This window comes from Cyanobium sp. BA5m-10 (assembly GCF_024346255.1).
GTDB lineage: Bacteria > Cyanobacteriota > Cyanobacteriia > PCC-6307 > Cyanobiaceae > Cyanobium_A > Cyanobium_A usitatum.
Genome location: NZ_JAGQCP010000019.1, coordinates 1 through 46,666, shown reverse-complemented (window position 1 = coordinate 46,666; position 46,666 = coordinate 1). Strand labels below are relative to the sequence as shown.

Below are 46,666 nucleotides of genomic sequence, written 5' to 3'. Positions count from 1 at the left end.
AGCCCAGGCAGCAGCTGTCCTTTCAACTCGACCGCCGCCAGAGCCAGACCATCGGCCAGCAGGGTGTGGGTGGTGATGCCCCCCTTGCTGATCAGGTAACCCAACTGGGGGGCCAGGGCAGCAGCCAACCGGGCCATTAGCGCCGCCAGAGCGTCGCCTAAGCGGCGGCGCTGCGCCACTGATGCGCACTGGAGCTCACCCCGGCTGGTGTAGAGCACGGGCGTTTGCCCCTGGGCCAGCACCCTCCGCAACTGAACCAGCCAGTCGGCCTCCAGGGAAGCCAGCACGGGCTCCGGCAGGGGGCCTTCCAGCAGCCGCGCCAGCTTGGCGACGGGCAGCTCCAGTCCCACGCAGCGGGGCTCCGTCAGCAGCTGGGTGAGCTGGGCATCAGCCAAGGGCACATGAGAGCCCACCAGCACCAGCCCTGGCTTGGGGCGCCGCAACCGGACCAGGGCCGCTCCAGCCAGGGGCTGGGGCGGCAAAGCCGCTAAGGCCTGGATCCAACTGGCCGCCGACTGGGACAGCACCGGCAGAGGCCAAGCCTGGCGCACCACCTGGGCCAGGGCGGTCAGTTGCTCAGGTCGCTCCCCGTCAACGGCTACCACGGGCCTGCCATCTAGGGCCGCCAGTCGCTCCGCCAGGGCCTGGCCGCCATCGCCAGCGGCGTAATCCAACTCGGCGCCCGACAGACGCTGGACCTGGTGAGCGGCGATACGGCCCCCACTTTTTTCCTCCACCCAAACCGGTAGATCGCTGCTGGCGTAGCCAAACAGGCGGTCGCGGGCGAAGGCGGTTTCGTGCACGGGCTGGCCGTGCAGGCGATGCACCCCGTCCACGGTGGTGCGGCCCCCCTCAAAAAAGGCCGGGATCAACAAGGTGGCCGCAAAGGGGCCGAGCTCGGCCGCTATCACCTCCACCTCCAACGGGAAGTGACCCCGCAGGGTGGAGTCGCCGCGACTCACCAGCCACCAACGCTCAATGCCTGCCAGGGGCAGGGCCGCGGCTAGGGCCCGGCAGATCTGGCGCACCCGCTCCGCGGCTGCTTCCGGCGCCAGGGCCCGGGTGTTAGCCAGCAGAAACAGCAGCGGCGAAGGGTGCCGCAGCCCCGCCGCCAGGGTGGCGGCATCCCAGCGCAGCAGCAGCGGGCAGCTGTGCACCGTCTGGGAGCCGGTGGGGTCATCGTCGATGACGATGATTTTGGAGGAGGCGGCCATGGCACCATCGTGCCGTGATGACTCCGGAGCCCAGGGAGCTGCAGGAGCTGGTGCGCGAGCTGCACCAGCAGGCTGCGCCCTGGCAACCCGCCGGCCTGGGCAGCCGACTCAACTGGGGGCCGCCAGTTATGGGCGGCAGCGCCACCGTGAGCTGTAGGCGGCTGAGCGGCATCGTGGAGCACAGCCCTGGCGATTTCACTGTGACGGCCCTGGCCGGCACGCCCCTGGTCGAATTGCAAGCCGAGCTCGCCCGCCACAGGCAATGGCTAGCCGTTGACTGGCCCTGGGGCAGTGGCCTGGGCGGCCAAGCCAGCGGCAGCCTGGGCGGCCTTGTGGCAAGAGGCCTGGCCGGCGGTCTGCGCCAGCGCTATCTGGGCGTGCGCGACCAGATAATTGGCCTGGAATTAATCCGCAGCGACGGCACCCGCGCCCGGGCCGGGGGCAAGGTGGTGAAAAACGTGGCCGGCTACGACCTGATGCGCTTGATGGCGGGCAGCTGGGGGTCCTTAGGACTGATCAGCAGCCTCACCCTGCGCACCATGCCGGAGCCACCCCAGCGGCGCGGACTGAAGCTGGAAGGGCCGCTAGAAGCCCTCGGCCAACTGGCCGCCTGGCTGCTGGGCTCAAGCCTCAGCCCGGAGCGGATCGACTGGTGGCGCCCCTCTGCCGCCCAAGAAGACGGCACCGGACTGCTGATCAGCCTGGCCAGCATCAACGCCCTCACTCTCAATGAGCAGATCAGCTGCATCGCCGCCAAGGCTGCTGCCTTGGCAATTACGGCCCAAACTCTTGAACCCGCCGAACTCGCAAGCCTGGTAGGCCAAAGCCAAGGGTCTGAAACTGGGTCCAGCGACTGGTTGCTGCGGCTGGCGGTGCGCCCCAACCAGACGACTGCCCTGCTCAACGATCCAGCCCTGGCCGGCTTGCCGGTGGTCCTGGGGGCTGGCAGTGGCTTAGGTCTCGCCTGGGCAACTGCCTCAGCCCTACCGACCTACAAGGTGGAGGCGCTCAGGCGCCATTGCCAGCAGGTTGGTGGCTACCTGACGGTGCTACGCCAGCCAGCCAGCAGCAAACTGCCGGCCTGGCTGGATGCCCCATCGCGGCCCATGACCGAAGCGATCAAGCGGCAGTTTGACCCGAAGCAGCAACTGTCGCGCGGTCGTCTGCCGGGAGTGGAGCCGCCCCCGAGCTAAGGCCCGCGATCCAGTCGAGCAGGGCAGCATTCACCTGATCTGGCACCTCGTCGTGAGGACAGTGACCCGCCTCGAGCACCACTTCGCTGGTGCCTGCCGGAGCATGGCGCTGGAAAGCAGCCCGCCGGCCCACGGCATTGATCCAGGGGTCCCGGATGCCCCAGAGCAACAGCAACGGACATGTCAGCTGGGCAAACAACTCATCGAGGGGCTGGCCGCGGGGGATATCAAACACGGTGCGGAAAACACCGAAGGCCCCCGGATCCAGCGACGGCCGCCGGATCGCCTCCACCAAGGCTTCATCGACGTTGGTCTTGTCGACGTACACCTGGTTGAGGGTGCGGCGAATCGTGGCCGGCCGGCGCAAATTTTCAAACAACAACCGCTGCAGCACCGGGCTTTTGAGCAGGGCTCCCGCAATGGTCTGGCGGGTGATCGCTCCCCAGCCCTTAGGCGGCGCCTGCTCATCGCTGAACGGCCCTGCCGCATTTAGAAGCACCACCCCGGCCGCCTGGTCCCCCAGGGCAGCGCCAGCAGCCAGGGCTGAAAAACCGCCCAGGGAATTACCCACCAGCACCGTTGGCCGGCCGATGCGCTCGCTCACGTATACGGCCAGCTGGTCGCGCCAGAGGGGGCCGCCATAGGCAAGCTCGGCCGGCTTGGCGCTGCGACCGAAGCCCAGCAGGTCGATGGCGTGCACCTCATGGCGCTGGGCCAGCACGGGAATGTTGTGGCGCCAGTGGTCGGTGGAAGCACCAAAGCCATGCACCAGCAGGATCGCGGGGCCATCGGGATCAGCTGGCGCCGCTGCGATGGCGTGCACTGGATGGCCGGCGTAGCTCCAGGGCTGGGGTACAGACAAGGAAGCCACCTTGATGTGTCCAGGGTGGTCGATGCTAGGGAGATCTGCGGCGCGCCATTGCCCCTCACCAGCCCTGACTGGAGCCCCTTCCTGCCGGGGATCGCCCTGTGGGCCCTGGCCCTTTACCTCCCCTTGAGCGGCCCCCTGGGGCGCATGGAGGAAGCCCTGGCCGCGGGCTCCCTGCCGAGCCCTGTCCAGCAGGTGATGCTGGTGATTAGCAGCTTGCTGCTGGCCCTGACCATCGGGGTGCTGGCCGACCTGAGCCTGAGCTGGGCCCTAGGCCCCGACTGGGCCAGCAGCCTCGGCCTGATCGCCGCAGGCTGGGGGCTGTTCACAGCGCTCGCCAGTCGAGCCAGGGAAGACGGGGAATGATTGCTGGTGTGCGGGCCCGGTAGATGGCGTAATCGGGATAGGCAAGCTCAAGGGCCCGCTCCTCGCGGCGCGCCTTACCGCCCAGCACGGCCACCAGGGCGAGCAGCAAGGCCAGATGCAGCAGGCTGCCCAGGGCCAAACTCACCCCCAGGGAACAAAGCAGCACCGCTTGATAGAGGGGGTGACGGCAACGGCCGTAGGCCCCGCTTGTCACCAACGGGGCGCCAGGAATCGGATCAGGCAGGGGCGTAAGGCTGGAACCCAGCCCCCAGAACGCCTGGACTGCCAACACCAGACCCAGCAGCAGCAAAATGGCACCGGCTAAGGCCAGCGGCAGGGGCCAGGCATAACCCCAGGCACCGGGGGCAGGCCAGGGCGGCAGCAGGTGGGCGGCAATCAGAGCCAGCTGGGCGAGCAGCCACCACTCACCGTGGCGATTGTCTAGCCAGCCCCCCCAACTCAGGCCCCAGCGCTCAAGTTGGAATTTCGGCAAGTGGATCAAGATCCGGACCTCCAGCGCTGCCACCCAGCACCAGTCTGAGCAGGATCGGCGCCAGGAAGGTGGTGCCGATCACCATCAGCAAGATTGCGGCCTCCAACGGCTTTGTCAGCAACCCAGCCTGGGTACCCAGGCCAAGAAAAATCAAGCCCACCTCGCCGCGGGGCATCATCCCTAAACCAACCACCAACCGGTTGGTTTTCTCCTTGCTGATGTAGCTCCAGCCGGTTGCCACCTTGCCGGCAATCGCCACGGTGAGCAGGAAGGCCGCCACGATCAATCCCTCCCGGTTTTCAGGGTTCAGGGGATTGAGCACCGACAGATCCATGCCGGTGCCAATAAGCACAAAGAAGATCGTGGCAAACAGGGCAACTAGGGGCTTAACGGTTTCCTGGATCGCATGAGTGTGCTTAGAAGAGCTGAGAATCAAGCCTGCAGCGAAAGCCCCAAGAGCCGCTTCCAGGCCGATCGCCTGGGCCACAAAACAGCAGAGCGACAACACCACGAAAGCCGCCACCACCACTTCGCCAGGGGCCTTGAGCTGATCGAGCAGCCAGTCGAACCCAGGAGCAGCAGTGCGGCTCAGGAACAGGGCTGCCGCGACAAACGCCGCTGCCGCCGCAACCAACTTCAGGATCGGGCCAAGGCTGAAGCCCTCGCCGCCAGCCAGGCTCACCACCACAGCCAAAATGACGATGCCAAGAATGTCATCGAGTACGGCCGCGCCGATCACCGTCTGACCCTCGCGCGTGCGCAGAAACTTCAACTCACCAAACACACTGGCGGTGATGCCGATGCTGGTGGCCGTCATCGCCGCACCGGCGAAGATCGCAGGAATCAGGGGCACATGGAAGATGTAATACAGGCCCGCAGTACCTAGGGCAAAGGGAAGCACCACCCCGGTTACGGCAACGGTGGTGGCCTGGGCACCCACCGCTACCAGCTCATCAAGCTCGCTTTCCAGTCCGGTGAGAAACAACAGAGCAAACAGGCCGATCTGGGAGACCGCCTGCAGATTCGGGAAGGTCTCGGCGTAGATCTCCTGAACCATTTCCGGTGAGAGGTCGGCCAGAGAGCTGAGCAAGCCCAAGCCCCAACTGCTGAGTTGGACCTGGGTTTCGGGCGGCACGATCAGATGCAGGCCGGAAACGCCAATCAGAACGCCAGCTACCAGCTCCCCCAGGATCGTGGGCAACTGCACTCGCACCATCAGCTCCGCCAGCAGCCTGGCCGCCACGAAGATCACTAGAAACTCCCCCACCGAAATCAGGGTTTCAGCAACTTCGGCTTGGTGACTGCCGATTTCAAGCAAAAGCGCTGGCAGAACCATGGATAGGTGAGTTCGCGGTAGTGGGAGGCGCGACCATAAAGCCGCCCGCGCCACGGTGTTTGGACCCTGATCACTATCAGGCCGTGGGGTTGGGGTTTGGCAACCGTGGCTACGGTCTGAATATCGAGTAGATGACGCGGGTAATGGCAGAGCAACTGCAGCGTCTTGATGCCTGGTGGCGGGCCGCCAACTAATTAGCGGTGGGGATGATCTACCTGCAGGACAACCCCCTGCTGCGCGAACCGCTGCAACCTGCCCATATCAAGAGTCGGCTGCTGGGGCATTGGGGCTCGAGCCCGGGTCAATCTTTTATCTGGGCCCATGCCAACCGGGCGAACACCCCCACGGCCTCAGCGATCGGGACTTCAACAGCCTATTCACCACGAATCGACCGGTGATCTTCAATTTTCACGGCTACCCGTGGCTAAGCCACCGACTCACCTACCACCGCACCAACCACGTCAACTTCCACGTGCGCGGATACAAGGAGAAAGGCAACATCAACACCCCTCTGGAGCTGGCGATGAACAATCAGATCGACCGCTTCAACTTGGTTATTGATGTGATCGACCGGGTTGCGGGCCTGGGCTCCCGCGCTGCCCACGTCAAAGAGCGCATGAAGGAGGCGATCTTGGCCAACCGGGCCCACGCCCATGAGCACGGCATGGATGCGGAGGATGTCACCAACTGGCGATGGAACCCACTGCCTGCAGCGGCCCATGCGGGAGAATCACTCATATGAGCGACTTCCAACCCAGCAACCTGCGTCTGCCCACCCCGGGCTGCTACGCCGACCCAGATCGCAGTGGCCTGACCGCGGAAAACGTGTTCGACGGCATGACCGAACACCTTTTTTACACGCTCGGCAAGCTCGCCCCCACAGCCAGCCGACACGACCTCTACATGGCCCTCAGCTACGCGGTGCGCGACCGGCTGATGACCCGATACCTGGCTGGCATTGAGGCGCTCAGTGCCACCCCGACTCGAGTGGTGGCCTACCTCTCCGCTGAATTTCTGATCGGGCCCCAATTGGGCAACAACCTGTTGATGCTGGGCATCCAGCAAGAAGCGGCAGAAGCCTTGCGCCGTTTCGGCATCAACGACATCAACGAGATCCTTGATGTCGAAGAGGAGCCTGGCCTGGGCAACGGAGGCCTGGGACGACTGGCGGCCTGCTTCCTGGAGTCGCTGGCCTCACTGGAAATCCCAGCCACCGGCTACGGCATCCGCTACGAATTCGGCATTTTTGACCAGCTGATTCGCGATGGCTGGCAGGTGGAAATCACAGATAAGTGGCTCAAGAGCGGCTGGCCCTGGGAGCTGCCCCACCCCGATCAATCCTGCTTCGTGGGCTTCGGTGGCCACACCGAGAGCTACCGCGATGAGCACGGCACCTACCGGGTGCGCTGGATTCCAGCAGAGCACGCCATCGGCATTCCCCACGACGTGCCGGTGCTGGGCTACCGGGTTAACACCTGCGACCGGCTGAGGTTGTGGCGAGCCGATGCCGCCGAATCGTTTGACTTCTATGCCTTCAACAGCGGAGACTATTACGGCGCCGTAGAGGAAAAGGTGGGCTCCGAGACCCTCTCCAAGGTGCTCTATCCCAACGACGGCACGGATGAGGGTCGGCGCCTGCGCCTGAAGCAGCAGCACTTCTTCGTGAGCTGCTCCCTGCAGGACATGATCCGCAACCTCGATGCCCGCGGCATCCCGATCACGGATTTCCCCGATCACTGGGCGGTGCAGCTAAACGACACCCACCCGGCCATCGCCGTAGCGGAGCTGATGCGCCTGCTACTCGATGACAAGCACCTGGACTGGGAGGTTGCCTGGAACATCACCAGTCGCGCGCTCTCCTACACCAATCACACCCTGCTGCCGGAAGCCCTCGAGAAGTGGGGCTTGGGGCTATTTGGCTCCCTGCTACCCCGCCACCTGGAGCTGATCTACGAAATCAACCGCCGCTTCTTGCAACAGGTGCGTTTGAAATATCCGGGCAACGAGCAGATCCTGCGCAAGGTCTCGATCATCGATGAGGAGGGCGACAAAGCCGTCCGTATGGCCAATCTGGCCACCGTTGCTTCCCACCACATCAACGGCGTAGCAGCCCTGCACAGCGAACTGGTCAAAACCGAACTGTTTCCTGAATTCGCGGCCCTATGGCCCGAGAAATTCACCAATGTCACCAACGGCGTCACCCCCCGGCGCTGGGTGGCCCTGGCCAATCCCCAGCTCTCAGCCCTGCTTAACGAATCAATTGGCACCGGCTGGATTAACCGCCTCGATGAGCTGCGCCGCCTAGAGCAGTTTGTCGACGACAGCAGCTTCCTTGAGCGCTGGGAGGCCACCAAGCTGGGCGTTAAGGGCCAGCTGAGTCGTTACATCCATCGCCACACGGGTGTGCTGGTAGATCCCACCTCCCTGTTCGATGTGCAGGTGAAGCGGATCCACGAATACAAGCGCCAACACCTAAACGCCCTGCAGGTGGTGGCCCAGTACCTGCGCATCAAGAATGGTCAGGCTGAGGGTATGGCCCCGCGCACGGTGATCTTCGGCGGCAAGGCAGCACCTGGCTACTACATGGCCAAGCTAATTATTCGTTTCATCAACGGCATCGCCGAAACGATCAACGCAGACCCCGACATGGAGGGCCGGCTGCGGGTGATCTTCCTGGCTGATTACAACGTCAAGCTGGGTGAGCGGGTTTATCCCGCCTCCGACCTCTCTGAGCAGATCTCCACCGCCGGCAAGGAAGCCTCCGGCACCGGCAACATGAAGTTCGCCATGAATGGGGCGCTGACCATCGGCACTCTCGATGGCGCCAACGTGGAAATCCGCGAACAGGTGGGTGCCGAGAACTTCTTCCTGTTTGGCAAGACCGCTGAGGAGATCTCCGAGCTGTCCCAGTCGGGTTATCGCCCCTGGGAGCTGATCGGGGGAATGCCCGAGTTGGCCGAGATCCTGCGACTGGTGGAGCAGGGCCACTTCAGCAATGGGGATGGCGACCTATTTAGGCCGCTGCTGCAAAACCTCACCGGCCGGGATCCCTTCTTCGTGCTGGCCGACTTCAACGACTATCTGCGGGCCCAGTCCGAGGTCGACCTGGCCTGGGCCGACAGGGGTCGCTGGAACCGCATGTCGTTGCTGAATTCAGCCCGCAGTGGCTTCTTCTCTTCAGATCGCTCAATCCGCGACTACGCCGAGCGGATCTGGAAAGCCGAAAGCTTCCCAGTCACGATCACCTGCGAGCTCGATTAACCGGGCAGGTCTGGAGTTTGGTGGAGCAGCCGATTCAGCCTTAGGCGATCGGCATTAAGCGGATCAGGGGCCAGCTCACCGGCCACTTCCCGAAACTTTTGCTCCACCTCGTCGGGCACCCGCACGTCAAAGATGCGCTCCATCAGCGCCTCAATGGAGAAGAGGTGGGCATTGATGTTTTCCAGGTCCGCCATGGCCTGCTGGAAGGCATCGGGCTCAGCGCCCTCATCCTCAACAGCCCCTGTACCTGCCCCTTGGCCGCCAGGAGCGGCATTGGCCTGACTGGCGGCAGCTTCTGTTGCCTCCTGCTGCTTTTGCAACTCTTCCATCACCCGGCCTGCCAGGGTGCGAAAAGATTGCAGTGCAGCCCAATTCAGCTCCTGCTGCTGACGCAGGGTGGGGTTTTCACGGATCAATCGGTCATGTTCCCGATAGAACCGCTGGCAATCAGGGCATTGGCAGGGCTCTTCTGGCACCGCACTCCCTTTGGATCTCAATCACCATCATGGCACTCACGCCGCCAAGGGGATCTCGATCGAGGTCACCACGTTGATTGCGTCGCGCAGCCGCATCGAATCGGCAAACCAGCCCATGGCTTGCTCGGTATCACCACTGCGCTCAGCATCGGTGGCCTGCTCCTCGTGAGCCTCAGCTAGCAGGGCCAGCCAGCAAAGGCAGCGGGCTTGAACCACCGAAAGGTCGAGCTCATCGGGCTGGCTATCGGCGATGCGTTCGCTCTCCTGCTGCACCAGCAGACGCAGACGCAGATCGTGAAGCTGGGTCATCGCGGTCAAACGACTGGGACCACGCTAGCCCCGGTGGTGCGAATGGGTAGGGCACCACCTGTAGCGCTCGCTACCCCTAGCCGTGAAGGCTGGCTTGGCGAAGCTTCATCGCGTGACTGAGGTTTTAAAGAACGGGGCTGGCGGGACTCGAACCCACGACCTACGGTTTAGGAAACCGTCGCTCTATCCGGCTGAGCTACAGCCCCATCCCGGCCATCCCGCAAGAAGTCCGTGTCGCCATTATGGAATGCGAAAGCAGGCGAGGTGATCGCGATCAGGGCTGCGGCACCTCCACGGAGGAAGCTGGAGCCCTTGGTTGAGGAAAGTCCGGGCTCCCCAATGGCCAGGCTTGCTGGGTAACGCCCAGTGCGGGTGACCGTGAGGACAGTGCCACAGAAACACACCGCCGATGGCAGGGGGCTCGCCCCCCGCACAGGTAAGGGTGCAAGGGTGCGGTAAGAGCGCACCAGCAGCATCGAGAGGTGCTGGCTAGGTAAACCCCAGCTAGGAGCAAGGCCCAGGGACAACGGTTGGCCATGACACCCGTCCCGTTTCAAGTGCGCCGCTCGAGGCCGCCGGCAACGGCGGTCCCAGACAGATGATCACCCCCCACCGGCTCGCTGGTGGGAGAACAGAACCCGGCTTACGTCCTGCTTTCACCACTTTTTTCCCGCCAGCCCATGCGGCCCGAACGCCACCAGCAGCTGGTTGCCTTCCTGCGCTCCCTGGGCCTGGAGGTTGGCGACCGTGACCTTGCCCCCATAGAGGAGGCTCTCAGCCACACCTCAGCGGGTCTGGCCCGCAACCACGAGCGCCTGGAATTCCTTGGCGACGCCGTGCTGCGCCTAGCCGCAGCGGAGTTTCTGCAACGGCACTATCCAAACCTGAGCGTGGGGCGCTGCTCTGCCCTGCGAGCCCAATTGGTAAGCGACCGCTGGCTGGCCGAACTGGGCGAGCACTGCAAGATCGAATCCGTGCTGCACCTAGGCCCAATGGCCAGTGGTGATCAGGCCGGACGAGCCACGGTGCGGGCGGAATGCTGTGAAGCCCTGCTAGGTGGACTCTATGAAGCCTGGGGCGCCGGCCAGGGCGGACTGGAGCCGGTGCACCGCTGGCTCTCTCCCCACTGGCAGGGCAGCAGCAGCGAATTGCTGGCCGATCCAGACCGCCACAACTGGAAGTCGGCCCTGCAGGAGTGGACCCAGGCGGCCGGGCTGGGCCTGCCGCACTACGACTGCCAGGAGCGCAGCCAAGTCCACGCTGACCCGCGCCGCTTTTATTGCAGCGTGGCGATTGCGGGCCAGGCAAGCCATACCGGCTGGGGGCCTTCAAGGCGCAGCGCCGAACAGGAGGCAGCCCGGGCCGCCCTCGCTGTGATCAAGCCTGCTCCAGGAGCTTGAGCGGCATGGTGACGAGCTTGTCCCAGTTGCCGCCCTCAAACAGCACGGCGGCCTGCTGGCCGCTGATCCGTTGCACGAAGCCCCGATAGCCGTTGTAAATCGAGCGGCCGTCACGCACCACCACGGTGGAGCCCGGCAGGATCGGCAGGTCAGCCATGATTTAGGCGAGGCGTAGGGCCATTATCGGGTGACGCGGGATGTAGCTGGCCATGGCCGATCAAACCAGCAGCAGCCAGAGCGCCACTCCTGCCCCCGACGATCTACTTGTGGTCGGCAAAGTGGTTTCAGCCCAAGGGCTCCAGGGCGAGCTGAGGGTGCTGCCCATGAGCGATTTCCCGGAGCGGTTCACCCGGGCAGGCCGGCGCTGGTTGCAGCGGCGGGAAGAGGCGCCGCGGCAAGTGGAGCTGCTGAGCGGCAGGCAACTGCCAGGCAAGGAACTGTTTGTGGTGCGACTCGCCGCCATCGACAGCCGGGAAGCGGCCGAAGCCCTGGTGGGTGACCAGTTGCTGGTGCCCCTAGCCGACCGCCCCAAGCTGGCCAAAGGTGAATTTCACCTGCTCGACCTGGTGGGCACCGAAGTGCGGCTGCTGGAGGATCAACGGCCCATTGGCAAGGTTCGCGACCTGATCCACGCTGGCAACGACCTGCTGGAGGTAGAGCAGGAAACCCCCGATGGCCCGCGGCGACTGCTGATCCCCTTCGTGACTGCAATCGTGCCAGAAGTCCATCTCGAGGAAGGCTGGATCGGCATCACCCCGCCCCCCGGGCTGCTGGAGCTTTAGGCGACTCTTAGAAGGCAGCCGTTTGCTGGTTAGCCAAAGGTGACCTTGAATGGGTTCAACCCAGTCCGGTCCATGGCAACTAGCCCTAGCTCCCTAAGCAGTGCACTTGTGCCGGTGATCCTGTGCGGCGGCACGGGCACGCGGCTGTGGCCGCTGTCGAGAGCTAGTTACCCCAAGCAGTATTGGCCCCTGGCAGGCACGGGAGAAGACACGCTGCTGCAGCAGACCCAGCAGCGCCTGGCGGGTTTGCCGGGTTTAGGAGCCCCTCTGCTGATCTGCAATGAAGACCACCGCTTCATCGTGGCCGAGCAATTGCGCCAGATCGGCGTGGAGCCCCAAGCGATCCTGCTGGAGCCGATCGGCCGCAATACCGCTCCGGCGGTGGCGGTAGCAGCGCTGCAGGCCACCGCCCATGGGGAAGATCCCCTGCTGCTGGTGCTGGCGGCAGACCACGTGATCCGTGATGCCGCCACCTTCCGCGCCACGGTGACTGCGGGGATGGCAGCAGCTGAAGCCGGCCAGCTGGTGACATTTGGAATCGTGCCCACGGCGCCAGAAACCGGCTACGGCTACATCGAAGCCGCCCAGTCGCTGCTCGGTGCCAACGAACCGGTACCAATCGCCCGGTTTGTGGAGAAGCCGGATCGGGCCACCGCGGAGCAATTTCTTGCGACGGGGCGCTTCACCTGGAACAGCGGCATGTTCCTGTTCAAGGCCAGCGCGATCCTGGCCGAATTGGAGCGGCTGGCACCTGAGGTTGTGAGCGCCTGCCGCTCCTCGCTGGAGCACGACAGCGCCGATCTCGACTTTCTGCGGCTGGAGCGGGAGGCCTTTGCCAGCTGCCCCAGCGTGGCGCTGGATGTGGCGGTGATGGAGCGCACCGACCGCGGCGCCGTGTTGCCCCTGGAGGCAGGTTGGAGTGATGTGGGCAGCTGGAGCGCCCTGTGGGAAACCGCCGATCAAGACAGCGACGGCAACGTGCTGCGGGGCCGGGTGATTAGCGAGGGAAGCAGCAATTGCTATCTACGCAGCGAGCATCGGCTGGTGGTGGGGCTCGGTGTAGAGGATCTGGTGGTGGTGGAAACCGATGACGTCGTGCTGGTAGCCCACCGCGACCGAGCCCAGGAGGTCAAAGCAATAGTGGGGCGGCTGGAGAGGGAAGGGGCACCAGAGAGCAAGGCTCACCGCAAGATCTACCGCCCCTGGGGCTCCTACGACGGCGTCACCGAGGGTGAGCGCTGGCAGGTGAAGCGGATCGTGGTCAACCCCGGTGCCAGCCTGTCGCTGCAGATGCACCACCACCGCGCCGAGCACTGGATCGTGGTGCAGGGAACGGCGGTGGTTGAAAAGGATGGAAACTTGGAGCTAGTAGGTGAAAACCAGAGCACCTACATCCCCCTGGGTTGCCGCCACCGCCTCTCCAACCCGGGCAAGATTCCGGTGGAGCTGATCGAGGTGCAGAGCGGCCCCTACCTAGGCGAAGACGACATAGTCCGCTTTGAAGATCGCTACGGACGCAGCGACGCCAGCCCAGCTCCAACCCTCACTCCGACCCTCACTCCACAGTGACGCTCTTGGCCAAGTTGCGGGGTTGGTCCACATCCAGGCCCCGGTGGGCGGCGATGTGATAGCTGAGCAGCTGCATGGGAATCACCGTTAGCAGCGGGCTGAGTAGCTCGTCTACCGCCGGCACCGGCAGCAAGACATCAAACAACTCAGCGTCTGGGCATTCGGGTGCCACACCGATCAGCTGGGCATCGCGGGCCTTGGCCTCCTGGGCATTGCTGAGCACCTTGTCGAACACCGCACCTGGCATGGCGATTGACACCACAGGCACCTTGGCATCAAGCAGGGCGATCGGCCCATGCTTCATCTCGCCGGCCGGATAGCCCTCGGCGTGGATGTAGCTGATCTCCTTGAGCTTGAGCGCACCCTCCAAGGCAATCGGGTAGTTGATGCCACGGCCCAGAAAGATCACATCCTGAGTGCCCTCAAAGCGGTGGGCCAGGGAAGCGCAGCGCTGGTCGTGGTCTGCCACCAGGGCCTCCAGCTGCTGGGGCAACTGGCGCAACTGGGCCACCAGCGCCTTGAGCTCCTCGCGGCTGCGGCCCGAGCTAACGCCACCCTGCCGCTGGCCCACTCGCCGCTCCGCAAATGCCAGGGACAACCCGTAGAAAGCCAGCAGCTGGCCAAGGAAGGTCTTGGTGGCCGCAACGCCCACCTCAATGCCGGCGCCAATGTCAAGGATGTGGTCCACCATCCGGGCCAGGGAGCTTTCGGCCCGGTTGGTGATGCCCAGCAGCCGCGGCCGATAGGCCGGATCGGCCACCAGCCGGCGACGCTCCTGCTCCATTGCAAGGGCCGCCAGGGTGTCGGCGGTTTCCCCCGACTGGGTCACGCCGATCGTGAGCGTGTGGGGGCTCAGCGGCGGCGGCGCATAACGAAATTCACTGGCATAAAAAACGCTTGTGGGGATACCTGCCAGCTGCTCCAGCAGATAGGCGCCCACCTGGGCGGCGTGGCGGCTGGTGCCGCAGGCCAGGATCTGGATCCGCTCCACACCCTCAAACACCTCAGCCGCCAGAGGTAGTGCCACCAATGGAGTCGCTTCCCCTGCCACAACCTCTGGCAGGTGCCGAGCCACCCAAAGGGCGGCCGTTTCAGGCTGCTCGTGGATCTCCTTGAGCATGAAATGGCGGAAGCTGCGCTTATCCGCCACGTGCTCGGTGCCGCTAAGCAGGCTGGGGCTGCGCTGAACCCGCTGGCCCGCAGCGTCATAAAGCTCGATGCCAAGCGGGGTGAGCAGGGCCACCTCGCCGTCTTCCATCGGCAAAATCGTGCGGGTGAAGCCCGCCAGGGCCGGGGTGTCGCTGGCGCAAAGAAACTCCCCCTCCCCAAGGCCGATCAGCAGGGGCGCAGCCTTACGGGCCACCACTAGGGCGCCAGGGGCCTCTGCCCACACCACCGCCAGGGCATAGGCCCCCTGCAGCAACGGCAACACCGACTGCAAAGCAGCCAGTAGCAGCGCCGCTGAAGCCTGCTCACCTGCCGCCCGGCGGCGCTCCAGCTCCCGAGCCAGCAGGTGGGGAATTACCTCCGTATCGGTCTCGGAGCGGAACAGCACCCCTTGCGACTGCAGCTCCTCCCGCAAGCGGCGGTAGTTCTCGATGATGCCGTTTTGCACCACCGCCAAACGACCAGAGCCATCTAGGTGGGGGTGGGCGTTGCGCTCCTCCGGCTTGCCGTGGGTAGCCCAGCGGGTATGGCCAATGCCGCACTGCCCCGGAGCTCCCTGGGCCTCAAAGCGGGTCGTGAGATTTACAAGCTTGCCCTCTGCCTTGAGGCAATGGAGCCCCGCCCCGTCAACCGTGGCAATACCGGCGGAGTCGTAGCCGCGATATTCCAGCTGGCGCAGCCCCTCCAGCAGTTGGGGAGCCGCCTCCCGCGATCCAATCAGGGCAACGATGCCGCACATAGGCCTGGGCCAGCGAGGAACGCAACAAAAAAGCCCGGCGAAGGGCCGGGCTTGAGCTTATTGGCAATAGCGCCAATGATCTTCAGTAGGACAAGCCCATCGAGCGACTGGTTTCATCGCCCAAGTAAACGCGAATGCTGAGGAAGTCGGTGGGGCAAGCGGTTTCACAGCGCTTACAACCGACGCAATCTTCAGTGCGGGGAGAGGATGCAATCTGGCCGGCTTTGCAGCCATCCCAGGGCACCATCTCGAGCACGTCGAGTGGGCAGGCGCGCACACATTGGGTGCAACCGATGCAGGTGTCGTAAATCTTGACGGCGTGGGACATGGGCCTGAGCCGGGAACAAACGGCGTGGAGCCCAACGTACCCACAGGGTCCGGACCCGCAGCAACGAAGCCCGCAGCCCGTCACCCTTGTTCATACGCCGGGGGGAGCCCAGCGGGGTGACCCGTAGAGTGACGCGACTCTCAAAGCAGTCATGTCCCAGGAAGCGATCTACGAGAAAGTGCGCTCGATCGTTGCCGAGCAGCTCAGCGTTGACGCTGGCGAAGTGAAGCCCGAATCAAACTTTCAGAATGATCTGGGTGCCGATTCCCTCGACACCGTCGAGCTGGTAATGGCTCTGGAAGAAGCCTTTGACATCGAAATCCCTGACGAAGCTGCCGAAGGCATTACCACAGTTGGCGATGCCGTCAAGTTCATCCAGGACAAGCAGGCCTGAGCCACCCCATGGTGCAGGGTCTCCAACGCGTCGTCGTCACCGGTCTCGGCGCGATCACACCGATCGGTAACGACGTCTCCAGCTACTGGGAAGGTCTGAGCACGGCGCGCAACGGCGTGGCGGGTATCACTCTTTTTGATGCCAGTCGGCATGCCTGTCGCTTCGCAGCTGAAGTAAAAGATTTTGATCCCTCCGGCTGGCTAGAGCCGAAGGAATCCAAGCGCTGGGATCGCTTTTGCCAGTTTGGGGTAATCGCCGCCAAGCAAGCCGTCGCCCATGCGGGCATCACCATTGATGAGTCCAACCAACACCGGGTGGGCACAGCCATTGGCTCCGGCGTTGGCGGCCTGCTGATGATGGAAACCCAGGCCCACGTGCTCAAAGATCGGGGCCCCGATCGGGTGAGTCCGTTCTGCGTGCCGATGATGATCCCCAATATGGCGACTGGCCTGACGGCCATTGCCCTTGGCGCCAAGGGACCCAGCAGCGCGGTGGCCACCGCCTGCGCCGCCGGCTCCAATGCCATAGGTGATGCCTACCGGCTGATCCAGCTGGGCCTGGCTGACGTGATGGTCGCTGGTGGCGCTGAATCGGCCATTACCCCTTTGGGGGTGGCGGGATTTGCCAGCGCTAAGGCCCTGTCCTTCCGCAACGACGATCCCAGCACGGCCAGTCGCCCCTTCGACGCCGAGCGCAACGGCTTCGTGATCGGCGAAGGCGCCGGGGTGATTGTGCTCGAGAGCCTGGAGCACGCCCAGGCTCGCGGTGCCCAGATCCTGGCGGAGGTGGTGGGCTACGGCATGACCTGCGACGCCCACCACATCACCTCACCTACCCCGGGAGGGGGTGGCGGTGCTGAAGCCATGCGACTTGCCCTCAAGGATGCCCGGCTTGAGCCAGAAGCCGTCGACTACGTCAATGCCCACGGCACCAGTACTCAGGCCAACGACAGCAACGAAACCTCCGCCATCAAGAGTGCCCTCGGGGATTGGGCTTACCAGATACCCGTGAGCTCCACGAAATCGATGACCGGCCACCTCCTTGGAGGCAGCGGCGGCATTGAGGCGGTCGCCGCGGTGCTGGCTATTGAGCACAACCTGGTGCCACCTACCATCAATTACCAAAATCCGGATCCGGCCTGTGATCTGGATGTGGTTCCCAACCAGGCCAGGGAACACACCCTCAACGTGGTGCTCTCCAATTCCTTCGGGTTTGGCGGTCATAACGTCTGCCTGGCGTTCCGCCGCATGGCGTGAGCCTCCTCCTCCCACTCCTCCACCTGCCTTAGCCATGGTCGCCGCTCCCTCCACATCCGTCGAATCGCTCTGCGTCAACAGCATCCGCTTCTTAGCGATTGACGCGATTAATAAGAGCAATTCGGGCCACCCCGGCCTGCCTATGGGCTGCGCCCCGATGGCCTTCGCCCTGTGGGACAAGGTGCTTAAGCACAACCCCAAGAACCCCAAGTGGTTCAACCGGGACCGCTTCGTGCTCTCGGCTGGCCACGGCTGCATGTTGCTTTACGCGCTGCTGCACCTCACCGGCTACGACTCGGTGACCATCGAAGACATCAAGCAGTTCCGCCAGTGGGGCAGCCGCACCCCTGGTCACCCTGAAACCTTCGAAACCCCCGGCGTTGAGGTCACCACCGGACCCCTAGGCCAGGGCATCTCCAACGCCGTGGGACTGGCTATCGCCGAAGCGCACCAGGCTGCCAAGTTCAACAAGCCAGGTTGCGACCTGGTTGATCACTACACCTACGTGATCATGGGCGACGGCTGCAACCAGGAAGGCGTGAGCGGTGAAGCCGCCTCCCTGGCCGGCCACCTGGGCTTGGGCAAGCTGATTGCCCTCTACGACGACAACCACATCACCATCGACGGCAACACCTCGGTCTCCTTCACCGAGGACGTGCTGAAGCGCTACGAGGCCTATGGCTGGCACACCATCCACGTCAAGGATGGCAACACCGATGTGGCCGCCATTGCCCAAGCCATCGAGGCAGCCAAGGCCGTCACCGACAAGCCCAGCTTGATCAAGGTGACCACCACGATCGGCTACGGCTCGCCAAACAAGGCCAATACCGCTGGAGTTCACGGCGCAGCCCTAGGCGCCGACGAGGCAGAGCTCACTCGCAAAGCCCTCGACTGGAGCTACGGCGAATTTGAGGTTCCCCAGGATGCCTACGACCACTGGCGCCAAGCGATCAGCCGCGGTGAAGCACTTGAAGCCACCTGGAACGCCAGCCTGGCCACCTATCGCAGCCAGTACCCCGCTGAAGCGGCTGAATTCGAGCGCCAGCTTCGCGGCGAGCTGCCCCAGGGTTGGGACGCTTCCCTGCCGAGCTTCAGCCCAGAAGACAAGGGCTTGGCCACCCGCATGCACTCCTACAACGCCCTTAACGCCTTCGGCCCCAACCTGCCCGAGCTAATCGGCGGCTCGGCCGACCTCACCCACTCCAACCTCACCGATATCAAAGGCGAGGCGAGCTTCCAGAAGGGTGCCGAAGCCAACCGCTACCTGCACTTCGGCGTGCGCGAGCACGCCATGGCGGCGATCATGAATGGCATCGCTTACCACGGCAGCGGCCTGATCCCCTACGGCGGCACCTTCCTGGTTTTCGCCGGCTACATGATCGGCGCCATGCGCCTTTCGGCCTTGAGCGAGCTGGGCGTGATCTACGTGCTCACCCACGACTCGATCGGTCTGGGCGAAGACGGCCCCACCCACCAGCCGGTGGAAACCCTCGCCAACCTGCGCGCCATCCCCAACCTGCTGGTGATGCGCCCCGGCGATGGCAACGAGACCATGGGTGCTTATCAAGTGGCTGTCACCAACCGCAAGCGCCCCACCGTGCTGGCCCTCAGCCGCCAAGCCATGGCCAACCAGCCCGGTTCGGCTGCGGCCCATGTAGCCAAAGGTGGCTACATCTTGGAGGACAGCAATGGCACCCCGGAACTAATCCTGATCGGCACCGGCACCGAGCTGGAGCTCTGCACCAAAGCCGCAGCCCAGCTGCGCGCCGAAGGTAAGAACGTCCGCGTAGTTTCGATGCCCTGCATTGAGCTGTTCGAAGAGCAGGATGCCGCCTACCGCGAAAGCGTGCTGCCCGCCGCCGTGCGCAAGCGCGTTGTGGTGGAAGCCTCCAGCTCCTTCGGCTGGCACAAATACACCGGCTTCGATGGCGCCTGCATCTCTATCGACCGCTTCGGCGCTTCGGCACCTGGCCCGGTCTGCCTTGAGAAGTTTGGCTTCACCGTCGACAACGTGGTGGCAACTGCCAAAGCGCTGGGCTGATTCCTAACGGCTGAGCCCTACTTAGCCAGGAGCCCCGCCAATTTGGCGGGGCTTTTTTGATGAAAGCTGGGCAGGAGTGCTGCTGGGGTGCAGCTACCGATCAAGCCTTGAGGTCGAAGCGATCGGCCCCCATCACCTTCACCCAGGCGGCCACGAAATCGCCCACGAAGCGCACGGCGCCATCGCTCTGGGCATACACCTCGGCGATCGCCCGCAGCTGGGAGTTGGAGCCGAACACCAGATCCACCCGGGTACCGCTCCAGCGCAGCTCACCGCTGCGGCGATCGCGGCCCTCAAACAGCTCGCCGCTCTCATCGGTGGGGCTCCAGGTGGTGGCCATGTCGAGCAGGTTGACGAAGAAGTCGTTGCTCAGCTCCCCCGGCCGCTCGCTGAACACCCCATGGGGCACGCCACCGCTGTTGGCGCCCAGCACCCGCAGGCCGCCCACAAGCACGGTCATTTCGGGTGCACTTAGACCGAGCAGCTGGGCACGGTCCAGCAGCAGGTGCTCGGCCGTCACGCTCATCGGCCCCCTCTGCCAGTTGCGGAAGCCATCGGACTCGGGCTCCATCACCGCAAACGAGGCTGCATCCGTTTGCTCTTGGCTGGCATCCATCCGGCCCGGAGTGAAAGGCACCTCCACCGGCTGAGCAACGGCGGCGGCGGCCTGCTCCACCCCCACACAACCGCCTAGCACGATCAGATCAGCCAGTGAGACGCTCACGCCATCTGTGCGGGAGGCGTTGAAGGCCTGCTGGATGCCCTCGAGCACGGCCACCACACGCTGCAGCTGCTCGGGTTGGTTGACGGCCCAGTCTTTTTGCGGGGCCAGGCGCACCCGGGCGCCGTTGGCGCCGCCGCGCTTATCTGATCCGCGGAAGCTGGAAGCCGAGGCCCAGGCGGTGCTCACCAGCTCAGCCACGCTCAGCCCGGAGGCCCGTACGCGCGCCTTGAGATCGGCGATGGCGGCCCCATCCACCAGGGGGTGATCCAGCGCCGGGATCGGGTCTTGCCAGATCAGGTCTTCGGCGGGCACCTCGGGGCCGAGGTAGAGGCTTTTGGGCCCCATGTCGCGATGGGTGAGCTTGAACCAGGCGCGGGCGAAGGCATCGACGAAGGCCTCCGGGTGCTGGTGGAAGTGGCGCGAGATCGGCTCGTAGATCGGATCGAAGCGCAGCGACAGATCCGCCGTGGTCATCATCGGCGGGTGGTTGAGCCCGGGGATATGGGCGTCGGGGATCAGGTGCTCCTCGCGGCAGTCTTTGGCCTGCCACTGCCAAGCACCGGCGGGACTCTTGATCAGCTCCCACTCATAACCAAACAGCATGTCGAAATAGCCCATGTCCCAGCGGGTGGGGTTGGGTTTCCAGGCGCCCTCGATACCGCTGGTGGTGGCATCGGCTCCTTTGCCACTTCCGTGACGGTTGCGCCAACCCAGCCCCATCTCCTCCAGTGGCGCCCCTTCGGGAGCGGGGCCCACCAGCTCTTCACTGCCGGCGCCGTGGGCCTTGCCGAAGGTGTGGCCGCCGGCGGTGAGCGCCACGGTCTCCTCGTCGTTCATCGCCATGCGCGCGAAGGTCTCTCGCACGTCGCGCCCCGACGCCACCGGATCGGGCACGCCATTGGGGCCCTCTGGGTTCACGTAGATCAACCCCATCTGCACAGCGGCCAGTGGGTTTTCCAGCTGGCGATCGTCGTTATAGCGCTCATCGCCGAGCCAGGTCTTTTCGTTGCCCCAGTAGATGTCTTCCTCCGGCTGCCAGATGTCGGCGCGGCCGCCGCCGAAGCCGAAGGTGCGCAGCCCCATCGATTCGAGGGCACAGTTGCCGGCCAGGATCATCAGGTCGGCCCAGGAGATCTGGTTGCCGTATTTCTGCTTGATCGGCCAGAGCAGCCGTCGGGCCTTGTCGAGGTTGCCGTTGTCGGGCCAGCTGTTGATCGGCGCGAAGCGTTGGTTGCCGGTGCCACCACCACCGCGGCCATCGGCAGTGCGGTAGGTGCCGGCGCTGTGCCAGGCCATGCGAATGAACAGCCCGCCGTAGTGGCCCCAGTCGGCGGGCCACCAGTCTTGGGAGTCGGTCATCAGGGCGATCAGTTCGCCCTTGAGGGCCGGGTAATCGAGCTCCTGGAAGGCCTCGGCGTAGTGAAAAGCCTCCCCCAACGGATTGGCGACCGGGCTGTGCTGGTGCAGGATCCCCAGGCTGAGCTGCTGGGGCCACCAGTCGCGCGGCGCGGGGCCGTGGCCCGCCACCGCAGTTCCGCCATGGTTGAAGGGGCACTTGCCGAGTTCGGTCATGGCGCTTGCTTACCTGATCGCACTGTCTGAACCGTAGTCAGGGCGATCAGGGGCAACCAGCGAGGGTCACAGTCCTTAGCGGAGGTAGCCCGCCTGGCTCAGACGGCTGCGGCGACCCCTGCTTTCTGCTCCGCCAGCACCTGCTCCAGCCCAGCAAGATCCTCATCGGTGATCTTGGTTTGCATTGGGCAGTGCTTGGGGCCGCACATCGAGCAAAACTCGGCCTGCTTGTAGATATCGGCGGGCAGGGTTTCGTCGTGATACTCACGAGCCCGCTCAGGATCCAGCGAGAGATCAAACTGCTTATTCCAATCGAAGGCATAGCGAGCCCGGCTGAGTTCGTCGTCGCGATCGCGGGCGCCGGGGCGGTGACGGGCGATGTCGGCGGCGTGGGCAGCGATCTTGTAAGCAATCAGGCCCTCGCGCACATCCTCGGCATTAGGCAGGCCCAGGTGCTCCTTCGGCGTCACATAGCAGAGCATGGCCGTGCCATACCAACCAGCCATCGCCGCGCCAATGGCGCTGGTGATGTGGTCGTAGCCGGGGGCGATGTCGGTGACCAAGGGGCCCAGCACGTAGAAAGGCGCCTCACTGCACTCCTCCATCTGCTTTTTAACGTTGAATTCGATCTGATCCATCGGCACATGGCCCGGACCCTCCACCATCACCTGGATGTCGTGCTCCCAGGCGCGGCGGGTGAGCTGGCCAAGGGTTTTCAGCTCCGCCAGCTGGGCGGCGTCGGAGGCGTCATGCTGGCAACCCGGCCGCAGCGAATCGCCCAAGGAGAAGCTGCAGTCGTAGCGCTTGAAAATCTCGATGATGTCATCGAAATGGGTGAACAGCGGATTCTGCTTGTGGTGATAAAGCATCCACTGGGCCAAGATCCCGCCACCGCGGCTGACGATGCCGGTGAGGCGACCCTTCACTAGCGGCAGGTGCTCAATCAGCAGGCCGGCATGAATCGTTTGGTAGTCAACGCCCTGCTGGCAGTGCTTCTCGATGATGTGCAGGAAGTCGTCGGCGTCGAGCTTCTCGATGGAGCCGTGCACGCTCTCGAGCGCCTGATATACGGGCACCGTGCCGATCGGCACCGGAGAGGCATTGATGATCGCCGTGCGCACCTCATCGAGATTGACGCCGCCGGTGGAAAGATCCATCACCGTGTCGGCGCCATACTTCACCGCTAGGCGCAGCTTGGCCACCTCCTCATCGAGATCGGAAGCATTGGGGGAGGCGCCGATGTTGGCGTTCACCTTGCAGCGGCTGGCGATGCCGATCGCCATCGGCTCCAAATTGGGGTGGTTGATGTTGGCCGGGATGATCATGCGGCCCCGAGCCACCTCCTCCATCACCAACGATTCGGGCAGGTTTTCCCGCTTGGCCACATAGGCCATCTCTTCAGTCACTACGCCCTGGCGGGCGTAATACATCTGGGAATAGTTCGCGGTACCGCGACGCTTCTCAATCCAGGCGCTACGCATTTGAGGCTGCAGATAGGGCGGGGCGCAGCCTGAGAGTGGTTTCACAATCCAATTCCACTTCCCTGCGCCGGCATGACCCGGATCAGGTTCGGAGGGTGTGATCTCAGCCCGAAGCTGCACAACTGATTAAGGCTGGCAGCGGGGCACCCCTAGTGACCTATCCAACCTAGCTCTGCAGACCATTGAGCGCCGCGGCCACCACCCGGTGGTCGGGGTCGGCCTGAAGCTGCTGCAACAGGACCCGGGCCTCGGCAGCGCCCTGCTCCCGCACCAAGCGGGCCAGGATTTCGGCGCCGCCCACCCGCACCGTGCCATCAGCGTCTGTGATCGCCATCGACGCCAGCTCCAGCAACCAGGCCGGATCAATGGCTGGCTGCTCAGCAAGAGCCGAAAGGATGCTGCAGCGCACCAGCCACTGCTGATCGGCTGCAAACCCATCACGCAGCAGGGGCCAGGCCCGCTCAAGGCTGTGGCTCACCAGGGAGTTAGCCGCTTCCGCCCGCACATTGGCGTCCTCATCGCCCTGCATCGCGGCCACCAGCGCCTGCCAGCCGGCCTCGTTTTGCTTCACCCCAAGGCCGGCGCAGCTGAGCGAGCGCACCATGAACATGCTCTGCTCCAGCCCGAGCAGCAGTAAGGGCACGGCCTGCTCCACCGCCACCTCCCGCAAACCCACTAGGGCGGGCATGGCCCGGCTGGGGTCTCCGCAAAGGATGGCCTCTCGCAGGGCCGCAAGATCGGGGGAGGGATTGGTCATACATCCCCATCGTGGCGCAGGGCCGCCAGCAGCTCACGCCGTCGCCGCCGCCACCCCACGGCACTGGTAACAAGCAGGCCGGTGCCGATCAGTAGGGCCGGCAGAGCTGGGATCCGATCGACGCCGCGGCGCTGCAGCAGCACAAGCAATGCCAGCAGGATCAAAAGGGGCGAGGAGAGGGCCAGCAACCCCCGCAGCCAGGGCCTTTGCCTCACGGGCGCCGCTCCATCCAGCGCAACAGGCTCAAGGTGAGCACGCCAATGCCCACCGGCAGGGCCGCTTCGTCCGGAGCGAAGCTGTTGCTGTGCAAAGGCATGCAGCCCTGAGGCCCCGCCACCCCCAAGCGAAACATGGTGCCGCGGGTGCCATCGAGCAGTTCGGCGAAATCCTCTGCTCCCAAAGACGGCTGCTCGAGCCACTGCACCTGCGGGCGACCGAGCAACTCCACCCCAGCTTCCGCCACCAGCTCGGTTAGGGCAGGGTCGTTGTGCACAGGCGGTGAAATCAGCCGATAGCGCACTCGGGCCTCACCGCCATGGCCGCGGCAGAGGGCCTGCACCGTGTCTTCGATCCAGCCTGGCAGCTGGGCGTGCACTTCGGTGTCGAGACAGCGCACCGTGCCGAGCAGGCGGACATGGTCGGCGATCACGTTGAAGGCCTTACCGCCCTCGATCCGCCCGAAACTCACCACCACCGGATGCAGGGCATCAAGGCGGCGGCTGATCGCCTCCTGCAAACCACTCACCACCCGCGCCGCAATCCAAATGGCGTCGGTGCTCTGGTGGGGCCGGGCGCCGTGGCCGCCCTCGCCCAGCACCTCCACCTCCAGCTCACCGGCCGCCGCCGTAAGACTGCCGCTGCGCACGCCGATCGTGCCCGCCGCCAGGCTGGGAAACACGTGCACACCAAACAGGGCTGCCACGCCGTCCATAGCGCCATCGGCCTTCATCCAGGCCGCCCCCTGGGCCGTTTCCTCAGCGGGCTGAAACAACAGCCGCACCCGGGCCGTGAGCAGCTCGGGGTGGCGCTCGGCAAGCTCCGCCAGCAGGTAAGCCACCCCCAGCCCCACGGCGGTGTGCAGGTCGTGGCCGCAGGCGTGCATCAGGCCCTGCTGGGTGGAGGCGTAGTCGAGGCCGGTGCGCTCCTCCACCGGCAGGGCGTCCATATCCACCCGCAGGGCCACTAGGGGCGCGGGCAAGCCATCAAGCCCCTGCTCTGGCCCCAACTCCGCCAGCACGCCGGTGCGGCCGACACCCTCGCGCACCTGCCAACCCCAGCGCCGCAGCTCACCTGCCACCAGGGCAGCTGTCTGCTGCTCATGGCCACTGAGCTCGGGATGGCGATGGATATGACGCCGCAACTGGATCAGCTCCGGCAGCACCGCGGCCAGGGTCTGCTCAATCCCCAAGGCCTGCCAACTCAAGCTGCAGGGTGTTGCCGTCATTCGAGGGCCATCGTTCAAGGGGCCAAAGCGAGGAATTGCGCCAGGGCTTGCACCGGCTCGGGGGGCCAACGCCGCGTCGCAAGCAACCATTCTCGCTGCCGGTAGCGGGGATCGAGGCCAGAGGCCGCGGCCCAGTTGCTTTCAGCCTCACCGCGAGCCCCCTTCTGCCAGAGCAGCGCCGTGAGACCAGCTCGAGCATCGGCAAACAGGGGATAGCGGCGGATCAGGTTGCGCAGCTCCCGCTCGGCCTCGGCTCGGTCGCCCAACTGGAAGGCCGCCAGGGCGGAGCTGGAGCGGGCCATGGCAAAGCCTGGCCTAGCAAGGGAAGCGGCTTCAAAGCAACGGCGCGCTTCCTGCCAGTCGCCCAGGGAGCCCTGCACGTTGCCGAGGTTGTAAAGGGCTGAGGCGCGCGGTTCACCCTCGTCGCTCGGAGCGCGCTCCAAGATCCAGCGGTAGTCGGCTTCGGCGGCAGCCCACTGGCCCAAAGCCTCCTCGGCTGTGCCGCGATTGAGGTGGGGATCGGGGCTCTCGCCGTCGAGCTGCATCGCCTTGGTCTGGTCAGCGATGGCGGCGCGGGGATCGCCCAGGGCGAGCTGCACATTGCCCCGATTGCTCCAGGCCGCCGCATCGTCCGGGGCCAGCTCCAGCACCTGGTTCCAGAGGGGTAGAGCCTCATCAAAGCGCCCCTGCCGGCTGGCGCTGAGGGCCTGATCAAACAGCTGGGGCAGCAGCAGTTGCAGCCCCAGCAGCAAGGAAAATAACGTAGGAATCATTGTTGGCTGCTGGTCATGCGGCCGCATTAGCCGGCCAGCCCAGGTGGTTGCGGCCCGCCGGAGTAACCAGCCGGCCCCGGGGGGTGCGCTGCAGAAAACCCAGCTGCAACAGGTAGGGCTCCACCACCGCTTCGAGGGTGGAGGAATCTTCCCCGAGCCCGGCAGCCAGGGTATCGAGGCCCACGGGGCCGCCGCCGTAGCCCTCGAGCATCAAGGTGAGCAAACGCCGGTCACTGGCATCGAGGCCGCGGTCGTCAACGCGATGCAGGCTGAGGGCCTCCGCAACCAGGGGCGCGCCGATGCGGCCATGGCCCCGCACCGATGCCACATCGCGCACCCGACGCAGCAGGCGATTGGCAATGCGGGGGGTGCCCCGACAGCGGCGGGCAACTTCCAAGGCGGCCCCACCCTCCAGCTTGATCTGGAGCAGGCCAGCCGCCCGCTCCACAATTTGCTGAAGCTCATCGAGTCCGTAAAACTCAAGCCGCTGAATCAGGCCGAAGCGATCCCGCAGCGGTGAACTCAGCGATCCCGCCCGGGTGGTGGCGCCAACAAGCGTGAAAGGGGGCAGATCCAGGCTGCGGGTGCGGGCCGTCGTGCCCTTACCCACGGTGAGATCGAGGCGGTAATCCTCCATCGCTGGATAAAGAATTTCCTCAGCCACCCGGTTGAGCCGATGAATCTCGTCGATGAACAGCAGCTCATGGGGCTGCAGGTTGACCAGCAGGCCAACGATGTCGCGAGGGCGCTCTAGAGCCGGGGCGCTGGTGATGCGGCAGCGCACGCCCAACTCCTCAGCCAGCACCAAAGCCATGGTGGTTTTGCCCAGGCCCGGTGGGCCGTAGAGCAGCACGTGGTCGAGGGCCTCTTGGCGGGCGCGGGTGGCCTCCACCGCGATGGCCAGCACCTGCTTGAGCTCGCTCTGGCCGATGTAATCGGCAAGGCGCTTGGGACGGAGACTGTCCTCCCGATGCAGGCCACTGGCTGCGGCGGGGACCTCCTCGAGCACGGGAGCGGGGTCCACAAGGCGCGCTGGTGGCTCGTCGCGGCTGGGGCGGCCGCGGGGCGCCGAAGATCCCGAGGAGACGATGGCCATGCAGCGAGGGTACCGGGGGCTCCCTAGGGTCGGGAGATCAAGGGGACGGTTGCGGAGCAGCGATGGCCAAGGGCGGGGGCAAGAAGAGCGCTAAGGCCCAGCGCGATGCCGCCAACAAGCTGCTGGCCGACAACCGCTTTGCCCGGCATCAATACGAAATTCTGGAAACCCTGGAGTGTGGCCTGGAGCTATTTGGCACCGAGGTGAAGTCGATCCGGGCCGGGCAATCAAACCTGCGCGATGGCTTCTGCCTGATTCGCAAGGGAGAACTGCAGCTGCACAACGTGCACATTTCGCCCCACAGCCATGCCAGCGCATTTTTTAACCACGAGCCGTTGCGGGTGCGCAAATTGCTGGCCCACCGCCGCGAAATTGACAAATTGCGGATTGGCCTAGATCAAAAAGGCCTCACCCTGATCCCCCTGAACCTGCATCTCAAGGGCTCCTGGATCAAGTTGACAATCGGTCTGGCCAAGGGCCGCAAGCTGCACGACAAGCGTCACGAAGAGCGGCGCAAGCAGGACATCAAGGACGCCAAGGCCGCAATCGCCCGGCTCTGAAATTGGGGGGCCGGAGCGCTCGACCTACCCGCCCATATGCCTCCGGCTGGAGTCAATTCACTGGCGGTGGCACGGGTGGTGGCGGGGCGGCGGGCTGTTCGGGCACTGCCGGAGCCTGGGGAGGCTCTGGCTGGGCCGCCGGCGCCGGCGGTGAGGGTTCGGGGACGGCCACCGGCGGCGTCTCGACAGGGGGCGGATCGGCCCGCAACGACAGGGTGATCAGAGCTGGCGCCACGCCCTCGTTGGTCACCAGCAACTGCACTGGGGAGTTCTTCTGCACCCCCAAACTGACCACCCGCAGGGGCCCCTTGGCTTCCAGCAGCTCGCCATCGGCACCAAACACACTCATCTGCATCAAGGGCGAGCCGTTCACGCCCAGCACCAGGCGATAGCCCGGCGGCAACCGCACCGGGAACAGCCGGGCACCACCAGCCTCCACCTGGGCTGAAATCACCTGGGTTGCCTGGGCTTGGGCCTGAATCGCCTCGATCTGCACGTTGGCCAGGCCCTGCTCCGCCGCGGCAAACCACAGCTGGCGAAATGGCTCGGCAGGGATGTCAGCGCCGGGGCGGCCCGGCAGCAGGCTCTGGGCACTGCCCGACACCAGCTGGCGCAACACCGCCGAGCTGAGTCCCTGGCTAACCAGGGCCTGCTGACGCCTCTCCCAGTCACCGTTTGTGTAGGAACCCAAGCGGCGCCGAATCTCGAGGGGTAGCTGCTCCACCCGAGCCAGCCACTCCTCTGCAAGCTCATTCCAAACCTTGCGCAGAGGGGAGTCGTCGAGGGAATCGCTGGGCAGGCGGCCGCCCCGCTCTGGAAACTGGGCCAGCAGGCTGGCATCCACCAACTTCAAGAACCAGCCCCGATCCACCTGCATAGCCCTCAGCCGGTTAAGCAGCTGCTGGCGCTGATCCACCTCCGCCGGCGGCAGGCTGTTGGGCAACTGCAGGGCCGCATCGGGAATGGGCATGGTCAAGCGACCGCGGCTCAGCCACCACCAGCCCAGGGCAGTGCCCACGACCGCCGACAGCACCAGGGCAATCACCACCGGCCAGACGCCGCCTTCAGCGACCTCCTCGCGCTCCTCCAAGCGGCTACGCAACGAGGGCGAAGGCGGCTGGGGCGGCTCCAGTGCGGGTTCAGCAGGAGCTTCAGGTGCTGCGGGTGCTGGTGCAGGTGCTGGAGGTGCAGGTGCAGGTGCGGGAGGTGGTGGGGGCACCAGGGCGACGGTGCGATCGGCGCGGGGCACCGGACCGGTGCTCTCTGGCATAGGTATGGCCTGAAAGGCGGCCAGGGCCTGGGAGGCGGAAGCGAAGCGCTCGCCGGGCTGGCGCTCCAGCAGGCGCTTGATTTGGGCCTGCAAGGCCGGTTCAGCCGTGAGGGCCGCCGGCCAGCGCCAGTCCATGGTGACCGAATCCAGTAGCCGGGCGGGCTCCTCGCCGCTGAGCAGCACCAGGGCCACCACCCCAAGGGCGTGCAGGTCCATCCAGGGCTCCGGCGGGGAGGGCTCGGGGTCTGCGACTCGAACCCGCTCGGGTGGGGCGTAGCCCGGGGTGGCGACGGCCGTGCCTGCCACCAGGCCGAAATCAAGCAACACCGGCAGCCCGTCGGTGTCGCGGCGCAACAGGTTGGCGGGGCTGAGGTCGCCGTGCACCAGCTCCTGGCTGTGCAACACGGCCAGCACCGGCAGCAGCTGGCGCAGCAGCAACAGCACCTCGCCGGCACCGAAGACCAACTGGCGCTCGGCACGGGCCTGCAGCAGCAGTTGGTAGGTACGGCCGGCCTGCCATTCGCGCACCAGCCACAAACCCTCCTGGGCCTGGATGGCCGCCCCGAGCCGGGGCACCTGGGGATGGAGCAGCCCCTGCAGCTGGCCCCAGAGCTGGCGCGCCCGAGCCGGGTCGATAGCTGGGCCCAGCAGCCGCAAGGCCATCGGCGCCTCGGCGGCTAGCTGATCGCTAGCGCGCCAGAGTTCCCCCTGGGGAGCCTCTGCCGGCGGGGCGGAGCTGAGGCGTTGCTCGAGCCGGTAGCGCTCGCCGATCAACTGACCCACCTGCACCGCCATCAGCCCACCTCCAGCGAGGGCCGCAGGGGTTGGTGTAACCCCTTGCCCGCCAGCCAATCGGCTTCATAGAGCCGAGATCGGTAGCGATCGCCGCTATCGCACAACACGGTCACGATCGTGTGACCAGGACCAAGCCGCCGGGCCGTTTCCACCGCCGCGGCCACATTGATGCCCACCGAGCCGCCCAAAAAGAGGCCCTCCTGCCACAGCAGCTGATAGATCGTCTCGAGCGCGGTCTGGTCGTCGATGCGCACGGCATCATCGATGGGAGCACCCTCCAGGTTGGCGGTAACGCGGCTGTTGCCAATCCCCTCGGTAATCGAACTTCCCTCACTGACCAGCTCACCCCGGCTGGCCCAGCTGTGTAGGGCACTGCCGTGGGGGTCGGCCAGCACGCAGCGCACGGCTGGGTTCTGCTGCTTCAAGTACAGGGCAACCCCGGCATAGGTGCCGCCGGTGCCAGTGGCCGCCACCCAGGCATCCACCGCCCCATCGGTTTGCTGCCAGATCTCCGGACCGGTGGAGTTGAAATGGGCGCGGCGGTTAGCCAGGTTGTCGAACTGGTTGGCCCACACGGCCCCGGGCGTTTCGGCGGCAATACGGCCCGAAAGCCGCACGTAGTTGCTGGGGTCGCGGTAAGGCACCGCCGGCACCGTGCGCACCTCGGCGCCGAGGCTGCGCAGCAGACCGATCTTCTCAGCCGACTGGGTGTCGGGAATCACGATCAGGGCCCGGTAGCCGCGGGCGTTGCAGAGGTGGGTGAGGCCAATGCCGGTGTTGCCAGCGGTGCCTTCCACCACCGTGCCTCCAGGCTGCAGCAGCCCCTGCTCCTCCGCCTCCAGCAGGATGCCTAGGGCGGCGCGATCCTTCACCGACCCCCCAGGATTCATGAACTCGGCCTTGCCGAGGATCTCGCAGCCCGTTTGCTCGCTCAGGGCATTGAGCCGGATCAGGGGCGTGTTGCCAACGGCGCCCACGAACCCTGAAGTGATGCCGGCCATATCCGCGTGCAATGCGTGGCGGGATCGTAGGCAAGGTCCCTAAGGTCGGACCTGAATTAGCCCCAGATTGGCGGCAGCGGCATGGGGCAAGAGCTGAAGGCGCGCTATGCGCAGGTGCGCCAACGCAGCCTCGAGCTTGTGGCTCCCCTGCAGCCCGAAGACGTCTGCCTGCAGGGCATGGCCGATGCCAGCCCGCCCAAGTGGCACCTGGGCCACACCACCTGGTTTTTTGAGCAGTTTGTGCTGCGCAGCCCCGTGTCGCCAGAGGCCTGGGGCTTTCTTTTCAACAGCTATTACGACTCAGTAGGAGCCCGCCACCCCCGGCCCCAGCGGGGCCTGCTCAGCCGGCCGGCCCTGGCCGAGGTGCTGGCCTGGCGGCAGCGGCTAGATGGGGCCCTGCTCAGCCTGCTGGAGCAGCTGGAGCCGGGCGATCCCCGGCTGGAGCTGGTGGAACTGGGGCTGCAGCACGAGCATCAGCACCAGGAGCTGCTGCTGATGGACCTGCTGGATGGCTTCAGCCGCAACCCGCTCGAGCCGGCATATGGCCCAGAGCCGGAGGCTGCTTATCAGGCGAGCGTTGCCCAAGAGCCCACCTGGCTGCAGCACGAGGGGGGGCTGGTGGAGATCGGCCATCCAGGTGGCAGCTTTCATTTCGACAACGAGGCGCCCAAGCACCGCCAATGGCTCGAACCCTTTGCGCTTAGCTCCCGTTTGGTGAGCAACGGCGAATTTGCAGCCTTCATTGCCGATGGCGGCTACAAGAGACCGGAGCTGTGGATGAGCGAGGGCTGGGCGGTGGTGCAGGCCCGGGTCTGGCGGGGACCGCGCTACTGGCGCGACGGCGACGAGGAGTTTTCACTGGCGGGGCGTCAGCCGCGGCGCCCCGAGTTGCCGGTGCGGCACCTGAGCTGGTTTGAAGCCGATGCCTACGCCCGCTGGGCGGGTGCCCGGCTGCCGGGCGAAGCCGAATGGGAGCTGCTGGCACCCCAACTTGACCAGGCCTTCGGGGTGCTCTGGCAGTGGAGCGCCAGCCCCTACCGGCCCTATCCGGGCTTCGCGCCAGCGGCCGGGGCGGTGGGGGAATACAACGGCAAGTTCATGAGTTCCCAGATGGTGCTGCGCGGCAGCTGCTTCCTCACCCCGCCTGGCCACGAACGGCTCACCTACCGCAACTTCTACCCACCGGCGAGCCGCTGGGTAGCCGCTGGTCTACGCCTAGCCCGCGATGGCGGCTGACATGCAACTGATCGACCTCCACCCCGAACCGGCCGACATGCGGCGGCTGGTGCGCGAGGGCATGGCCCAGCAACCGCGTCAGCTGCCGGCTTGGCTGCTATACGACGCCGAAGGCTCACGGCTGTTTGAGGCGATCTGCGAGCAGCCCGAATACGGGCTCACCCGCACCGAAACGGCCCTCCTGGAAGCGCGGGCGACTGAGCTGGCGGCGGCCCTGGGGGAAGGGGTGCTGGTGGAGTTTGGCGCCGGCAATGCCCGCAAGGTGGGGCCCCTGCTCGAGGCGCTGCAGCCACCGGCCTATGTAGCCCTTGACATCAGCGCCGATCATCTTCAGCAGAGCTGCGTGGCCCTGCAGGCGCGCCACCCGGCAGTGCCCGTGCTCGGCATCTGCTGCGACTACAGCGCCCTGCGGCAGCTGCCCGAGCACCCTTTACTCAGCGGCCGGCGGCGCCTGGGTTTCTATCCCGGCAGCTCAATCGGCAACTTCAGCCCCGAGGAAGCGCAGGCGCTGCTGCAGCAGCTGGGCCAACTGCTGGGCCCTGGCGCCAGGCTGCTGATCGGCATCGACCAGCCCAAAGCCGTGGCACGGTTGGAGGCCGCCTACAACGATGCCGCCGGCGTGTCGGCGGCCTTTGCCCGCAACCTGCTGATACGGCTCAACCGCGACCTGGCGGGCAGCTTCAACCCCGACGCCTTCGCCTACTCCGCCCGGTGGCAACCCGAGCACAGCCGCATCGCCATGGCCCTGGTGAGCCGCGAAGCGCAAACCGTGCAGCTGGCGGGGGAGGCCTGGAGCTTTGCGGTGGGCGAGCCGCTGATCACTGAGTACAGCGTCAAGTACGACCCGGTGGCCTTCCTCGCCCTCGCCGCCCGCGCCGGCTGGCGGGGCGCTGGCCGTTGGAGCGATCCAGTCGACGACCTTTCGCTGCACCTGCTGGTGACGGCAGACTCCTGACATCAGGCAGGAGAACCATGGGTCGCGAAGAGCAACGGGCCACCATGCGCCAGGTGCGCGAGGGTCTGATCGCCGAACTGGAGGAGCTGTATCGGGGCGCCTTTGATCGCATCGGCAGCCAGGACCTAGGCGAGGGGGCAATCGCCCGACTCACCCAGCTGCTGCTGCGCTCCCGCGAAGCGGCGATCACACCGCTCCAGCAAGAGATCGAGGCGCCGTTGATCACCACGCCGGCCGGGCAGCCCGCCCCGTGAGCTGGCTCGACGAGCTGGAGGCGCAGCTGGATCAGCAACTTGCGGCCTTTCTCGCCGCCAACCCCAGCCAGGAAGCCCTGCTTGGCGAGCAGGAAGCGCGGGATCGCCAGGCCCGGCTGGTGGGGCAGCGGCGCCAGTTGCAAAGGCAGGCGGAACAGGAGCGCCAGGCCCTGCTGCAATTGGCCGCTGAAATCCGCTGCTGGCAGGAACGGCTTGCCAAGGCCCGCGCCGCCGGCGCCACAGCCCTGGCCGAGCGAGCTGAAGCCCACCAACTGGGCCTGATGGAACAGGGCCGGCTGCGCTGGCAACGCCTCGGGGAACTGGGGGTGAGCTTCGCGGCCGTGGAGCGCGATCTGCGCGAACTGGAGAGCCGTCCCCGCCCGCCAAAGGCCTCCACCCTGGAGCAGGACTGGGCCAGCTTCGAGGCCGAACAGGCTCTAGAGCAGCTGCGCCGGCGTCAGGGCTGAAAACAAAGGCAGAGCTCCGCCGGTCGACGTGTCCCAAGCCCAAGCCCTGCTGTATTCCGTACAGGCTGTACAGAATCCTGGAGAGCCCACAATCACAGCCGCTTACGCCCAGCCCAACCACCTGCCGCCATGGGTTTTCTGTTGTCCAAACTGCTGCCGTTGCTGCTCTACCCGCTGGGTCTAGGGCTGCTGCTGCAACTCCTGGGCCTGGCTGCGGCGGCCAAAAGCAGTGAGCAAGGCAGTCGCCGGCGACGTCAGGCCAGCCTCTGGCTGAGTGGAACGGGGGTGGGACTGATCTGGCTGTGTGCCATGCCGCTCAGCAGCCGCCAGCTGATCTGGGGCCTGGAGGATCGGGCGGCGGCGCTCACCCCGCAGCAGCTGCCCCGTGCCGACGCTGTGGTGGTGCTGGGCGGCGGCTTGCGGCCGGCCCTGCCACCCCGCCAGGGTGTCGAAGTGGCGGAAGGGGGCGACCGGCTGCTGCGCGGCCTGCAACTGGTGCGCAGGGGCCTGGCTCCCCTGCTGGTGACCAGCGGCGGACGGGTGAGCTTCACGGGCCATGATCCCGCCCCACCTGAAGCGCTCTGGGCCAGGGATCTGGCCCAGGAGCTAGGGCTGCCAGCCGATCGGATCCTGATCAACCCCGGCTCCCGCACCACCGCCGAGGAGGCTCGCGATATCGGTGCCTTGGGCCAGCGGCGGGGCTGGAGCCGGGTTCTGCTGGTCACCAGTGCCTTTCACATGCCCCGCTCACTGGCCACCTTCCAACAGCGCAGCGGCCTGACGGTGGTGCCGGTCGCCTGCGACTACCAGCTGCCGGATCGTGCCCACTACGGCAAACCCACCTTGGGCAACACGCTCAAGAGTTTGTTGCCCGATGCCGAAGCTCTCTACCTGAGCACCTTGGCCCTGAAGGAGCACTTGGGGCTGGCGATCTATCGGCTACGGGGCTGGAGTTGATCGAGCTGGCTTGTGGTCCAGCCTGTTGACCTTCAAGCCTTTTGGCGTTCAAGCCTTGGGCGCCGGGGGCACCAGGCTGACACCATCGGGTGGCGGAGTGGGGTCGGGATCGGCGATCAGCATGTGCTGCAGCACGATCTCGGGACGTTCACTGTCCCGCCAACGAATTCGGTAGGCGGGCATCTTGGTGCCACGGCTGGTGGTCTGCTCCACCGGCTCCATCACCCAGCCCCGGCGCGAGCGACCCTGGGGGTTGCGCTTCACCACAGCATCCGCGTGTTTGAAGCGAAAACCAACGCGCTCGCCACTCATGGAATCGCTGACCCCGGATGGGGGAGATTGCCTACTAGAGGGATTATCCCATTGCGCCAGGCCCAACCTCCTGACGGGCCTCCGGACGTAAGAGGGGGAAGGCGATCACATCACGGATCGAGGGGCTGTCGGTGAGCAGCATCACCAGTCGATCAATGCCAATTCCCAGGCCGCCGGTGGGGGGCATACCCACCTCCAGTGCTTGGATGAAGTCCTCGTCAACGCCTTGGGCCTCGTCGTCGCCGGCAGCACGGCGCTCCTGCTGGGCCTCAAGCCGCTGGCGCTGGTCCACCGGATCAATCAACTCGCTGAAGGCGTTGGCGGTTTCACGGCCCACGATGAACAGCTCAAACCGCTCCACCATGCCGGGCTTACTGCGATGGGCCCGGGCCAGGGGTGAGTTCTCCACCGGGTAATCGACCACGAAAGTGGGCTGGATCAGCTCAGCCTCGACCCGCTGCTCGAAGGCCTCCACCAACAACCGGCCGACGGAATCGGCCAGGGCTGGCACCTCCAGCCCCTGGGCTCCCATGGCTGCAGCCGCTGCCTCTCGGCTATCAAAAGAATTGAAATCAAGGCCAGTGGCGGCTTGCACCAACTCGTGCATGGTGGCCCGCCGCCAAGGGGGCGCCAGGTCGATGTCGGTGCCCTGATAGCTGATCTGGGTGCTACCGCACACCTGTTGGCACACGTGGGCAATCAGCTGCTCAGTGAGCGCCATCATGTCGGTGTAGTCGGCATAAGCCTGGTAGATCTCCACCGAGGTGAACTCGGGGTTGTGGCGGGTACTGATCCCCTCGTTGCGAAAGATGCGCCCCAGCTCGTAGACCCGCTCAAAGCCGCCCACTACCAGCCGCTTGAGGTGTAGCTCGGTGGCGATGCGCAGGGTGAGGGGTAGATCGAGGGCGTTGTGGTGCGTCTCAAACGGGCGGGCATCAGCACCACCGGGCACGCTCTGCAGCACCGGCGTTTCGATCTCCAAAAAGTCGCGCTCATCGAGCCAACGACGCATGGAGCTCACCGCCACGGCCCGGCGCCGGAAGGTTTCGCGGGTGTGGGGCGACACGATCAGATCCAAGTAGCGCTGGCGGTAGCGCTTCTCCACATCCGCCAGGCCGTGCCACTTATCGGGCAGGGGCTGGAGGCTCTTGCAGAGCATGGTCCAGCCCTTCACCTTCACCGAAAGCTCACCGCGATCGGTGCGGCGCAGGCTGCCCTGCACGCCGATCAGGTCGCCGGCATCCACCAAGGAGGTGAGGTGGGCGAAAGCCTCGGGATCCTCCGGCATGGACGCCTCGAGGGTGGCCTTCTCAATAAACAGCTGAATCGGACCGGTTTCATCAGCCAGGGTGAAGAAGGCGAGCTTGCCCATCACGCGGCGAGTCATCACCCGGCCTGCCACGGCCACTTCCAGTTGCCGCTCCTCTCCGTTGGCTAGGTCGGCATGGTCCTGCTGCAAAGCAGCCGTGCGGTGGCTGGGCTCAAAGCGCAGGGCGTAGGGACCCTGGCCGAGGGCGGCTAGGGCGGCGGCTTTCTCCAGACGGGTCTCGCGCAGATCCGACAAGGCAGACAGGGGGCTGAATCGGCCCATCCTGCAGGAGCGCTAGCCGTTAGCAGCCAGGCTTGCTTCAGCCATCCGCTGGGAGGCGTAGCCAGTGCCGCGCACCGTGAGGATCAGCTCCGGATTGCGGGGGTCGGGCTCGAGTTTGCCGCGCAGGCGAGCTACGTACACGTCCACCACCCGCAAGTCGGCGGCGCGGCGGGGGGGATAGCCCCAAAGCTGCTCAAGGATTTCGGCCCGGGGCACGACCCGACCCGGTTCTCGGAACAGCAGCTCAAGCAGGCTGAATTCGGTATAGGTAAGCCCGATGCGCTCGCTATCGCGGGTCACCTGGCGGCGGTTGGTGTCCACCACCAGATCACCCACCCGCAGCAGACCGCTGCCGCTGGGCACCTCGCGAGGCTCGGCAGAAGCTGAACCGCGGCCAACCCGTCGCAAAATTGTGGCGATCCGGGCTTCGAGCTCCTTGGGGCTGAAGGGCTTGGGCAGATAGTCGTCAGCCCCGAGGTCTAGGCCCGACACCCGCTCGGCGATCGCATCAAGGGCCGAAAGGAAAATGATGGGAACGCAGGATTCAGCCCGTAGCCGGCGGCAAACCGCAAAGCCGTCCAGCTTGGGCAGCATCACATCGAGCACGACGAGATCGGGCTGCTCTTGGTGAAACAGGCTGAGGGCTTCCTCGCCGTCTTCAGCGCAGATCACCCTGTAGCCAGCCAGCTGCAAGCGCATCACCAGCACCCGGCGCACGGCGGCTTCGTCGTCTACCACCATCACGGTGGCTTTGGGCTCGACCGGGGCAGGCCCCAGGGAATCGGAGAAGGCGTCTGAAATGGGCCTGTCCTCCGAAGGCATGGGCGGTGCGCCGGGATGAAGAATCGCAACCATAACGCTCGATGCTCCCTTGGGTCACCCCCAACGGGCCCGGGAGTAGCGGTTCCACTCGTCAGCCGCAGCAGTCAAGGCCGCATCACTGGCCACCTGGCCGAGCATGGCGCGCTGCAGCTGGGTATACACAATCGCCTGCAGTCGTTTCACCCCCGGGCTCGCCGGCACCAGCACCCTGGCCTGGCGAAGAGCCTGGGCCGACAGCAACCGGGCCCCCTGCACCAGAGCCTCCTGCGCCCCAGCCCCAGAAACAGGGGCAGGAGGAGTCGCCAGGCTTGCCTCCAGCTGCTGCAGGGCTTGGCGGTTGGAGGGCAGCACCCGCGCCTGCTCGGCGAAGGCCAGCTGGTTGGGGCCATTGGTGAGAAATAGGGCGAAGCGGGCCGCCTCGGCCGCCAGGACGCTCTGCTTGGGCACCACCAGATTCATCACCGCCACGTTGGCCTCAGCGCTGGCACCCGTGAGCGGCGCAAAGGGCGCCGTAACCGCTGCAACGCCAGGAGCATTGGTCTGCAGGTTGCGCAGGAAGTCGGGGCCCGTGGCCACCTGGGCCAGGTCGCCCGATTGGTAGAGCTCGATGGCTCTGCGGTAGCCCTGGCTCACCACCTCCCGTGGCAAAAGGCCGCGGCGGTAGAGGTCACTCCAGAAGGCAAAGGCCCGCCGCCCCGCGGGGCTATTGAAGGCCGCCCGTTGCTCCCCATCTAGCAACTTCACCCCCATCTGCACCAGGGTCTCGAGCAGCTCGGCGGAGTCGTCGGGCACCACTGTGACAAACAAGGCGTAGCGGCCCGTGCGGCGGCGCACGGCCTCGGCAAAGGCCGGCACCTGGTCCCAGGAAGCCGGTGGGGCGCTGTAGCCGGCCCGCTCAAGCAGCCGGCGGTTGGCCATGGTTATCCGCGCGGTCAAATACCAAGGAATGGCAAATTGCTGGCCCCCCTGCCCCTGGCGGCCTGCCTCCCAGATCGCTGGCAAATAGGCATCAGCAGCCCCCGCCGGCAGCACATCACTTAGATCAAGCAGCCCCCCCTTGCTGGCCAGGTTTGCCGCGAAAGGGGGGTTGAGATTCACCAGGTCCGGGGCGGTGCGGGCAAACACAGCCGCCAGCAACTTGCGCTCTACCGAGCTCCAAGGCACGTCGGTCCAGCGCACCTGCAGCCCGGGGTTCTGGCCCTCCCAGGCTGCGATCAGCTCCCGCAAATAGTCGTTGAACTTGGGGGCCAGGTCCAGGGTCCAGAAATTCAGCACCTGGGCCGCCGCGGAATCAGTCCCCGGACCAGTCCTGCCACAACTGCCCAGGCCCGCTGCCAGCAGGGCAGCAGCGGAGCCGCCGCCAAGAAGCTCAAGGAAACGCCGCCGGGTCTGGATCAATGCCATCTACTCAGCCTCGCCCGCCCTGGATCTGCTGGCGCCAGAGCAGCAGCTGCAGGGAGCAAAGCAGCGGTGCCAGCAGGGCCGTGAGCAGGGTTTGGGCCAGCCAGGTGTGCAATGCGGGCTCAAGGGGCCAGGGGCCCAGCAACCGGCTCTGCAAAATCAGGCTGCCGCCAAGCAGGGCCGCACCCAACAGGGCCAGCAGGCCAAGACTGAAGCTGCGCTCGATCGGCGGCCCCTGGCGGCCCAGCCGACCCCACCACCAGCCCAGCAGGGCCAGGGCAGGAATCTGCGTAATAGACCCGGGGTGCAAAGCATCAAGCAGCAGTCCCAGCCCGGCCCCAGCCAGGGCGCCGGAGAGGGGTCCATCGGCCAGGGCCCAGGGCAGCAGCCAAAGCACGGACCAAGCCGGGGGAATGCCCGCCAGCTTCAGGGGCCCGGGCGCAGCAAGCACCAGCCAGGGCACTACTAAAGCCGTAGCCACACACCAACCGTGGCGGGCCAGCCGACTCATGGCAGCCGCACCTGCACCCAGTCGACCGCCTCAAGCGGAGAACTCAGCTGCACCACGGCCTCGGTCGCCGGTACGGCCCGGTCGTCGACCGACTCGATCACACCCACCGTGAGGTTGGGAGGCACCAGGGTGCTGGCGGGCGAGGTGACGACCACATCCCCCGGGCGCACGCCTGGATCCTTCTCCAGAAAGCGCAGCAAGGGGCGGCTGGTGCCAATGCCCGTGAGCAAACCATGGCGCCGAACCCGTCCCACCCAGACGCCAACCCGGCTGCCGGGATCGGTGAGCAGGGTGACGCTGGCAGTAGTGGGAGTAACGCCGGCAATCCTGCCAATCAGCCCCCCCGGCGCCGTCACCGCCATGCCGGGCCGTAGGCCCTGCAACTCGCCGCGGCCAATCACGAGCTGCTGCCACCAGCCCCCTGTCTGGCGCGAGATCACCGCTGCCGCCAATTCGCGGCCCCCCTGACCCTGCAGCTGCAGCAAGCTGCGCAGCCGCCGGTTGTCGGCATCCAGCTGGCGCAAGCGGGTTTGATCGTTGAGAGCCTGGCCGCTACGCACCCACTCACCCTGGGCACTACCGGGCCAGAAAGGCCGGCTCAACAGGGCGTAAGCATCGGTAAAACCCACTCCTTTACTGAGCCGCACTGCCAGCAGGGCCAGCACCAGCAAGGCCCAGGGCCAGGCCTGAACGACAGGGCCCAGGGCGGGAAGGCGAAGCCTGCGGCCGGCCTGCATCGGGATCAGGCGTGCTGACGCACGAAGTCAGGGGTGTCGAGCACGCGCTGCAGCCGCTTGTAGTCCTCAAGCACCATGCCGCAGCCGTTCACCACGCAGAGCAGCGGTTCTTCTGCCACATGGGTAAGGATGCCGGTCTCGTGGCTGATCAGGTCGGTAATGCCGCGCACCTGGGCACCACCACCGGCAAGCATGATGCCGCGATCGACGATATCGGCGGCTAGCTCAGGCGGCGTGCGCTCCAATGTGCGCTTAACGGCTTCCACGATCACGTTGAGGGGTTCGGCCATGGCCTCGCGAATATCGCCAGCGCGAATGTTGATTGTGCGGGGCAGACCGGAGAGCAGGTGCAGGCCGCGCACATCCATGGAGGTGTTGTCGTGGGCATCGTCAGGGAAGGCGGAGCCGATGCGGATCTTGATATCCTCAGCGGTGCGCTCGCCTACTACCAGGTTGTGCACCTTCTTGAGATAGACGCCGATGGCTTCACTGAGTTCGTCGCCAGCCACCCGCACCGACTCGCTCAGCACGGTGCCACCCAGGCTGAGCACCGCCACTTCAGTGGTGCCGCCTCCGATATCAACAATCATGGTGCCAACCGCCTCGGTGACGGGCAGACCGGCGCCGATGGCGGCCGCCACCGGCTCATCGATTAGGTGCACCTCACGGGCGCCAGCCAGGCCGGCTTCCCGCACAGCACGGCGCTCCACACCTGTAACTCCACTGGGGATGCCGATCACCAACCGGGGCGCCACGATGCCGCGGCCTTCATTGGCCTTGCGAATGAAGGTTTTGATCATCTGCTCAGCGGCGTCGAAGTCGGCGATCACGCCGTCACGCAGGGGCCGCACGGCGCGAATGTTGCCGGGGGTACGGCCCAGCATCATCTTGGCCTCATCGCCCACGGCCAGGGGCACGCCCCGCTCCAGATCCATGGCCACCACAGAGGGCTCCTGGAGCACGATGCCTTTGCCCGACACGAAGATGAGGGTGTTGGCGGTGCCCAGATCAATGCCGATATCGCGCGAAAACTGGAAACGACGGAAAAACACGGACGCCCGGCCTGCAAGGGCCGAATCATACGAGGGTGTTACAGACGGCTCTAACGGTGGAACTGATGAAAGGTGGCAGCCGAACCGGGTGCCGCATCATTGATCCATCAGCAACAGGAGACATCAACCATGGGCGTGAATTCCATCACCCTTGTCGGCCGGGCCGGCCGCGACCCCGAAGTCCGCTATTTCGAATCAGGCAGTGTGGTCGCCAACCTCACCCTCGCCGTCAACCGCCGCAGCCGTGACGACGAGCCCGACTGGTTCAACCTCGAAATCTGGGGCAAACAAGCCCAGGTAGCCGCCGACTATGTCCGCAAAGGGGCCCTGGTGGGCATCATCGGCAGCTTCAAGCTTGACCGCTGGACCGACCGGGCCAGCGGTGAGGAGCGCACCAAGCCCGTGATCCGGGTAGACCGGCTGGAATTGCTCGGCTCCAAGCGCGACGCTGAAGGTGGCGGTGGCATGGGGGCAGGCTTCGGTGGTGGCTCTCCAAGCGAGGAGGAAGTGCCCTTCTAAGCCGGGTCTGGATCAGTGGGAATCGCGGCGCTTCTTCCAGATGCGCAGCCCCAGCCAGACGGCGCCGGCGGCCAAGGCCAGCACCAGCACGAGCTTCACAGCCTTGGCCACCGGCTCTATCCAGTGCTCCACATTTGCGTAGCCCTCACCCAGTGCCAGGCCCGCCAAGGTGAGAAGCAGGGTCCAGATAAGGCTGCCGGCTGTGGTCCAAAGCAGGAAAGGCGCTATGGGCATCATCTCGATGCCCGCGGGCACCGAAATCAAGGTGCGGATGCCAGGCACCAGCCGGCCCCAAAAAACCAAAGCGGTGCCGTATTTGGCAAACCAATCGCGGCTGCGATGCAGCTCCATAGGGCTGATGCCAATCCAGCGGCCGTGGCGAGCCAGCCATTGCTCCAGGCGCTGCTCGTTGATCAGACGACCGATGCCATACCAAGGCAAAGCCCCCAGCACCGTGCCGAGCAGCCCCGCCACTACTACTGGCAGCAGGGCCAATTGGCCCTGCTGCACATAAAAGCCCCCGAGGGGCATGATCAATTCGGAGGGGATCGGCGGGAAGAGATTCTCAAGGAACATCGCCGCAAAGATCGCTCCATAGCCAAGCCAGGGATTGGCCTCCACTGCCGCACCAATCAGCTGAGGCAGCTGTTGCACCAGTTCGCCAATCCCCATCGGGCTCTTCTCAGTAGCGGTAGTGATCGAGCTTGTAGGGCCCGGCTACCGGCACGTTGATGTAATCAGCCTGCTCCTGAGAGAGCTCAGTGAGCTTGGCGCCGATCTTGTCGAGATGGAAGCGGGCCACCATCTCATCGAGGTGCTTAGGCAGCACATACACCTGCTTGGCGTACTGGTCGCCCTTGGTGAACAGCTCAATTTGAGCCAGCACCTGGTTGGTGAAGGAGGCGCTCATCACAAAACTGGGATGGCCGGTAGCGCAACCCAAATTCACCAAACGGCCTTCAGCCAGCAGGATGATTTTGTTGCCGCTGGGCAGCACAATGTGATCAACCTGAGGCTTGATGTTGTCCCAGGTGTACTGCTTGAGGGATGCCACATCAATCTCATTATCGAAGTGACCGATGTTGCAGACGATCGCCTGATCCTTCATCTGAATCAGGTGCTCGTGGCGGATCACCTTAAAGTTGCCAGTGGCAGTCACGAAGATGTCCACGTCGCCCACCACGTCGTCAAGACGCACGACGCGATAGCCCTCCATCGCGGCCTGCAGGGCGCAGATGGGATCAACTTCGGCGATCATCACGGTGGCGCCAAGACCGCGCAGCGACTGAGCTGAGCCCTTACCCACATCGCCGTAGCCAAGCACCAGGGCAACCTTGCCGGCCACCATCACATCAGTGGCGCGCTTGATGCTGTCAACCAGGGATTCGCGGCAACCATAAAGGTTGTCAAACTTGCTCTTGGTGACCGAATCGTTGACGTTGATCGCCGGGAAGGGCAGCTCGCCACTCTTCTGCATTTGATAGAGGCGGGCCACACCGGTGGTGGTTTCCTCGGTAACGCCCTGAATTTCGGCGTATATGCGGGAGTAGAAGCCAGGCTGGGCGGCCAGCTTTTGGCGAATGCTGTTGAAGAGGGCGGTTTCCTCTTCGTTGGAGGGGTTATCTAGAACTGAAGGATCGCTCTCAGCCTTCGTACCCAATACCACGAGTCCAGTGGCATCGCCACCGTCGTCGAGGATCATGTTAGGTGTGCCACCATCGCCCCACTCAAGGATGCGGTGGGTGAAGGCCCAATACTCATCAAGGGTTTCGCCCTTGTAGGCAAACACCGGCACATTGGCCGCTGCAATCGCGGCGGCAGCGTGATCCTGGGTTGAGAAGATGTTGCAGCTGGCCCAGCGCACTTCGGCGCCGAGAGCCACCAAAGTTTCAATCAGAACCGCAGTCTGAATCGTCATATGCAGGGAACCTGCAATGCGGGCGCCCTTGAGGGGCTGCTCAGCGCCAAACCTGGAGCGCAGGGCCATCAGGCCAGGCATCTCTGTTTCGGCAATTGCAATCTCCTTGCGGCCAAAATCGGCCAGACCGAGATCGGCAATCACGTAGGTATTAGTGCTTTGCAGCACGGGCGCGGAAGCCGTTGAGGCGGGTGAAGCCACCATGGGTTTTGTTTGGGGTACTGCTCGCTCCCGGCTGGGAGGGCGTGGTTTTGAAATATCTGCGGAGACGCCGAGGCTTCGGGCTCGCTGAAAATGCAATCTACAAGGAGCACCTCAACTCTCGTGATGCAAGCCCTGAGTGATGCCGCCACCACCCAGGCCTTCGGGCGGCAACTGGCGCTGCGTCTACCCGCTGGCAGCATCCTGTTGCTGGCAGGTGACCTGGGGGCCGGCAAAACCTGCCTGGTACAGGGCCTGGCCGCCGGCCTCGGCATTGAAGAACCAATCACCAGCCCCACCTTCGCCCTCGCCCAGCACTACCCGCTGCCGAAGGGCGGCGGGCTGGTGCACCTCGATCTCTACCGGCTGGAGCTGCCCGCCGCCGCCGACGAACTATTTGCCCAGGAGGAGGAGGAAGCCCGAGCCCTAGGCGCCCTGCTGGCAGTGGAGTGGCCCGAGCGACTCAGCAGCGCACCGGCCGGCTGCTGGCAAATCCAGCTCAGCTTGAGCGACCCCTTCAACCCAGAAGCTGGACGCCTGATCGAGGTGCGTTCGCCGAGCTGAACGACCGGCCGGGGCAGCTTGCTGTTTTATTTGGCTAGCTAAGTCTTGGCTTAGCTAGCTGCCGCGAATGAAGTGCCCGCCCCCAGCAGCGCAGCAATGATCTGGGCGTTGGCCGCCGGGAAGGGATATTCGCCCAGCTGCTCAGGCCGCACCCAGCGCACCTGCTGGGAGGCCAGCGGCTGGGGCTCGCCGCTCAACCAGGTGCAGAGATGCACCACAAAGCACAACTTCTTATGGCTGTAGGCGTGCTCCACCACGATCAGCTCCTCGCCCACCTCCACCTCAATCGCCAACTCCTCCTCCAACTCACGGCGGATCGTTTCATCGATCAGCTCACCCGGCTCCTGCTTGCCGCCGGGGAATTCCCACAACCCCCCCAGCAAACCCTCATTGAGCCGCTGATCGATCAGCACCTCACCGGCGCCGTTGCGCACCACCCCCACGCCGATCACCTGGATCGGCAACTCGCTGGGGGCATCCATCACTACGCACGAGCGACTTCGGCGGCAGCGTAGACAGCGCCCGGTGAACTTTTATAGCTTGCCCAATTGAGCCTGAATAAGTTGGAGCCATGAGCTACCTGCCGACAGACGCCTCCGACTTCGCCAGCAAAGCCATCGACGGCTTTGTAGCTGCCCATCCCCGCCACGTTCAGCGCACCGATGGCGGCGTGATCCGCTTAGCACCGATCCCCGCAGGCCAGGTGGGTGTCGTCGTGGGCGGCGGCTCCGGCCACTATCCAGCCTTTGCCGGTCTGGTGGGCCGGGGCCTGGCCGCCGGCGCCGTTTGCGGCAACATTTTTGCCTCGCCCTCGGCAGGTCAGGTGCTGCGGGTGGGATCGGCCGTGGAACGGGGAGCGGGCCTGCTGCTGAGCTTCGGCAACTATGCAGGAGACGTGTTGCACTTCACGCTCGGAGCCGAAAGGCTGCGCCGCCAGGGAATCGACGTGCGCATCGTGACGGTCACTGACGACATCGCCAGCGCCCCCATCGACCAACCGGAACTGCGGCGTGGCATTGCCGGTGGCTTGGTTGTGTACAAGGTGGCAGGTGCCGCCGCCGAAGCCGGACTGCCCCTCGACGAGGTGGAGCGGCTGGCCCGCAAAGCCAATGGGCGCACCCGCAGCCTGGGGGTGGCCTTCAGTGGCTGCACCCTGCCGGGAGCCAGCCAGCCGTTATTTGAAGTGCCCAGCGGCCGCATGGCCATTGGCATGGGGCTGCACGGCGAACCGGGCCTGTCGGAAGGGCCCCTCACCGATCCCAACAGCCTGGCGGCCCTACTCGTGGAACGGCTGCTGACGGAACGGCCGGCGGATGTGCCCGAGGACCAGCAACGGCTGGTGGTGCTGCTGAACGGGCTGGGCAGCTTCAAATACGAGGAGCTGTTTGTGCTCTTCGGGGCCGTGAACCAGGAGCTCCTGGCCAGGGGGGTGGTACTGGCCGACTGTGAGTGCGGCGAGCTGGTCACCAGCCTGGATATGGCCGGGGTGTCCCTCAGCCTCTGCTGGTTGGATGCGGAGCTGGAAGGCTTCTGGAGCGCCCCCGCCGACAGCGCTGCCTACCGCCGCGGCGCCCTTACCCCACTCCCCCAGGCCCAAAACGCCCTACTGGGCCGCTTCGAGGCTGTGGAAAAGGCCTTGGAGCAGCGGGTTGAGGAGCTCGGGGCTCTCGATGCCGTCGCCGGCGATGGTGACCATGGCCTCGGAATGCTGAGGGGCATTCGGGGCGCCCGGCAGAGCGCCATCCACGCCTGCACCCGGGGCTGCAGCACCGGGGAGGTGCTGATGGAAGCAGGAGAAGCCTGGTCTGACCACGGCGGGGGCACCTCTGGAGCCCTCTGGGGGGGAGCCCTGCTGGCTGCCGGCAACTCGATAGCTCAAGCCAGTGAACTTGGAACTACAGAGATTGCAGCAGCTTTCGACGCCGCCCTGCAGGCCGTGGTCGGCCTCGGCAAGGCGGCTCCCGGCGACAAAACCATGGTGGATGCCCTCCAGCCCTACTGCCAAAAGCTGCACTCGGAGCTGCAAGCCGGAGTGCCCCTTGATCAAGCCCTGCACATCGCCGCGGAAACCTGCCTACTCGCGGCAAAAGCCACAGCAGAAATGCTGCCAAAACTGGGGCGAGCACGCCCCCATGGCAGTCGCAGCCTGGGACACCCGGACCCTGGTGCCATGTCGCTGGCCTACTGCTTGATCGCAGCAACCCAGGGTCAACCCGCTACGTAGGCCTCTACGGCATCGCTGATGCGGCGCAGGCCGGCCAGTCCGTCACGCTCCAGGTTGCGCACCCGATCGCGGCTAATCCCAAGGATGCGGCCGATACCGGTGAGACTCATCGGCTCGCCACCCTCAGGGTTGTCGGCGCAGGGGATGCCGTAGCGCATCTTCAGCACCCGCCCCTGCAGCTCCGGCAGTTGCTCCAGCAGCGCTCGCAGGTCGCCCTTCAGGCACTCTCCATCCACCCGGTCTTCAGGCAGCTCCGCATCTCCTGCCAGCAGGTCCAGCA

At 65.3% G+C, this 46,666-nt stretch carries 47 protein-coding genes, 1 tRNA gene, 1 other RNA gene, 2 pseudogenes and 1 riboswitch; of the genes and pseudogenes, 21 read left to right on the top strand and 30 right to left on the bottom strand.

Features of this window, described 5'->3' with window-relative positions; translation table 11 throughout:
- The coding region (locus KBY85_RS08450; protein WP_254961059.1) for a four-carbon acid sugar kinase family protein at window positions 1-1,214 on the bottom strand (1,214 nt) is incomplete at its 3' end.
- A 17-nt stretch (window positions 1,215-1,231) separates the two neighbouring features.
- Here KBY85_RS08450 and KBY85_RS08445 point away from each other — a divergent pair.
- Window positions 1,232-2,407, top strand: coding sequence for an FAD-binding oxidoreductase (locus KBY85_RS08445; RefSeq protein ID WP_261359569.1), 1,176 nt, complete (start codon window positions 1,232-1,234; stop codon window positions 2,405-2,407).
- Here the strand turns inward: KBY85_RS08445 and KBY85_RS08440 are convergent.
- Window positions 2,334-3,278 carry an alpha/beta fold hydrolase gene (locus tag KBY85_RS08440; protein WP_396121834.1) on the bottom strand — a complete coding sequence of 315 codons (945 nt, stop codon included), beginning with the start codon at window positions 3,276-3,278 and terminating at the stop codon, window positions 2,334-2,336. The two genes, KBY85_RS08445 and KBY85_RS08440, sit on opposite strands and share 74 nt — an antisense overlap.
- Window positions 3,279-3,326: 48 nt before the next feature.
- Between KBY85_RS08440 and KBY85_RS08435 the strand changes: the two genes are divergently transcribed.
- Window positions 3,327-3,641: a hypothetical protein gene (locus tag KBY85_RS08435; protein ID WP_254961055.1), complete on the top strand. Its 315-nt coding sequence runs from the start codon at window positions 3,327-3,329 to the stop codon at window positions 3,639-3,641.
- On the opposite strand, the gene KBY85_RS08430 is transcribed toward KBY85_RS08435, so the two are convergent.
- On the bottom strand, window positions 3,601-4,134 hold the full coding sequence (locus KBY85_RS08430; RefSeq protein WP_254961054.1) for an isoprenylcysteine carboxylmethyltransferase family protein: 534 nt from the start codon (window positions 4,132-4,134) through the stop codon (window positions 3,601-3,603). The two genes, KBY85_RS08435 and KBY85_RS08430, sit on opposite strands and share 41 nt — an antisense overlap.
- Window positions 4,115-5,470, bottom strand: a complete 1,356-nt coding sequence (locus KBY85_RS08425; protein WP_254961052.1) for a cation:proton antiporter — start codon at window positions 5,468-5,470, stop codon at window positions 4,115-4,117. The genes KBY85_RS08430 and KBY85_RS08425 overlap by 20 nt, the downstream gene beginning before the upstream one ends.
- Window positions 5,471-5,676: 206 nt before the next feature.
- Between KBY85_RS08425 and KBY85_RS16065 the strand changes: the two genes are divergently transcribed.
- From KBY85_RS16065 to KBY85_RS08415, 3 genes and pseudogenes are all read left to right on the top strand, one after another.
- Complete coding sequence (locus KBY85_RS16065) at window positions 5,677-5,868, top strand: hypothetical protein (protein ID WP_396121835.1); 192 nt, start codon at window positions 5,677-5,679, stop codon at window positions 5,866-5,868.
- Window positions 5,796-6,212 (top strand): annotated as a pseudogene (locus KBY85_RS08420) (phosphoketolase); the annotation flags it as partial. The gene KBY85_RS16065 and the pseudogene KBY85_RS08420, both read left to right, overlap by 73 nt.
- Window positions 6,209-8,731 (top strand): glycogen/starch/alpha-glucan phosphorylase, encoded by a 2,523-nt coding sequence (locus KBY85_RS08415; protein WP_254961051.1) that lies wholly within the window; start codon window positions 6,209-6,211, stop codon window positions 8,729-8,731. The pseudogene KBY85_RS08420 and the gene KBY85_RS08415, both read left to right, overlap by 4 nt.
- Here the strand turns inward: KBY85_RS08415 and KBY85_RS08410 are convergent.
- The 3 genes from KBY85_RS08410 to KBY85_RS08400 form a co-directional block, all read right to left on the bottom strand.
- Window positions 8,728-9,207 carry a hypothetical protein gene (locus tag KBY85_RS08410; protein ID WP_254961050.1) on the bottom strand — a complete coding sequence of 160 codons (480 nt, stop codon included), beginning with the start codon at window positions 9,205-9,207 and terminating at the stop codon, window positions 8,728-8,730. The genes KBY85_RS08415 and KBY85_RS08410 overlap by 4 nt on opposite strands.
- 36 nt (window positions 9,208-9,243) lie before the next feature.
- On the bottom strand, window positions 9,244-9,516 hold the full coding sequence (locus KBY85_RS08405) for a hypothetical protein (protein ID WP_254961049.1): 273 nt from the start codon (window positions 9,514-9,516) through the stop codon (window positions 9,244-9,246).
- Window positions 9,517-9,648: 132 nt separating this feature from the next.
- Window positions 9,649-9,722 (bottom strand) — tRNA-Arg (locus tag KBY85_RS08400).
- Window positions 9,723-9,767: 45 nt separating this feature from the next.
- Here KBY85_RS08400 and rnpB point away from each other — a divergent pair.
- Window positions 9,768-10,178, top strand: an RNA gene (rnpB, locus tag KBY85_RS08395) — RNase P RNA component class A.
- 18 nt (window positions 10,179-10,196) lie between these two features.
- Window positions 10,197-10,916: a ribonuclease III family protein gene (locus KBY85_RS08390; RefSeq protein WP_254961048.1), complete on the top strand. Its 720-nt coding sequence runs from the start codon at window positions 10,197-10,199 to the stop codon at window positions 10,914-10,916.
- On the opposite strand, the gene KBY85_RS08385 is transcribed toward KBY85_RS08390, so the two are convergent.
- A complete protein-coding gene (locus tag KBY85_RS08385; protein ID WP_106632954.1) occupies window positions 10,894-11,073 on the bottom strand; it encodes an NAD(P)H dehydrogenase subunit NdhS in 180 nt (59 codons plus the stop codon). The genes KBY85_RS08390 and KBY85_RS08385 overlap by 23 nt on opposite strands.
- 52 nt (window positions 11,074-11,125) lie before the next feature.
- On the opposite strand from KBY85_RS08385, the gene rimM reads away from it, so the two are divergent.
- Entirely contained in the window at window positions 11,126-11,698 is a 573-nt protein-coding gene (gene rimM, locus KBY85_RS08380; protein WP_254961046.1) for a ribosome maturation factor RimM, read from the top strand.
- A gap of 72 nt (window positions 11,699-11,770) precedes the next feature.
- Window positions 11,771-13,267 carry a mannose-1-phosphate guanylyltransferase/mannose-6-phosphate isomerase gene (locus tag KBY85_RS08375; RefSeq protein WP_254961045.1) on the top strand — a complete coding sequence of 499 codons (1,497 nt, stop codon included), beginning with the start codon at window positions 11,771-11,773 and terminating at the stop codon, window positions 13,265-13,267.
- Here KBY85_RS08375 and glmS read toward each other — a convergent pair.
- Together glmS and psaC are read right to left on the bottom strand one after the other, a co-directional pair.
- The gene (glmS, locus tag KBY85_RS08370; protein ID WP_254961043.1) at window positions 13,254-15,173 is read right to left on the bottom strand and encodes a glutamine--fructose-6-phosphate transaminase (isomerizing); all 1,920 of its coding nucleotides are present in this window, start codon (window positions 15,171-15,173) and stop codon (window positions 13,254-13,256) included. The two genes, KBY85_RS08375 and glmS, sit on opposite strands and share 14 nt — an antisense overlap.
- Before the next feature lie 82 nt (window positions 15,174-15,255).
- A complete protein-coding gene (gene psaC / locus KBY85_RS08365; protein ID WP_006042515.1) occupies window positions 15,256-15,501 on the bottom strand; it encodes a photosystem I iron-sulfur center protein PsaC in 246 nt (81 codons plus the stop codon).
- A gap of 151 nt (window positions 15,502-15,652) precedes the next feature.
- Here psaC and acpP point away from each other — a divergent pair, with 151 nt between their 5' ends.
- Genes acpP through tkt form a run of 3 tightly spaced genes read left to right on the top strand, consistent with a single transcriptional unit; the run spans window position 15,653 to window position 19,192 of the window.
- Window positions 15,653-15,895 (top strand): acyl carrier protein, encoded by a 243-nt coding sequence (acpP, locus tag KBY85_RS08360; RefSeq protein WP_106632933.1) that lies wholly within the window; start codon window positions 15,653-15,655, stop codon window positions 15,893-15,895.
- Between the two features lie 8 nt (window positions 15,896-15,903).
- Window positions 15,904-17,151: a beta-ketoacyl-ACP synthase II gene (gene fabF / locus KBY85_RS08355; protein WP_254961041.1), complete on the top strand. Its 1,248-nt coding sequence runs from the start codon at window positions 15,904-15,906 to the stop codon at window positions 17,149-17,151.
- A 34-nt stretch (window positions 17,152-17,185) separates the two neighbouring features.
- Window positions 17,186-19,192: a transketolase gene (gene tkt / locus KBY85_RS08350; RefSeq protein ID WP_254961039.1), complete on the top strand. Its 2,007-nt coding sequence runs from the start codon at window positions 17,186-17,188 to the stop codon at window positions 19,190-19,192.
- A 100-nt stretch (window positions 19,193-19,292) separates the two neighbouring features.
- Here tkt and katG read toward each other — a convergent pair whose 3' ends face one another.
- From katG to ruvB, 7 genes are all read right to left on the bottom strand, one after another.
- Entirely contained in the window at window positions 19,293-21,488 is a 2,196-nt protein-coding gene (gene katG / locus KBY85_RS08345; protein WP_254961038.1) for a catalase/peroxidase HPI, read from the bottom strand.
- Window positions 21,489-21,586: 98 nt separating this feature from the next.
- Entirely contained in the window at window positions 21,587-22,969 is a 1,383-nt protein-coding gene (gene thiC / locus KBY85_RS08340; protein ID WP_254961036.1) for a phosphomethylpyrimidine synthase ThiC, read from the bottom strand.
- A gap of 42 nt (window positions 22,970-23,011) precedes the next feature.
- Window positions 23,012-23,130: riboswitch (TPP riboswitch) on the bottom strand.
- A 5-nt stretch (window positions 23,131-23,135) separates the two neighbouring features.
- A complete protein-coding gene (locus KBY85_RS08335) occupies window positions 23,136-23,726 on the bottom strand; it encodes a HEAT repeat domain-containing protein (RefSeq protein WP_254961035.1) in 591 nt (196 codons plus the stop codon).
- On the bottom strand, window positions 23,723-23,941 hold the full coding sequence (locus tag KBY85_RS08330; RefSeq protein ID WP_254961034.1) for a DUF3188 domain-containing protein: 219 nt from the start codon (window positions 23,939-23,941) through the stop codon (window positions 23,723-23,725). The genes KBY85_RS08335 and KBY85_RS08330 overlap by 4 nt, the downstream gene beginning before the upstream one ends.
- Complete coding sequence (locus KBY85_RS08325) at window positions 23,938-25,170, bottom strand: amidohydrolase (RefSeq protein ID WP_254961033.1); 1,233 nt, start codon at window positions 25,168-25,170, stop codon at window positions 23,938-23,940. Before KBY85_RS08325 ends, KBY85_RS08330 begins: the two co-directional genes overlap by 4 nt.
- 14 nt (window positions 25,171-25,184) lie before the next feature.
- Entirely contained in the window at window positions 25,185-25,943 is a 759-nt protein-coding gene (locus tag KBY85_RS08320; protein ID WP_254961032.1) for a tetratricopeptide repeat protein, read from the bottom strand.
- A gap of 13 nt (window positions 25,944-25,956) precedes the next feature.
- Entirely contained in the window at window positions 25,957-27,039 is a 1,083-nt protein-coding gene (gene ruvB / locus KBY85_RS08315) for a Holliday junction branch migration DNA helicase RuvB (RefSeq protein ID WP_254961031.1), read from the bottom strand.
- 62 nt (window positions 27,040-27,101) lie between these two features.
- Between ruvB and smpB the strand changes: the two genes are divergently transcribed.
- Window positions 27,102-27,599: an SsrA-binding protein SmpB gene (gene smpB, locus KBY85_RS08310; protein WP_254929619.1), complete on the top strand. Its 498-nt coding sequence runs from the start codon at window positions 27,102-27,104 to the stop codon at window positions 27,597-27,599.
- A 52-nt stretch (window positions 27,600-27,651) separates the two neighbouring features.
- Here the strand turns inward: smpB and KBY85_RS08305 are convergent, their stop codons facing one another.
- Window positions 27,652-29,664: a protein kinase domain-containing protein gene (locus KBY85_RS08305; protein WP_254961030.1), complete on the bottom strand. Its 2,013-nt coding sequence runs from the start codon at window positions 29,662-29,664 to the stop codon at window positions 27,652-27,654.
- Window positions 29,664-30,665: a cysteine synthase A gene (locus KBY85_RS08300; protein WP_254961029.1), complete on the bottom strand. Its 1,002-nt coding sequence runs from the start codon at window positions 30,663-30,665 to the stop codon at window positions 29,664-29,666. The genes KBY85_RS08305 and KBY85_RS08300 overlap by 1 nt, the downstream gene beginning before the upstream one ends.
- Window positions 30,666-30,746: 81 nt before the next feature.
- Between KBY85_RS08300 and egtB the strand changes: the two genes are divergently transcribed.
- The 5 genes from egtB to KBY85_RS08275 all read left to right on the top strand — a co-directional run bounded on the left by egtB (window position 30,747) and on the right by KBY85_RS08275 (window position 34,534).
- Window positions 30,747-31,901, top strand: coding sequence for an ergothioneine biosynthesis protein EgtB (egtB, locus tag KBY85_RS08295; RefSeq protein WP_254961028.1), 1,155 nt, complete (start codon window positions 30,747-30,749; stop codon window positions 31,899-31,901).
- Entirely contained in the window at window positions 31,891-32,856 is a 966-nt protein-coding gene (egtD, locus tag KBY85_RS08290) for an L-histidine N(alpha)-methyltransferase (RefSeq protein WP_254961027.1), read from the top strand. The genes egtB and egtD overlap by 11 nt, the downstream gene beginning before the upstream one ends.
- A 17-nt stretch (window positions 32,857-32,873) precedes the next feature.
- On the top strand, window positions 32,874-33,110 hold the full coding sequence (locus KBY85_RS08285) for a hercynine metabolism small protein (protein ID WP_254961026.1): 237 nt from the start codon (window positions 32,874-32,876) through the stop codon (window positions 33,108-33,110).
- Complete coding sequence (locus KBY85_RS08280; RefSeq protein WP_254961025.1) at window positions 33,107-33,577, top strand: hercynine metabolism protein; 471 nt, start codon at window positions 33,107-33,109, stop codon at window positions 33,575-33,577. The genes KBY85_RS08285 and KBY85_RS08280 overlap by 4 nt, the downstream gene beginning before the upstream one ends.
- A gap of 129 nt (window positions 33,578-33,706) precedes the next feature.
- Window positions 33,707-34,534, top strand: coding sequence for a YdcF family protein (locus KBY85_RS08275; protein WP_254961024.1), 828 nt, complete (start codon window positions 33,707-33,709; stop codon window positions 34,532-34,534).
- A gap of 48 nt (window positions 34,535-34,582) precedes the next feature.
- Here the strand turns inward: KBY85_RS08275 and KBY85_RS08270 are convergent, their stop codons facing one another.
- Genes KBY85_RS08270 through KBY85_RS08240 form a run of 7 tightly spaced genes read right to left on the bottom strand, consistent with a single transcriptional unit; the run spans window position 34,583 to window position 40,960 of the window.
- Window positions 34,583-34,846: a hypothetical protein gene (locus tag KBY85_RS08270; protein ID WP_094559041.1), complete on the bottom strand. Its 264-nt coding sequence runs from the start codon at window positions 34,844-34,846 to the stop codon at window positions 34,583-34,585.
- 43 nt (window positions 34,847-34,889) lie between these two features.
- Window positions 34,890-36,410: a lysine--tRNA ligase gene (lysS, locus tag KBY85_RS08265; RefSeq protein ID WP_254961023.1), complete on the bottom strand. Its 1,521-nt coding sequence runs from the start codon at window positions 36,408-36,410 to the stop codon at window positions 34,890-34,892.
- A gap of 39 nt (window positions 36,411-36,449) precedes the next feature.
- Window positions 36,450-37,259 carry a response regulator transcription factor RpaB gene (rpaB, locus tag KBY85_RS08260; protein WP_396121833.1) on the bottom strand — a complete coding sequence of 270 codons (810 nt, stop codon included), beginning with the start codon at window positions 37,257-37,259 and terminating at the stop codon, window positions 36,450-36,452.
- Between the two features lie 54 nt (window positions 37,260-37,313).
- Complete coding sequence (locus tag KBY85_RS08255) at window positions 37,314-38,663, bottom strand: ABC transporter substrate-binding protein (RefSeq protein ID WP_254961022.1); 1,350 nt, start codon at window positions 38,661-38,663, stop codon at window positions 37,314-37,316.
- A 4-nt stretch (window positions 38,664-38,667) separates the two neighbouring features.
- Window positions 38,668-39,171, bottom strand: a complete 504-nt coding sequence (locus tag KBY85_RS08250; RefSeq protein ID WP_106632917.1) for a rod shape-determining protein MreD — start codon at window positions 39,169-39,171, stop codon at window positions 38,668-38,670.
- Entirely contained in the window at window positions 39,168-39,908 is a 741-nt protein-coding gene (mreC, locus tag KBY85_RS08245; protein ID WP_254961021.1) for a rod shape-determining protein MreC, read from the bottom strand. The genes KBY85_RS08250 and mreC overlap by 4 nt, the downstream gene beginning before the upstream one ends.
- A gap of 5 nt (window positions 39,909-39,913) precedes the next feature.
- On the bottom strand, window positions 39,914-40,960 hold the full coding sequence (locus KBY85_RS08240) for a rod shape-determining protein (RefSeq protein WP_254961020.1): 1,047 nt from the start codon (window positions 40,958-40,960) through the stop codon (window positions 39,914-39,916).
- 129 nt (window positions 40,961-41,089) lie between these two features.
- Here KBY85_RS08240 and KBY85_RS08235 point away from each other — a divergent pair, with 129 nt between their 5' ends.
- On the top strand, window positions 41,090-41,479 hold the full coding sequence (locus KBY85_RS08235; RefSeq protein ID WP_254961019.1) for a single-stranded DNA-binding protein: 390 nt from the start codon (window positions 41,090-41,092) through the stop codon (window positions 41,477-41,479).
- Between the two features lie 12 nt (window positions 41,480-41,491).
- Here the strand turns inward: KBY85_RS08235 and KBY85_RS08230 are convergent, their stop codons facing one another.
- A complete protein-coding gene (locus KBY85_RS08230) occupies window positions 41,492-42,151 on the bottom strand; it encodes a DedA family protein (protein WP_254961018.1) in 660 nt (219 codons plus the stop codon).
- 10 nt (window positions 42,152-42,161) lie between these two features.
- Window positions 42,162-43,601 carry an adenosylhomocysteinase gene (gene ahcY / locus KBY85_RS08225; protein ID WP_254961017.1) on the bottom strand — a complete coding sequence of 480 codons (1,440 nt, stop codon included), beginning with the start codon at window positions 43,599-43,601 and terminating at the stop codon, window positions 42,162-42,164.
- A gap of 123 nt (window positions 43,602-43,724) precedes the next feature.
- Between ahcY and tsaE the strand changes: the two genes are divergently transcribed.
- Window positions 43,725-44,162 carry a tRNA (adenosine(37)-N6)-threonylcarbamoyltransferase complex ATPase subunit type 1 TsaE gene (gene tsaE, locus KBY85_RS08220; protein ID WP_254961016.1) on the top strand — a complete coding sequence of 146 codons (438 nt, stop codon included), beginning with the start codon at window positions 43,725-43,727 and terminating at the stop codon, window positions 44,160-44,162.
- A gap of 50 nt (window positions 44,163-44,212) precedes the next feature.
- Here tsaE and mutT read toward each other — a convergent pair.
- Window positions 44,213-44,647, bottom strand: a pseudogene (gene mutT, locus KBY85_RS08215) (8-oxo-dGTP diphosphatase MutT); the annotation flags it as partial.
- Between the two features lie 86 nt (window positions 44,648-44,733).
- Between mutT and KBY85_RS08210 the strand changes: the two are divergent.
- Window positions 44,734-46,386, top strand: a complete 1,653-nt coding sequence (locus KBY85_RS08210; protein WP_254961015.1) for a dihydroxyacetone kinase family protein — start codon at window positions 44,734-44,736, stop codon at window positions 46,384-46,386.
- Here KBY85_RS08210 and KBY85_RS08205 read toward each other — a convergent pair.
- Window positions 46,371-46,666, bottom strand: a 296-nt coding sequence (locus KBY85_RS08205) for a sigma factor-like helix-turn-helix DNA-binding protein (RefSeq protein WP_315859975.1), incomplete at its 5' end; no start/stop codon positions are given. The two genes, KBY85_RS08210 and KBY85_RS08205, sit on opposite strands and share 16 nt — an antisense overlap.

Excerpts from the sequence above, each read along its gene's own strand:
- KBY85_RS08445 (WP_261359569.1), top strand. The coding sequence starts at position 1,232 with ATGACTCCGGAGCCCAGGGAGCTGCAGGAGCTGGTGCGCGAGCTGCAC.
- KBY85_RS08425 (WP_254961052.1), bottom strand. The coding sequence starts at position 5,470 with ATGGTTCTGCCAGCGCTTTTGCTTGAAATCGGCAGTCACCAAGCCGAA.
- KBY85_RS16065 (WP_396121835.1), top strand. The coding sequence starts at position 5,677 with ATGATCTACCTGCAGGACAACCCCCTGCTGCGCGAACCGCTGCAACCT.
- KBY85_RS08415 (WP_254961051.1), top strand. The coding sequence starts at position 6,209 with ATGAGCGACTTCCAACCCAGCAACCTGCGTCTGCCCACCCCGGGCTGC.
- KBY85_RS08405 (WP_254961049.1), bottom strand. The coding sequence starts at position 9,516 with ATGACCCAGCTTCACGATCTGCGTCTGCGTCTGCTGGTGCAGCAGGAG.
- KBY85_RS08390 (WP_254961048.1), top strand. The coding sequence starts at position 10,197 with ATGCGGCCCGAACGCCACCAGCAGCTGGTTGCCTTCCTGCGCTCCCTG.
- KBY85_RS08385 (WP_106632954.1), bottom strand. The coding sequence starts at position 11,073 with ATGGCTGACCTGCCGATCCTGCCGGGCTCCACCGTGGTGGTGCGTGAC.
- rimM (WP_254961046.1), top strand. The coding sequence starts at position 11,126 with ATGGCCGATCAAACCAGCAGCAGCCAGAGCGCCACTCCTGCCCCCGAC.
- KBY85_RS08375 (WP_254961045.1), top strand. The coding sequence starts at position 11,771 with ATGGCAACTAGCCCTAGCTCCCTAAGCAGTGCACTTGTGCCGGTGATC.
- glmS (WP_254961043.1), bottom strand. The coding sequence starts at position 15,173 with ATGTGCGGCATCGTTGCCCTGATTGGATCGCGGGAGGCGGCTCCCCAA.
- psaC (WP_006042515.1), bottom strand. The coding sequence starts at position 15,501 with ATGTCCCACGCCGTCAAGATTTACGACACCTGCATCGGTTGCACCCAA.
- acpP (WP_106632933.1), top strand. The coding sequence starts at position 15,653 with ATGTCCCAGGAAGCGATCTACGAGAAAGTGCGCTCGATCGTTGCCGAG.
- fabF (WP_254961041.1), top strand. The coding sequence starts at position 15,904 with ATGGTGCAGGGTCTCCAACGCGTCGTCGTCACCGGTCTCGGCGCGATC.
- tkt (WP_254961039.1), top strand. The coding sequence starts at position 17,186 with ATGGTCGCCGCTCCCTCCACATCCGTCGAATCGCTCTGCGTCAACAGC.
- katG (WP_254961038.1), bottom strand. The coding sequence starts at position 21,488 with ATGACCGAACTCGGCAAGTGCCCCTTCAACCATGGCGGAACTGCGGTG.
- thiC (WP_254961036.1), bottom strand. The coding sequence starts at position 22,969 with ATGCGTAGCGCCTGGATTGAGAAGCGTCGCGGTACCGCGAACTATTCC.
- KBY85_RS08335 (WP_254961035.1), bottom strand. The coding sequence starts at position 23,726 with ATGACCAATCCCTCCCCCGATCTTGCGGCCCTGCGAGAGGCCATCCTT.
- KBY85_RS08325 (WP_254961033.1), bottom strand. The coding sequence starts at position 25,170 with ATGACGGCAACACCCTGCAGCTTGAGTTGGCAGGCCTTGGGGATTGAG.
- KBY85_RS08320 (WP_254961032.1), bottom strand. The coding sequence starts at position 25,943 with ATGATTCCTACGTTATTTTCCTTGCTGCTGGGGCTGCAACTGCTGCTG.
- ruvB (WP_254961031.1), bottom strand. The coding sequence starts at position 27,039 with ATGGCCATCGTCTCCTCGGGATCTTCGGCGCCCCGCGGCCGCCCCAGC.
- smpB (WP_254929619.1), top strand. The coding sequence starts at position 27,102 with ATGGCCAAGGGCGGGGGCAAGAAGAGCGCTAAGGCCCAGCGCGATGCC.
- KBY85_RS08305 (WP_254961030.1), bottom strand. The coding sequence starts at position 29,664 with ATGGCGGTGCAGGTGGGTCAGTTGATCGGCGAGCGCTACCGGCTCGAG.
- KBY85_RS08300 (WP_254961029.1), bottom strand. The coding sequence starts at position 30,665 with ATGGCCGGCATCACTTCAGGGTTCGTGGGCGCCGTTGGCAACACGCCC.
- egtB (WP_254961028.1), top strand. The coding sequence starts at position 30,747 with ATGGGGCAAGAGCTGAAGGCGCGCTATGCGCAGGTGCGCCAACGCAGC.
- egtD (WP_254961027.1), top strand. The coding sequence starts at position 31,891 with ATGGCGGCTGACATGCAACTGATCGACCTCCACCCCGAACCGGCCGAC.
- KBY85_RS08285 (WP_254961026.1), top strand. The coding sequence starts at position 32,874 with ATGGGTCGCGAAGAGCAACGGGCCACCATGCGCCAGGTGCGCGAGGGT.
- KBY85_RS08275 (WP_254961024.1), top strand. The coding sequence starts at position 33,707 with ATGGGTTTTCTGTTGTCCAAACTGCTGCCGTTGCTGCTCTACCCGCTG.
- KBY85_RS08270 (WP_094559041.1), bottom strand. The coding sequence starts at position 34,846 with ATGAGTGGCGAGCGCGTTGGTTTTCGCTTCAAACACGCGGATGCTGTG.
- rpaB (WP_396121833.1), bottom strand. The coding sequence starts at position 37,259 with ATGCCTTCGGAGGACAGGCCCATTTCAGACGCCTTCTCCGATTCCCTG.
- KBY85_RS08255 (WP_254961022.1), bottom strand. The coding sequence starts at position 38,663 with ATGGCATTGATCCAGACCCGGCGGCGTTTCCTTGAGCTTCTTGGCGGC.
- KBY85_RS08250 (WP_106632917.1), bottom strand. The coding sequence starts at position 39,171 with ATGAGTCGGCTGGCCCGCCACGGTTGGTGTGTGGCTACGGCTTTAGTA.
- mreC (WP_254961021.1), bottom strand. The coding sequence starts at position 39,908 with ATGCAGGCCGGCCGCAGGCTTCGCCTTCCCGCCCTGGGCCCTGTCGTT.
- KBY85_RS08235 (WP_254961019.1), top strand. The coding sequence starts at position 41,090 with ATGGGCGTGAATTCCATCACCCTTGTCGGCCGGGCCGGCCGCGACCCC.
- KBY85_RS08230 (WP_254961018.1), bottom strand. The coding sequence starts at position 42,151 with ATGGGGATTGGCGAACTGGTGCAACAGCTGCCTCAGCTGATTGGTGCG.
- ahcY (WP_254961017.1), bottom strand. The coding sequence starts at position 43,601 with ATGGTGGCTTCACCCGCCTCAACGGCTTCCGCGCCCGTGCTGCAAAGC.
- tsaE (WP_254961016.1), top strand. The coding sequence starts at position 43,725 with ATGCAAGCCCTGAGTGATGCCGCCACCACCCAGGCCTTCGGGCGGCAA.
- KBY85_RS08210 (WP_254961015.1), top strand. The coding sequence starts at position 44,734 with ATGAGCTACCTGCCGACAGACGCCTCCGACTTCGCCAGCAAAGCCATC.